We start from the raw sequence: 40540 nt of genomic DNA, 5'->3' as shown, positions 1-40540 counted from the left end.
ATCAGGCTCATAACCTGAAGGCCGCAGGTTCAAATCCTGCCCCCGCAACCAGATACACACTTGAATATTTTGCCATTCAAGTCGCTTAACAGAAAGCTCCTCCGCGTAAGCGTCGAGGAGCTTTTTGCGTTTCTGCTGGGTGTCCAGCTCCCCGGACGCCAGCTGGCCTGCCACGGAACTTTCATCCGGCAGCGATGAGAGCCTCGGCAGCTTTTGATACGCAAATGGCGCGGTGCAACCGGCGGAAACGCGAAGCTTTCATCTTGCACGGCGAGCCACTCGTCTCAAAACGTCCTGAGCCCGGACACATCATAGCCAGCGACGACATAACCGGCATTGTATGCGGTGCGTCGCCGTTGTACCATCTAGTCTGACAAGTGCGCGCAGTGCTCATTGTATAGCCGGAGCCAAAGTCCGGTCGTGCGCTTCAACCCGATGAATAAGTAGCCGGATCATGGAACTTATCGTCGCCCTTGGCCTGATCGTCTTGAAGGTCGCCTTCCTGATTGCGATCCTGCTGTTGCTACCCTTGCCGCTAACCTGGCTGGAACGCAAGATCGCCGGGCACATGCAGCAGCGGATGGGGCCGATGCGCGTGGGATGGCACGGGCTGTTGCAGCCGGTGGCGGACGGAATCAAGCTCCTGACCAAAGAGGATCACATCCCGGCCGAGGCCGACCGGTTCCTGTTCAAACTGGCGCCAATCCTGGCGCTCGCCCCGCCCTTTGTGGTGTTCGTCGCGATCCCCTTCGGCGAAACTGTCTCGGTCCTCGGCCACGAGATCACGCTCTACGTCTCCAACATGAATGTGGCGCTCCTATTTGTTTTCTCGGTGATCGGGATTGAGGTTTATGGCGTGATCTTCGGCGGCTGGGCCTCCAACAGCAAATACGCTGTTCTGGGCAGCCTCAGGACCTGCGCGCAGATGATCAGCTACGAGATCCCGATGGGGTTCGCGGTCATCGGCGTGGTCATGCTGGCGCAATCCATGAGCCTGCTCGAGATCGTGCGGGCGCAGGCCGATGTCTGGAACATCGTCTACCAGCCGGTCGGATTCTTCGTGTTCTTCGTCGCCGGGCTCGCCGAAGCACAGCGCATACCCTTCGACCTGGCGGAGGCGGAGGGTGATCTGGGGGCCGGGTTCCATACCGAATACAGCGGTATCCGCTTTGCCTTCTTCATGGTCAGCGAATATGCCATCGTATTGCTTGTGTCGGTCCTGGTGGTGATCCTGTTCTTCGGCGGTTGGAACGGAGTTCTAATTCCCTTGCCACCGCTCCTGTGGTTTGTGCTCAAGATCGCGTTCTTCGTCTACGTGTTTATCTGGTTCCGCTTCACTTTCCCCCGCTACCGCTACGACCAACTGATGGCGATCGGATGGAAAGTCTTGCTTCCTCTTTCAATGGCGAACATAATTATAACCGGTGTACTTTTAGGAGTCGTAGCGGCTCCGTAGCGAGGCGGCGATGTCGCGCGCGCAGGACAGAGTTGGAACATGGATTGGTTGGGCGTTCTTTGCCGATCTGGCGAGCGCCTTGGCTCTGACCTTCGGCTACATGTTCTCCAGATCCGTGACCATGCAGTATCCGGACAAGGAAAAGTGGCTGCCCTACTCCCGCTATCGCGGGCATCACTTCCTGACGCGTGATGAAGAGGGCGAGATCAAGTGCGTGGCCTGCGAACTCTGCGCGCGGATCTGTCCCTGCGACTGTATCGAAGTCGTCCCCTACGAGGACGAGAAGGGCAAGCGGCACCCGGCCAAATTCGAGATCGACACGGCCCGCTGCCTGTTCTGCGGGCTGTGCGAGGACGCCTGCCCGGCGGACGCGATCGCGCTTGGCCAACAATACGAATTCTCGAGTTTTTCCTCAACTGACCTGGTGATCGGGCGCGATGATCTGCTCGCCAAGCCGGGTAAGGCGGCAACCGGCGGCGGCGTGGTTGCCGCGCGCCTGAATACGAAGAAGGACGTACTTGTCCAGACGAAAGAGACGCAGGGCTACAACTGGTGGCGGAATATCCGGCGAACATGAAAGCGCGCCAGCTGTCAAACCGAAGCGCTCGGAAGGAGGCTTAGATGTTTGTCGGTGAAATCATGAAAAACAAGGGTGTCGGTGTCATCGCAGTTGCTCCCGATCAAACGATGGTGGAGGTACTGCGGCTGTTTCGAGACAACAATATCGGCTTCGTCGTCGTCAGCCGATCGAACGGCAAATACCTCGGTACGCTGTCTGAGCGGGACTGCTGCAATGCGGTGGCGGAATACGGGGCCGAGGCGGCGGCAAAGCGGGCCGCGGACATCATGAACCGCAATGTGGCGACGTGTTCGACACAGGATTTGCTGCCCGTCGCGATGGGGATCATGACCCAGCGGCGTACGCGCCATGTGCTGGTCACGGATGGAGGCGACGTTGTCGGCGTGGTCAGCATCGGCGACGTGGTTAAACACAGGCTCGACGAAGCGCAGCGTACAGAGCAGGATCTGCAGGATTACATATGCGGGACCAGGTATCACTGACGTCGCCAACTCGATGTGAAGACGCCGGGGTGGGCAGCTTGCCGCGGAGCCTTGCGGTGCCCCGACCCCAAATCTTCAGACCCCACGCCAGATCCGGCCTGGGCGGTCGACCTCAAGAGTGGCATGCGCCTTCTGGACTTCCACCGCGCATGGATATTCGCCCCGCCGCAGCAGGCTGTTGAGACGCAAGGCTCTATAGTTTTCCGGAACGAAGACGAGGCCCTTGGGAAACCGCCTGTCGACCTTGAGCTGCGCCGTCAGTTCGCCCTGGCCGGAACGCACGATTACCTGATCGCCATCCGAAAGGCCAAGCTCCGCGGTATCTTGCGCGCTCATCGCGACATAGGGATCGTTGGCGACCGTGTTCAGGATGTCCGACCGTTCGGAAAGATATCCGTTGTGGAACAGGCAGTCGCCGGTGATCAGCATGAGCCGGTCGGCTGCTGTTGGAACGGGCGGCGGCGCAAGGAACACGCCAGCCGGCAATGTTGGCACCGCCTTGGTGAATGCGCCGTCGGCGCCAAGCCCGTCCTGCGTCAGCCCCTGATAGGCCGGAACCAGCCGGGCAATCTCGTCGAAAATTTCGGCTTGCGTCGATGGCCGCAGCGCCTGGTTGCGTAGCGCCGCGACGAAGTCGACAATCGCCAGATTGCCTCGCGCCTCGAAAACGGGCTCACGGAATTTGCGAACATTCTGGATCCGGCCCTCGTTATTGGTGAACGTTCCAGATTCCTCGCCGTAGCCCGCCGCGGGCAAGACGACCTCGGCCATGCCCGCCGTATCCGTGAGGAACGCGTCCTGCACGATCAGGAGATCGGCGGCGCGAAGCGCCCGCGTCACAAAGTCCCGGTCGGGATAGGCAACCAGGGGGTCGGTTCCGATGATGTAGAGCGCGCCCATCCGCCCACCGACGCAGAGCTCCAGCATGGCGTCGAGATCCGCGCCGGGTTCAGACGGGATTTCGGCGCCCCAGTTTCGTGCAAGAGTTGCGCGCGCCGCATCATCAGCGACCGCCCGCAGCCCCGGCAGAGCCGCCGGCAGGACCCCCATGTCCCAGGCGCCCATCTGGTTGGCACGGTCGAAGAGAAACTGCATCGCCGGGCCCTTGCCTAGCAGGCGGAGAACGTGCAGCAGGTTGTTGAGCTGCTGCAGCGTCGCACGCGCTTCGGGTGATCTCAGGAGGTCGACGCTGACAAGCACGGTGACGCTGCGGCCTTCCTTGAGCGCGGCGGCCAGGCGATCCGGCCCGTCACTGTCGGCGCCCGTCGCCGGCCTGCCGATTACCGCGTCGATGTCCGCAAAAGCGCCGCCCGGCAAGGCCTGACCAGCTGCCGCTACGAGACCGGCGACCACCGCCGCAAGGCTCGCCGCTTCTCCGCCCGGAGGCACACGGACCACCACCCTGGCATCGGCGTCCAGACGCGATGGCCGCGCCGATAGCATGAGCAATCCGGTCTGCCGCCGCCGCGCGCCGTCCCGCAGCAGGTATTCGGTGACCGGGTTCTCCTCGGTTATATTGCCTCCGACGACGAGCACGCAGTCGTTGCCGATTACGTCGTCCAGCGGCGTGCGGCTGTAGAAAGTTCCCAATAGCGGGCCGAGAGTATCGAAGGGTGCGGCCCAGCGTGACGAACAATCAATGTTGTTGGTCCGGAATCTTGTTCGCATCAGCTTCTGGAACTGATAAAGCACCTCGTTGGGCAGGCGAGGCGAGGCCAGCCCGCCGGCATCCTTGCTCTCGACGGCCAACAGTCGCCGGCGCAGATAGTCCCCCGCTTCGTCCCAGGAAACCGGAACCAGGGCGCCATCGTGACGGATCATTGGCTGCTTGATCCGGTCCCGGCTTGCAACGAAATCGAGGCCGAAGCGTCCTCGCACGCAGAGCGTTTCGTGGTTGACACCTTCGTCCCACTTCGAGCGCACCCGCATGAACTCGCCCTTGCGCGTGCCCACCGTCAGCTGGCAACCGGTGCCACAATGCGGGCAGACCGTGTCGGTCTCTACGAGATCCCAGGGGCGCGCCTTGTAGCGATAGGGGAAGCTCATCAGCGCGCCGACCGGGCAGACCTCGACGCAATTGCCGCACTGGTCGCAACTTGCCAGACTGCCCTCGAAGCCGGTGACGGCGGTATCCATGCCTTTTTCGACGGTGCCCAGCGCCACCGCGCCGACGACCTCCTCACACATCCGGACGCAGCGCTGGCACTGGATGCAGCGGTTGACGTTCATGATGATGACCGGGCTCAGACGAATGTCCTCGGAGTGGAACACACGTTTGTCATCGCGGAATTGGCTTTCGCGGGGCCCGTAGGCCATTACCATGTCCTGAAGCTCGCATTCGCCGCCCTTGTCGCAGATCGGGCAGTCGAGGGGGTGGTTGGCGAGCAGCATGTCGAGCATGGAAGAGCGCGTTTCCTCGATCTGAGGCGTGTTCGTCCGCACCACCATGCCGTCGGTGACCGTGGTGGCGCAGGACGGCTGCAACCGCCGCAGCCCCTCGATCTCGACCAGACACATGCGGCAGGAGGCCAGCGCCGGCAGGCGCTTCATATAGCAGAAGGTCGGGATATCGATACTCAAATGCTGGGCAGCCTGCAGCACCGTCGAACCGGGCTCGACTTCCAGTATTTGCCCATCGATCGTAACGCTAACCATACTTCCTCGCAATCTGTGCCACGCAATCCTTCAGTGAAACGGGCACCTTCGTTCCTCGACATGGGCGACGAACTCTTCGCGGAAATGCTTAAGGGCTGCCCGCAATCCCATCGCGGCGCCATCACCCAAAGCACAAAACGTATTGCCGAAAATGCCTTTGCAGAGCATGTCCAACTGCTCCAGATCGCCGGGTGCGCCATCCCCGCCTTCAACCCGGCGCAGGACCTTCACGACCCAGTTCAATCCTTCCCGGCAGGGCGTGCACTTGCCGCAGGACTCATGGTGGAAGAACTCGATGATCCTGGTGGCGACCTTGACCATGCAGGTGCTATCGTCGATCACGATAACGCCAGCCGAACCGAGCATCGAGCCGGCGGCAGCCAGCGAATCGAAATCCATACCCACGTCCAGCCCATGCTCCGGGATGACCGGTGCCGATACACCGCCGGGGATCACCGCTTTGATCTTGCGCCCCGGTGGAGGGCCGCCGGCGTGATCGACCAGTTCGCGCAGCGGTATGCCCATCGGCAACTCGTAGAGGCCGGGTTTGCGCACCTGCCCGCTGACGCAGTAGAGCTTCGGGCCGGGGCTCTTATCCGGGCCGATGTCCCGAAACCAGTCCGGCCCCCGCACAACGATATGCGGCACGCAAGCGAGCGTCTCGACATTGTTGATGACTGTGGGGCTGGCGTAGAGCCCGGCCACGGCCGGAAAGGGCGGCTTCAATCGCGGCTGCGCCCGCTTGCCCTCGAGGGACTCGAGCATCGCGGTCTCCTCGCCACAGATATAGGCGCCGGCGCCGCAGTGGATGTGGACGGTGAAATTGAAATCCGAGCCTAGAATGCGCGATCCTAGATAACCCTTCGCGTGAGCCTCGGCGATCGCCTCCTCAAGGTGACGGATCGCCGTCACATATTCTCCGCGGATATAAACATAGGCGATTTCGGCCCCGATCGCGTAAGCGCTTACCGCCAGTCCCTCGATGAGCTGGTGCGGATCGCGCTCCATGAGGATCCGGTCCTTGAATGTGCCCGGCTCGCCCTCATCGGCGTTGCAGCAGAGATATTTCGGCTTGCCCGACTGCTTCGGCACGAAACTCCATTTCATGCCCGTCAGGAATCCGGCGCCGCCTCGACCGCGCAGATTGGACCGTTTGACAAGCTCGACGACCTCGTCAGGCGTGTATTCGCGCAGCACCTTGGCCAGCGCCTGGTAGCCTCCGCCGGCTTCGTAGGTTGACAGCAAATGACTGTCCGGCACGTCGATGTTCTTGAGAAGAACCGGCTCGAACATGGCGCTACTCTCCGGGCGGTGTGGCGGCGAGATCGACACCTGTCGCTTGCCCCGCCTCAGTCCGCAACCTGTCAAGAAGCGCGTCGATACTCGCGACATCAAGGGCGCCGTGGTAATCGTCGCCGACCTGCATCACCGGAGCCATCTCGCAGGCACCGAGGCACTCGACGGAGGAAAGCGTGAACAGCCCGTCCGGCGTGGTGTCGCCCTTGCTGATCGCCAGCGCCGTTTCCAGATGCTTCAGCAGGTCCTCGGCTCCGCACAGCATGCAGGAAACATTGTCGCAGAGTTGCAGGTGGAACATGCCCACCGGCTCGGTATGGAAGAGCGTATAAAAGGTCGCCAGCTCGTAGACCCAGATCCGTTCGACTCCGAGAGTGTCGGCGACTTCTTCCAGCACCTGACCAGGCAGATGGCCATGCTCCCTCTGCGCGATCAGAAGCGCGGGCATGATCGCAGAGCGCTGGTCGGGATACCGCGCCGCTGCCTCTTTTATCTTTTCGCGCATGGTCATTGCATTCAAATCCCTGCTACTTGTCCACCTCCGCCATCACCGGGTCGAGACTGCCGAGCACGGCGATCATGTCGGCCAGATAGCGGGCGTTGGTCACCCCGAACAGTCCCTGAAGGTTGACGAACGAGGGTGCCCGCACCTTCATGCGGAATGGTTTTGGCGACCCGTCGCTGATGATGTAGAAGCCGAGCTCGCCCTTTGGCGCCTCGATCGCCGAATAGACCTCGCCCTTCGGCACCTTGAAGCCATAGGCCGACAGGTCGAAATGCTGGATCAGTGCTTCCATCGAGCAATGCACCTTCTCCTTGTCCACCGGGAAGGCGATTGTTGGCATGTCGATCTGGAACGGCCCTTCGGGCATCTGGTCGAGGCATTGCTCGATGATCCGGATGCTCTCGCGCATCTCCTCGACGCGGCATTGCCAGCGTGCATAGCAGTCGCCCTCGTCGCGGGTGATGACATTGAAGTCGAGCCGGTCGTAAATCTCATAGGGCTCGTCGCGGCGGATGTCCCAGTCGACGCCCGAGGCGCGCAGGTTCGGGCCGCTCAGTCCGAGATCGATGGCGTCCTCGGCGGAGATTACGCCGATCCCCTGCGTGCGCTTCAGGAATACCCGGTTGTTTTCGAGCAACCGCTCATAGTCGCGGATCCGGTTCGGGAAGATGTCGCAGAACTCCCTGATCTTGGGAAGGAAACCGTCAGGCAGATCCTCGCGCACTCCGCCGACCCTGCAGAAGGACGTGTGCATGCGCGCACCGCTGATCATTTCCAGGAGATCCATGATCATTTCACGCTCCCGCATGGCGTAAAGCAAGGCGGTCATGGCGCCGAGGTCCATCGGCAGCGCGCCGGTGATCAAGACATGGCCGGAGATCCGCGCCAGCTCGGCCATCATCACGCGGATATATTGTGCGCGAATCGGTGCTTCTATGCCGAGGAGTTTCTCCACCGCCAGCGCGAAGGCGAGGTTGTTCGACGGTGGACAGAGGTAGTCGAGCCGGTCGGTGAGCGGAAAAATCTGGGTGTAGGTGAAGCTCTCCGCCAGTTTTTCAGTGCCGCGATGGAGGTAGCCGATGTGTGGATCCACGCGCTTGACGTACTCACCGTCCAATTCGAGGACGAGCCGAAGAACCCCATGCGTGCTGGGGTGCTGGGGGCCGAGATTGAGAAGCACCTCCTTGGTGTCGAACGCTTCGCCTTGCGGGCTGATCAGTTCGGTGACTTCGGTCATTTTAAGTTTCCGGCGTGGAGCGGCCTCCCTTATGGAATGTTCTTGGTGGCGAGGTCGGGCTGCGTCGGCGGCGTGCCTTCGGCGCCAAACGGGTTCAGCTTGTCCTTGTAACCACGGAGCGGAAAATCCTTGCGCTGCGGGAAGCCCTCGAACCCTTCCCACATGTAGATCCGGCGCAAATCGGGGTGGCCCTCGAACCTGATCCCGTACATGTCCCAGGCTTCGCGCTCATGCCAATTGGCGGTTCGCCAGACCCCCGTCACCGACGGGACCCGCGGCGGATCGGCGAGGCGGCATTTGATGCGAACGCGCCATTTGTTCGGTAGCGAATAGAGGTGGTACACCGTCTCGTAGCGTGGCATCTCAGGATAATGATCGACCCCGCAGATGTCCGACAGGAAGTTGAACCGCAACGCCGGGTGTTCCTTCAGAAACCGGCAAAGCTCGACGATCATGTCAGGCGGAGCGGCGAAGGCATGTACACCATGCGCGAAGCCAAGATCGTCGATTGCCTCGCCGAAACGCTCCGTGATCGTAGTGCGGATGAGGGGCGTCTCCACACTCATGACGCTGCAACCCGATCCAGAGGAGTCCCGGCCAGTGCTCGGGATTTTTTGATCTTCTCCTGAAGTAGCAGGAATCCATGCATCAGCGCCTCGGGCCGCGGCGGGCAGCCGGGCACATGCACGTCCACCGGCACGAAGGTCTCCGCTCCCTGCACCACCGCGTAGGTGTTGTAGACCCCGCCCGAGATAGCGCAGGTGCCCATGGCGATGACCCAGCGGGGCTCCGGCATCTGGTCATACAGGCGGCGCACCACGGGCGCGAACTTCCGCGTTACTGTGCCGGCGATGATCATCACATCGGACTGGCGGGGCGATGGCCGGAACACCACGCCGAACCGGTCGAGATCATAGCGGGCGCACCCCGCCGAGATCATCTCGATGGCGCAGCAGGCAATTCCGAAAGTTTCGGGCCACAGCGCCGAGCTTCGGCTCCAGTTGATAACGCTCTCGGCCGTGGTGAACAGCACGCTGTCGCGGATCGCGTTGTTTACGCCTCCCATTCGAGTGCTCCCTTCAGCCAGGCGTAGGCGAAGCCCACAAGAAGCAGCAATATGAAGACGAACATCTCGACAAAGCCGACCAGCCCGATGTCTTTCAGGACGACGGCCCAGGGAAAGAGGAACATCGTCTCGACATCGAAGACGACCAGCAGGATCGCAAGGATAAAAAACGGCACTCTGAAGCGCCCCGCGGCGGCCTCACCCGCGGCGTCCATGCCGCACTCATAGGGCATGTTCTTTTCGGGATAGGGATTGGACGGACGCAGCAGCGAGGAGACAAGAAGCGTCGCCCCCGTCACCAGAACGACTCCGACGATCATAAAAAGAACCGGCAAGAATTCCATCGCAGCCATATCGCACTGCACCGGTTACCCACTGAGAGCTTTCCTCAGGCCGCGACCGTCCTGTTCAGGACCGTAATGCGGTCGCCCCGGGAAGCAACTTGGGCAATCCTTTCTTGAGCTTTGAGTTTATTCCGTCGGACAGATCATTGCAAATTCAATCGGTCAGCCGCCAACACGGAATGCTGGGCAAGTCTTAAAAACCATGCGGGAAACAGGCCGATGCCGATGGTGCCGGCAGCAGTGAAGGCGAGCGTCGCGCGCACCAAGGGCGTCAGCGCCGGGTCGAACGTCCTTTCCGGCTCGCGCATGTAGATCACCATGACGATGCGGATATAAAAGTAGGCGGCAACAGCACTCAGCAGCACTGCGATCACCGCCAGGATGACGAACCCTCGCTCGACGAGCGCCACCAGCACGTAGAACTTGGCGAAGAACCCGGCCGTTGGCGGAATGCCGGCCAGCGAGAACAGATAGAGCAGCATCAGAAGTGCCAGCCCCGGATGCAACTTGGCGAGACCCGCATAGTCTTCGATAACCTCGCCGGAAAAATCGCCGTTCCGCATCACGATGACGATGCCGAAAATGCCGAGATTCATGAGCGAGTAGATCAGCAGATAGATCATCACGCTGGCGATCCCGTCCGCCCCGCCGGCCACCACGCCGAAAAGAGCGAACCCGGCATGGGCGATGCTGGAATAGGCCAGCAGGCGCTTGAAATTATCCTGCACCAGTGCAACGAAACTCCCGAGCGCCATCGTCACCACAGCAATGACCGCGACGATGATCCAAACGTTGGAGGTTGCGACCAGAGGGTTGAGGAACACCCGCAGGATCACCGCGAACCCCGCCGCCTTAGGCCCCACGGACATGAAGGCGGTAATCGTCGTCGGCGCGCCTTCATAGACGTCCGGCACCCACATGTGGAACGGCGCCGCACCGACCTTGAAGACCAGCCCCGCGACGATGAAGACCACCGCCAGCAGCAAGCCGGGGTCGCGCGGAGCGCCGGTCACGGCCGCAGCCATACCGTCCAATTGCGTCGTGCCGGTGAGCCCGTAGACCAGCGAAACGCCGTAGAGGAAAATTCCGGTCGAGACCGCACCAAGGATTACGTATTTCAGCGCCGCTTCGTTCGATCGCCGCTCACGCCGCAGAAATCCGGTCAGCACGTAGGTGCAAAGCACCATCAACTCGAGGCCCACGTAGATCGAGAGGAGATCGGTCGCCGAGGCCATGATCATCATTCCCGAAAGGGCGAAAAGCAGCAGGACATAGTATTCGCTGCTCCCGATCCCTTCGATTTCGGCATATTTCCGCGAAAGCAGGAATGTCAGAATGGTGGCTATGTAGAACACGAACTTGAAGAAGACCGCGAAGCGGTCGGCGATGAACATGCCAGTATAGGCCGGCCGCACTTCTCCCGCCAGCATCAGTGTCGCCAAGGCGGCAATCAGCACGACCGTGACGGAAGCCCAGACAAGGAAATACTTCTGCCCCTTGCGCAAAAACTGTCCCAGGATCAGCAGGATGCAGGCTCCAGTAATCACCACGATCTCGGGCAGGCTTGCGAGGGCCGACTGGAAAAGTGCGGCGACGATCATTGGCCGCTCCCCTTGGCATGCACCTGCACCAGCAGATGTTCCACCGAAGCGTCCATGATATTGAGAAAGGGCTTCGGATAGAGCCCGACCCACAGCACGAAGACGGCCAGCGGCAGGGTCGCTGCCAGCTCGCGGGCGTTCACGTCGCGTATCTTGAACCGGACGCTGACGCTGGCCGGACCAAGCGCGACTTTCCTATACATGCCAAGCAGATAGGCCGCGCCAAGCAACGCGCCCACAACGGCGGCCGCGCCGATGGCCAGGTTGGCCGCAAACCCGCCCGACAGGACCAGCAACTCGCCGACGAACGAATTCGTTCCCGGCAGCGCCATCGACGACAGAGTAAACAGCGCAAGAAACGCGGTATAGACGGGTGCTGCCTTCATCAGCCCGCCATAATCAGCGATGCTGCGGGTATGGGTCCGCTCGTAAATCAAGCCGACGAACAGGAACAACGCGCCCGTCGTCACGCCATGATTGAACATTTGCAGGATACCTCCTTGGAGCCCGCGGAGGTTCAGCGCAAATATCCCCATGGTCACGAAGCCCATGTGGCTGACGCTGGAATAGGCCACCAGTTTCTTCAGATCGTCCTGTGCCAGCGCGAGCAACCCGCCATAGACGATCGCAAGCGCTGAAAGCGAAAGCATCGGTGTCGAATAATATACCGACGCCTCTGGCAGCATCGGCAGCGAGAACCGCAGGAACCCATAGGCGCCCATCTTCAGGAGTACGCCCGCGAGGATGATGCTGCCCGCGGTCGGCGCTTGTACATGGGCGTCCGGCAGCCAGGTATGGACCGGGACCATCGGCACCTTGACCGCGAAGGCGATCAGGAAGGCGAAGAACAGCCAGGATTGGACCCGGAATGGCAAATCCTGTGCAGTGAGGGCGAGGATGTCGAAGGTCTCGCCGCCGTTGAAATAGAGCACGATGACACCGACCAGGAACAGGACACTGCCCGCCAGAGTGTAGAGGAAGAACTTGAACGCCGCATAGATCCGGCCGTCGCCGCCCCAGACGCCGATGATCAGGTACATCGGGATCAGCATCGCTTCCCAGAAAACGTAGAACAGGAACAGGTCGAGCGCGCAGAACACCCCCAGCATCAGCGCCTGCATGGAGAGCAGACTGACCATGAACGCCTTCACCTTGCGGTCGATCGCAACCCACGAGGCGAGCACACAGATCGAACCCAGCAACGCGGTCAGGAACACGAAGAGCGCGCTTATCCCGTCGATACCAAGCGCATAAGTGATCCCGAGCGCGGGCACCCAAGAGCGCTTCTCTGTGAACTGCATCTCGTGGGTCGTGGTGTCGAATCCGGCCAGCATGGCGATGCAGAGGGCGAGGTCGAGGATTGTGACACCCAGCGCTGTCCAGCGCACCGCATCGTCGCCGCGGAGAAACATCAGAACCGCTGCCCCGGCGACGGGCGTGAAAATTATGAAGCTCAGAAGCGGCAATCCCATCGCGCCCCCTACCGCCATACTACGGCGAAGACCACGGCGGCTGCGATCACACCAGCGATCATCGCCAGCGCGTAATGGGTCACGACGCCGGTCTGGAGCCGCCGGAGCCGCCCGCCGCCGCGCAGGATCGAGCGGGCGACGCCGTTCACGACGGCGTCCACGCCGGTGAGATCGATCCACAGTCCCGCCCGTGCCGTCCCATGCAGGAAGGGTAGTGCGGCTGTCTCGGACACGTTGCTTACCGCCTTCTCATAGCGCGCCAGCGGTTTTTCGGCGAACCACATGAAGAGCCGCGCGCCCTTGCGGTAGAACCAGTCGGTGTCGATGCTGATCGTGTTCTCGGGGTCGAGCGCCCTGAGGAACAGCACGAATCCCAGTGCGGTGAACATCAACAAGCTGAGGCTCTCGGTGAGATGGACGCCCGTATAGGGTTCGAAGTCGACCGAATAGGGAAGGAGAGCGTAAAGCGGCTGCGGGAATACCCCGATCGCAATGCAGAGCACCGCCGCCATGCCCATCGCAACCAGCATGTTGCGCGGCGGCTCCCGCGCCTCCAGTTTCCGGTCCACGCCGAAAAACATGTAATACGGGAGCTTCAGGCCCGTGTGCAGGAACGTCCCCGACGACGCCATCGTCAACGCCACCACCACCAGCGCCCGATGATCCTGTCCGGCGGCGGCAATCACCATCGATTTGGTGACAAAGCCTGAGAAGAACGGAAACGCCGAGATTGCGAAGGCGCCGACCATATAGAGCGCCACCGTTATCGGCATGGTCCTGTAGAGCCCGCCAAGTTCGGTGAGCTTGCGGCGGCCGGTCACGTGGATCACCGCTCCTGCGCCCATGAATAGCAGTGCCTTGTAGAGGATATGCGCGAAGGCGTGGCTGGAGGCGCCGTTCACTGCCATCTCGGTGCCGATGCCGATACCTGCCACCATGTAGCCCACTTGGCTGACGATATGATAGGCGAGCAGCCGCCGGCAGTCGTTCTCCAGCACCGCGTAGATGACACCGTAAAGCGCCATTGCAGTGCCGAGCCAAACCAGAAGCTCGGTTCCCGGAAACGTCCGCGCCAGGACATAGACGGCGGTCTTCGTGGTGAAGGCGCTCATAAACACCGCCCCGGTGACAGTCGCCTCCGGGTAAGCATCAGTCAGCCAAGCGTTAAGGGGCGGCACCGCGGCGTTGAGCATGAACCCGGCAAGGATCAGGTAGGCGCCGACGCCCATCCCCCCCGCGATCGGGCCGAGGAGCAGCGAACCCGTGGCGAGCTCGTGGAGAATGACGCCACCGAGCAGAACGACGCCGCCGGTGATGTGGACCATGAGATAGCGGAAACCGGCGGCAACCGCCTGCCGGCCGCCCTGGGCGAAAACCAGATAGGCAGAGGCAAACGCCATGCCTTCCCAGAACAGGTACAAGGTCAGGTAGTCGCCGGCGAAAACCACGCCAAGCGCGCTGCCGACATAGACGAACGCAGCGACATGCTGGCCGGGGCGCGTCAGGTGCAGAGCGTAGACCGTTCCGATCAGCGCCATAATGGTGAAGACCGTTGCGAAGACGATGCTCAGCTTGTCGACCTTCGCGATGAGGATTTCCTGCCCAATGAACGATGCCGCGCCGTAGCTGCCTGACTGCATCGTGAGCACGGTGAGGATCGCAAGTATCGGGATCAGCAGCAGATAGGCCTTGCGGATCGACCCGTTCAGAAAGGGGATCGGCAGGGCACCGAGAATGAACAGCAGGGCGGGATGGACGAAGTCAGTCATAATAGTCCTCGCGCCGCATGAGCCCAGCCCGATGACCGAGGAACTTGGAAACGAAAATCAGCAGCACGCAGGATAAGAAGCCGTAGACGGCCGACCAGCCCGGCAGACGGTCCCACGGGTATTCGGCGTGTTCGCGCGGCACCAGGAAGTCGGCGATGACGATCAGGACGAGCACCAGATAGAAAAGCCGACGCCGTTCGGTCGCATACTTTCCGTCGCCAAAGAAATCGACCACGCGCTTTATCACCTGACAACTCCTTCCGCCAAGGCGACGAAATAGTCGGGGAAGATGCCCATCGCCACCGACAGGATGGCGGTCGCAACTAGCGGGATCGTCACCATCGGAATTTCACGGACCATTGCCGGGCTCCCTTGCGCCTCCGTCCCGAAAAAGGCGACATAGCTGACCGGCAGGAAATAAGCGGCGTTGAGAACCGAACTCGCTAGGAGCACGATCAGGAACGCGATTTCCCCCGCCTCCACCGCGCCTCGCGCCAGATACCACTTGCTCACGAACCCCGCAGTCGGTGGCACGCCGATCATGCTGAGTGAGCCGACGAAGAACGCCCCCATCGTCCAGGGCAACCGGCGGCCGATACCAGCCATGTCGCTGATGTTGCGCTTGCCAGACGCGCAATAGATCGACCCGGCGCAGAAAAACAGTGTGATCTTTGAGAATGCATGCGCCGCGATGTGGATGATCCCACCGACCATCGCGACCGGCGAGAGCAGAACCGCCCCCAGCACGATGTAGGAGAGCTGGCTGACCGTCGAATAGGCGAGTCGCGCCTTCAGGTCGTCCCGCGTCAGGGCGTAGACCGACGCCATCAGAATCGTGAACGAGACCAGATAGGCCGTGGCGATGCCCAGTCCTAGCCCGTCCACCAGCCCCGTGCCGAACACATGGAACACCAACCGCAGCACGCAAAACACGCCCATCTTGACCACGGCCACGGCATGCAGGAGCGCACTGACCGGTGTCGGCGCCACCATCGCGGCAGGCAGCCATGCGTGCATCGGCATCACCGCAGCCTTGGCGAAGCCGAAGAGGTAGCAGAAATAGACGACCGTCAGCATCGCGGCAGAAGCATCGCTCCCTGCCAGCAGTCCCCCCGACACAAAATCGAACGACCCCGCAATGTGGTAGGTCAGCGCCAGTGCGGCGAGAAGCAGGCTTTTCGACGCGCCCATCAAATAGACGAGGTACTTGCGGCTGCCCGCCCATCCCTGTTCATCCTCGTGGTGGTAAACAAGTGGATAGGTCACGAGGCTAAGCATCTCGTAGAAGATCACCAGCGTGAACAGATTGGCGGAAAAGGCGCCCCCGACCGCTGCCGCGAGACTGGCGGCAAAGCAGGCGAAGAACCGGGTCTGCGCATGCTCGTTCAAGTGCCGCATGTAGCCGATGGAATAGATCGCCGCGACAATCCACAGCAGCGACGAGACGGTGGCAAACACCATGCCGAGCGCATCGACCCGGAAGGCCAAGTCAATCCCCGGCAGAACTTCAAACAGGCGCAATTCGACCGTCCCGCCCGCCAGCACCGTGGGCGCCATCGAGACGACAATTGCGAACATGGCGATTGCCGCCAATGGCGAGACGATATCGCGGAGTTTCTCGCGGTTGTTCAGGAGAAGAACTGCAAGGGCCGCCAGGCCCGCGACGGCGACGGCAAGTAGCGGCCGGATCGATATCACCGGGTCCAAGCCACTATCCTTTCATCATGGTCACGTCGTCGACCTTGAGGGTGGATTTGTTCCTCACGAGGGCGACCAGGATACCGAGGGCGACGGCAACCTCCGCCGCGGTGATTGCGATGACGAAGATCGCGAAGATCTGACCGCGGAAATCGGCGTAGTAACGTCCGAAAGCGATGAAATTGATGTTGACCGAGTTGAGCAACAGCTCCAGCGACATCAGCACGACCAGAATGTTGCGCCTGAGCAGCACGCCCGCCGCTCCGATCACGAACAGCGCCACTCCGAGCAAAATATACCACCAGAGCGGAACCATCACCGCTGCTCCTTCTGCGCCAGCACGATGGCCCCGATCAGGGCGGCCAGCAGGATGACGGACGCAACTTCAAACGGCAGGAGATAGTCGGCGAACAGCGTTGTGCTGAGCTGCCTGACCTGATCGCCACCGCGCACGGTGACGGGCTGCGTGAGCGAAAAGCGGCCGCTCCAGAGCACCAGCGCAACCATCTCGATCCCAAGCAGGACGAGCAACACCAGAGCCGCCATGTTGCCGCCCGGCAAGAACCGTTGCAAGACCGCTTCGCGCACATCGATCATCATGATCACGAAGACGAACAGGACCATAATCGCGCCGACATAGACGAAGATCTGGATGACCGCGAGCAACGGCGCCTCGAGCATAACGAAGATTGCCGAGATGTTGAGGAAACACGCCATCAGCGCCATTGCGCTGTGCACCGGATTCCGGGCCAAGACCACCGTCAGGGCCGTGATCACGGACACCGTAGCGAACACAAGAAAGAACCCCGGTTCCATCGACGCCGACCCTCCGACGCGAACTGCTACCCGGCGCGAGACGGCCGGAATTGAGATTGCGCCGCAAATTCCGATGCGTTCACAAATTGTGCCCTAATATCGGATTTTTCACAAGATTATTGTCATTGGCGGAGCAAACCAGGCCAGTCCGGATGTGGCGAAGGTCGCTTGCGAAACGATTCCAGACGTCGGTCGAGGCAAGGATCCAGTGAGCAGTAATCGGATCCCGATCCTTCAGTCCAATTCAATGCGGCCCAGGAATTCTGCTGCCTGCAATGTATCCAAGGCGCTCGCTGTCTCCCGGAAATAAGGCAGGCCCTCCCAGAGGCTGCGATCGCCGACGATATAGAATCGGCGCTTGGCGCGCGTGAGGGCAACGTTCAAGAGGTTCGGCTTCGAAGCGGCCCAACTGGCCGCTCCGCTATGGTCGGCATCGGCGCCGAGCACCATGAAAACGATGTCTTCTTCCTTGCCCTGGAAGGTATGCACCGTGCCTATCCTTTCCTTCAACCACCTCGACAGCTTCGGTGGAGATGCCCGCATATTTCCGTTCGGATCGATCCATGTCGCGTGGGCGAGAGCCTGCCTCAGACTGTTCTTGATCTCTTTGAACGGCGAGATGATATAGAGATCTGGCAACGCGCCGTCCCGGCGATAGGTGGCGGTAAGGACGTCGACGATGAAATCCGTCTGTTCCGCAACGGCCTGTTTGCCCGATACCCTGCCCTTGACATCGATCCAGGCGCTGTCGCCGTAAAACGGCGGCACGTCGCCGGCTGGTCGGCGTTCTTCCAGCCCGAATACCATCTTGTTCTGATAGGCGATCTGGTTGGCAAGGCCGAACATCGGATCGATGCAGCGCCGATGTACCCTGAGGGGGCTGCCGATCCAGAGCCCGTCGGCTTCCTCGCCCGAGACCGCCGTCCCATAGCGGTTGGTGGCGTCGGCCAGCATCTGCACCGACGCCCTGTTCGGCGAATATTGTCCTGCCGCCGTGTGGGGCGAGAGAGCCGAGATGGCGGTGATCAGCGCGCTGGGCAGCGTGAAGACCGGTTCGATCTGCTGGGGATCGCCGATCACCATAACGCGGCGGGCCCGCAACAGGGCGCCGACGGCCGCTTGCGGCACCGCCTGACCAGCTTCATCGATGAAGACCCAGCCGATCGAGCCGGTGTCGAGACCGCGGAACTGCCGGGCAAAGGAGGCGAAGGTCGTCGAGACGATGGGAACGATCATGAAAAGGCTCTGCCAGATCAACGCAATGTGCTCGCCGTCGGCGGGTCCGTTGTTGGAAAGCAGTTTGTTGGTGGCGACGATGTTTCCTCCAAAACCTCCGCCTTTCTTGCCCACGTCAGCCAGCCACGCTTCATGCAGCGTCAATGCCGCTTCCACCAATGCAGAACGCAGACCTGCCAGTTCGTCTCGATGCCACAGACCGTCAATCTGGAACTGATCGGTCTCGAGATCGGCGAGACGCCCGGGTAGGATGGGATGATCGAGAATCTTTCCGAGGCGATCGTATTCCTCTCTCTTCCTCGACCAGATTTCCCGTTGCGATCCTAGCGTCTGTTCCGCCCGCTGATATCCCCGCAGCGCCCGTTTCAGCGCAGGTCCATGGGTTTTTGCAATATGACGCTCGCATTGCGCCAGTGCCTTGCGCAATTCCAACTGCCTGCGCGCATTGGCGATAACACTTTGCCGATGCTGGCGGGCAGGATTGGCCGGCAGCACTTTCTCCCACCACGCGGGAGCGCTGCGGTCGAGCAGTTGTTCCTCCTCCTTCAGCTGAGACAATCCTTCCCTGATACGGAGCATTTCGGCCGCGACCATGTCGCATCGGTCCTGCGCATGTCGAAGCTCGCTTGCGGCCGCCCTGACCTTTTCAAGCGCCTCGCGGCAGAAAGTATCCTGCGAAATCAGGGAGATTTCTTCATGGAGATCGGCATAGCGTGCATATTCGCCGATCTTGTCGCGAACCACCTTGTCGGCGGCCTGAAATGCCGCCGATGCTTCGGCGAAGTTTGGTCCCTTATAACCCTTTAGCCACTCCCAGATGGTCTCTGGTTTGTCGGCACCGGACCAGCCGGGCTTCGGCCTTTCGGCGATCTCCATGAAGGCGAAACGTTCCTTGAACGCTCGGCGATTCCGGGAATTGCCGAGCGCACAGGCGATCAGCCCCCATGGGCGGTCGCCGTCCGAGAGCTTGACGACCGCCCCATTGTCCTTCTGGCAAGCGATTTTGTGCGCGATGGTCTGCAGATATTGGAAGGAAGACGTTCTCGCGACCGAGCTTTTCTTCGGAAGGTCGCGCGAAATATTCTCCACGGCGGCGTTGTTGGAGGAGGCGACGACCATTTCGAATCCTGCCAGGGCCGGGATCAGCGCCGATATCGAGGCCGTGCTCCGGTCCGAGAAAATGACGCGGCGCGGCGCGCCATCGAAGGCATCGCGAGCCGTCTTCAAGGAGGCCAGGATGCGGGCGCGCCGAACGATATTATCCGCGAACATGTCGCGAAGCAGCGTCGTCTTTCCCGTCCCTGGCGGGCCGTTGACCGAGAACAGTCCCGTTTCCGACAGGTCGTCGATTGCCGAATTGATCGCGAACTGTTGCATGAGGCTCATGGCGTGGTGAGGTTCGCTGAGCCAGCGCCCGCGGTTGAGTTTTCCAGGATGCAAGGCCCGAACGATCGCCCGGCGTCCGTCCTCCGAGTAGAGGTCGATCCGTTTCTCACGCGCCAGCGGGGTGAGATATTGCCTGAGCGGCGCGGGGATATCGCCATGCGTGACGCGTATCATCGCCCGCTCGATGTCTTCGATGAAGAAGCTGTTCAGGATGCCGATGTCATCTTCAACGCTTGCACTCTCGTCCTCGTCGTCGGCATCGATCGCATTACTATCAGGCGGTGGCGGCAAGGAGATAAGCTCAGGTTTTTCCACCCGGTCTCGATAGCGTATTTCAACAGCGGCGATGGGCTTTTCGTGCTTCGAGGCAAAGCCGGCCCAATCGCAGAGCAATTCATGCAGTGTCAGGATTTCGTTGGCATCGATCGGCTGATCGACCATGTCCTCGGAGGATGAAGATCTCAGATGCCGTTGAGCCCGAAAGTTTTGAAGCAATTCCGAGAGCTGCCGCTTGCTGCCGGCAAATGCCTCGTGGCTGAGCGAGGAGAGGCCGGATTTCCGCACCCGTCCCAGAGCCCATGGAAGCGTGGAAACCGAAAATGTTTCGAACATCGGCTCTCCCAAGGGGGAGAGCTGCAGGCTGGCTAAGCAGGTATCGCCATCGAGATCACCGCGTTCGGCATCGTCATATTCGGCGATATCGGCTGTAACGCTATCGAAGTGTCTGCGGATATCGGCAATTTCGGATTTGTTGAAAATCCCGAGGAAGAGGGTAAAACCCGTGATTTGCTTCTCCTCGGGGATCGCTGGACGGCTGAGTGCGGCACCGTCATCCTCGAGCGTTTTCGCATGCAGCCAGAAAACAGTTCGGCCTTCACCGGAGACGATGCGGCTGGAGAGATCGTAAGGAATGAAGAACTCGATCTTGTGCCAGAAATCGAGAATGGCCAGAAGCCGTTCCCTTTCGGCGCCGTCTGCAATTGTCTGCATGACTTCTCACTGAGGAGTTGCAAAAATAGGCTCGCGCTTTCTTTTAGCAACGATTGCAGCTCAAAATCAAAGACCATGGTGGCTGCGCGTCCCGGAGCCGCCGGACCGCATTTCCGCACCATGGCAAGGCCACATCAATGCAGACGTGGCCGGCGTCGCTCGCTGAGTTGCCGTCCCCGGTTCCAGCGGGCTATGGTCTCCGGCACGACCTCCGCCTTGCCAACGGCGGGCTCGGCGATCGAGCGCAGGCGTTCGAGGGCAATCCCCGCCTTGGCGGCATAATCGAGCGAAGTCGGATCGTCCGAATGCACGTCCTGGATCGCGGCGAAGACGGCCTCCGCCTCGGCCAGCCGTTTGCTGGCCGCAAGCGCGATACCGCGCTTGTAATGTGCCTGGATGAGATGGGGCCCGATCTCGCCGACCCGGCGGAAAGTCTCTGCGGCCTGCTCATATTGATGCAGGGCAAGCTGCGTGTCGCCAAGCCGCATTTGGATGGGTGTCGGATCGGACGCTTGCTCGACGAGAACCTTGTAGGCAGCCAATGCCTCCGTCAGCTTGCCGCGGTCGAATAGCAGATTGGCGAGCCCGAATTCAGCGCCGGTATGGCCTGGAGCCGATTGCAGGACCTGGTTGAAGGCGATCTCCGCCTTGCTCCGGGCTCCGTTGCGGTACATGTCGAGCGCCTGTTCATAGACGAAACGAATGCTGCGTGGATTGAGCACGCCATGCAGATTCTGGCCGTTGCGGGTGCGGAACAGGGTGCAGCTGATCCGCCTTTCCTCCGCCCCGAACATATATTTATAGGGTTCGTTTCCGCGAAGGAAATCATAGGTCTTGAAGCCGTGTTCGATCGCTCGCCGGATGCAGTAACCATGCAGGATGAGACCGGGGGACGGCGTCTTCCAGTTTTCGTCGCGGCCGGTGATATAAAAGAGGATCGCCTGCTTCTGCCGGTCGACGATATTCGCCAGCGCGCCGAGCGGCTGGTCGCCATGCCAAAACACCGGCACCTCGAGATTGCCGCAGTTGAAGCTGTCCATCAGCATTTCGCGTGTGGTGATGATCAGCCGCTCGGTCCGCTCCGCGCCTTTGCGGGCACTCCACTTGATCCGCCAGAGATTGAAGAGGATGTCCAAGTCCCGATCGATGGTCTCGGCGGTTGCCATCGTGATCCGGTAAATATCGTCTCCTTCGACCTTGCGCAGGAACCGCCGGAGCTTCTGGCGAGTCTGGCTGCTCATGCGCTGTTCGAGATAGTCGTCGAAGCTTGCCGGCAGGGGGACGATCGGGCAGATCGTATTGTCGATATTCTCGCTGTTTTTGGGCGAGCTGTCGCGAAACATCACCTCCGGCCCCTGCAGCGCCTCGATCATCTTCTCGCGCCGGCCGGCAGGGCCGCTGAAATATTCGAGCTTCAGGTCGGTCCAGTTCTGATGCTTGAGAAACGAAGCAAAGCCGGCAATGGCGTGATGCTCGTAATCCGGTCTGACGATGAAGCCGGTGTAATCGGCCGCAAAATTCCCGGCCATGATGATCTCGTCGTAGAAGAGCCCGGTCTTCTCGTTCAGATGCGTGATGAGGCGCAGCGGAAAGAAGGCGACATAGGGTGCTTCGGGATCGCGTTCGCGAAGGGCGAGGATGAACCAGCGGCGTCGGTGGGAGAGATAGTTCTTCAGCCATATCCAGGAGAGGAAATGCTGCGCGTCGGGATCTTCCAGGAAGACCTGATCCCAGTTCTCGCGTACCGCCTCGAACCCCGCAATGGTGTCGATGATATCTATGCGCATGTCCGCCCCCCAATACCCCATACGTCACTCGGGAGGTTTCATTCTAATGGGAAACACCGATCTTCAAATAAACCGTCCGGATGATTTACGGAGCCCAAATGGGATTAGTCCTGAGCCGGCGCATAACCCAAAATCGCATCCGGTTTTTGGTAGGAATTATACACAGATTCAAAACGATAGAGCGCAACGGGTCCTGAAGGATGTAGCGCTTCTACGGACATCGCCCGAAAGTGTGCAGCGGTTTTGAGAACATGGATACATAAGGATTAGATCAGAGTTCGCCGGAGATCCGCGGGCTCGCATGGATGAAGGCCCAGAGCGTCCGGCTGATGGCGACGATCTCGGCGATCGACTTTTCCAGAAGGTCGAGCTCGCGCGCGTCCATCTGTTCGATCTTGCCGTAGCGGATCTGCTTGTCGTCCTCGACGAGCCGCATCAGCTGTGTGCTCGAAATCTCTCCTTTTTCGTCGAAGGAATAGATGCAGTGATTGTACTTGTTGCGGATCTTGGATTCCTTCTTCAGCCGCGCCATGGCCGAAAGGATCGCCTTCCGGTCGGAAGGGGAGGTCGAAGCGAGCTTGGACAGCCGTTCGATGAGATCGATCCGGGCGCGCGTGGTGTTCAGCGTCAGGAACACGACGATTGCTGCATCCTTTTCGACCCGGAGAAAATGGGCGATGATGTAGATCAGCAGGCTTTCGGTGTTCGTCCAGACATAGTTCAGGCGGCCGACCCGCAGCAGGACATCGGACATCGCCGCCATGATCAGCGCTCCTTGAAAGCGCGGGACATGCTGTCGGTGATTGGTTTGCTCAGATATTCGAAGAAGGTGCGTTCCGACGTCTGAATCAGCACTTCGGCCGGCATTCCAGGAACGGGATGGAAATTGTGCACCCGCGCAATCTCGGAATCGGGTATTCCGACACGGACGATATAGACGTCCTTGACCGAAGCTCCCGCATTTTCCTCGATCGAATCGGCTGAGACGTAAAAGACCTTGCCCTGCAGAACAGGGGTCGTGCGCCGGTTGAGCGCCGTGAGGCGGATCGAGGCCGTTTCTCCCTCATGCAACTGGTCGATCGAAGTTCGCAGCACCTTCGCTTCCAGGATCAGCGGCACATGCGACGGCAGGATCTCCATGATCGGCTTTCCTGTTGTGATGACACCGCCGGCTGTGTGAAAATAGGAGCGCACCACCGTGCCCGACACCGGCGAACGGATAGTGGTGCGTTCGAGCACGCCGGCGGCCTCGCGCATTTGTTCGCGCACACTGTCCAGATCTGTTTCGGCGCTCTCGAGCGCATCGAGTGCTGCCTGCTTGTTGGAGTTGACGGCGATGACGGCTTCCTGGCGGAATTTGGCGATCTCCGCCTCGCTCTCGTTGAGCTCGCCGTTCAGTCGGGCAATGTCGCCCATCGCATCGGCGATCGCCCGCTCGATTGCCAGCAGATCCGTCTTGCGCATATAGCCGACCTTGACCAGCCGAGCCTTGGAGTCGCGTTCCTCGGTCAGCAGCGACAGCTGCCTTTCGAAGGATTCTCGCTGGCCCCTATAGCCGGCGAACCGGAATTCGAGCGATGCGATGTTCTTTCCGATCAGATTGAGCTGCTCTTCAAGCTTGATCTGCTTGCTGTGGAAGACGACGTTCTGGCTCTGGATGATCGCGTTGATATCAGGATCGCCGGCCTCCTTCGTCACGATATAGGGAAGCTGGAATTCGCGCAGGCCCTGCGCTTCGGCACGGAGCCTGGCGACGACGGCTTCAAGGCGCAGGCGACGAAGCTGCAGCATCCGCTCGTTTGAGCGGGATGCTGTGGGATCGAGGGTCAGCAGGATGTCGCCTTCCCTGACCGTATCGCCTTCGCTGACGCGCATCTCCTTGATGATGCCGCCTTCCAGATGCTGGATGATCTTGTTGTTGCCGGTCGCGACGAAGCTTCCCTGCGCGATAACGGCGGAGGCGAGCGGCGCCGTCGCCGCCCAGAAGCCGAAGCCTCCGAACGAGGTGAAGAGAACCGTCAGGCCGACGATGCTGTGCACACGGATCGAGCGCGGCACATCGCTATACCACTCAAGCTGCGCCGGACCGGTCGTCTCCCGATTTTTCCGTCCCATGTCGTTCATCCCTCGATGCGCGGTGCTTGTTGACCGTTATTGCCGTTGTTCTTGGAAAGCGCCTGCAGCACCTCGATCCTTTCCCCGAACATGGCGACAGTGCCGTCCTTGAGCACAAGGATCTTGTCGACGCATTGGAGAAGAGCCGGGCGCTGGGTGATGGTGACGGTGGTAATGCCCTGCTTCTTGGCGTGGATCAGTGCCTTGGCAAGGGCTGCCTCGCCCTGCGTATCGAGGTTCGAGTTCGGCTCGTCGAGCACCACGAATTTGGGATTGCCGAAGAAGGCGCGGGCGAGCGCGATGCGCTGCTTCTGGCCGCCCGAAAGCGGAGCGCCATCGGCCGCCACGATGGTTTCGTAGCCCTGCGGGAAGCCTGCGATGAGTTCGTGCACGTCGGCCAGCACCGCGGCCTCGTAGATCTGGTGATCGTCGACGTCGTCGCGCATGCGGCAGATATTGGCCTTGATCGTGCCGGGAAAGAGCTGCACGTCCTGCGGCAGATAGCCGATGCTTTCGCCGAACTGGCGCTGGTCCCAGTTGCGCAGATCCATCAGGTCGAGGCGTACATTTCCCGACGTCGGGACGATCGAGCCGACGAGCATCTTGCCGAGCGTCGTTTTGCCTGACCCGGAATTGCCGATGATCGCAAGCGATTCCCCCTTCCTGAGCGAGAAGGAGATGCCGTTGAGAATGACCTTCTTTTGCGGTGGCGGCACGAAGAGAATGCGTTCGACATCGAGCCGGCCTTCGGGATTGGGAAGACGCAGGCGCGGGAAGTTCAATGGGGAATTCAACAGCAGTCCCTTGATCCTGCTATAGGCGGTTGCCGACCGGTTGAACTGGTTCCAGCCTTCGATGGCGCCTTCGATTGGTGCCAGCGCGCGTCCCGAGATGATCGAGGCCGCAATCACCATGCCGCCCGTCAGCTCGCCGGAGAGCGACAGATGCGCGCCCCAGCCGAGCAGGGTGACCTGGGTGATCATGCGGCAGGCCTTCGATATGCCGGAGAAGATGATGTTGCGGTCCTGTGCCTCGACTTGCGATTTCAGCGAACCCGCCGTTTCCCGGCCCCACATCTTCACGGCCTCGGGGATCATCGCCATTGCGTTGATGATCTGCGAATTGCGCGACATGGAATCGAGATGGAAATTCGCCCGGCTGAGATAGCCGTTGGATTCGGCAAATTGCCGGGCGGTGAATTTCTGGTTCAGATAGGCGATGACGAAAAGCACCGCGCAGCAGACCATGATGATGATGCCGAGATGCGGATGCACGAAATAGACGACGACCACGAAGAACGGCATCAGCGGCGCATCGAGAAATGCGATCAGCGTGCCGGATGTCAGGAAGCCGCGCAACAGCTGCAGATCCTGCAGCGTCTGGTAGTCCTTGCCGCTGCCATGCAGCGATGCCCTGGCTGCAGCGCTGAGGATCGGTGCGCCGAGCTGTACTTCGAGCTCCACCGCGGTACGCATCAGGATGAAGCGGCGCACCGAATCCATGAAGGCCTGTAGCAGCACGGCGCCGAGCACGGCGATCGAGAGCATGACGAGCGTGTCGACGGAACGGCTTGTCAGCACACGATCGGATATCTGGAATAGATAGAGCGGGATTGCCAGCAGAAGGACGTTGATGGCGATCGTGAACATCATGACGACCACCATGTTGCGCCGTACCGCCGCCATGCCGCGCGAGAGGCTGGCGGCGAAATTCACAGGCTCGCTACGCTTGTGAAAACCGCCGCCGCTTCCCCCGCCCCCGCCCCCGCCGCCCGCGGGATCGGAATTCTTGCCATTTCCGCCGCCGCCGGTGCGCCGCCGCCTGTTGTTCTCGCTGATCGGACCGCTGTCGCCTTCGATGGTCTTGCCGAAAGGCATCGTCGGGCTCGATTTAAGCTCGGTCTTCTCTTTCGGCAGTTCGGGGGTCACCCGCGCTTCGATCTGCGGCCGGGCTGGCGCTTCCGGCGTTTTTGCTGTCGCCAGGCCCTGCGCCACCGCGACATGAGGTGCCGTTTCCACTTTAGCTTCCGGCACCACCATCTTTTCCGGGAGCGGCGCCTGCGTAGCGCTTGCGCGTCCGATATCGGCAGCCTCGTTTGCCGCAGCTTCGGACGTCTTCTTGTGGCGATCGGGAGACGAAGCAGCGGCGCCGCTCAGCCTGCGAAGGTTCTCGACCGCCTCGTCGATCGCGGATATGCACACATCGGTCATCGGCGCATCCGAGGGAGCAGCGGAGGGAATAGTGCCCGATCTCAGATCGAGGGCGCTGCCTGCCGCAAAGATTTGTTTCGAAATCTGGTTCATCGTGGTTTCCTCGCAATACTCAAGGTCAGGCGACCATGGCTTGCATTACGTCGGCGGGGTGCGTCGACGACCATGAAAAATCGTACCCGGCATTGATGACGCCGTCAGCGGAATCGCCGCCCGCCGGATCGTCGTTGTCGAGAAAGGCGATGACTTCATTGGCGAGCCTGTCGTCGACCGGCTGCGGCTGTGTTGTGTCATGCTCCACCAGTCCGCCCTGAATGAGGATGGCGTCTGAATAGAGCTGGCCTGCCAGATAGGTCGTCTGGCCGAAACTGTCGTAGTCGACGATCTCGGCGATGTTGACGACCGCATTGCTGCCCGTGTCGATCATAACCGTTGCGTCGGGATTGTTTTCGAGGATGGTCGATGCCGCATGGGTCACATCGTCGGAATCGCCGAGGATGCTGACCTGTTTTATGATCGTCATGTCGTAGAGATTGCCGGTGATATAGAGAATGTTGAGGCCGGCATATCCCTGGAAATTCATATCGAAGGACAGCCCTTCCGGCATGTTGGGATCGCGATCTTCGATCGCCTTCTGCGTCTCGACCATGTCGTCCGGCATGGCCTCGAACGGGCCGCCCGTCCCGACATTGTGGATCGAGGCGAAATTCCAGATCAGGTTGTTGCCGGTTTGTAGGTCGGCGCCGGGATCGAGGTCGCCCTCTGCCCGCACCCAGTCATTGTCGTAGAGCAGCGAGACCTGCGTGATGCTGTTGATATCGAGCACGTTGCCGCCGATGATCACCAGATCATATTGCAGGCCCATCTGGAAAAAAGAGGAGAAGTTGATGGAGGTATTGCCGCCCGTCAGAACCGTGGCTTCGGATCCTGAGGTGGTGACCGTCATCGTGTCGTTGTCGGTAACGAAGTGATATTGCTCGATCCATTGGACGAAGGAGACGTCGCCGTCGATGACGCTGACGCGCCAGCTGTTGGGGAACGTCGGCTCGGCTGCATCTGTGTCGGCGTAGCTCGATGCTTCGAAGGTGCTGTGTTCGAAGAGGGCGATATTCTTGGCGATCGTTCCCGCCTCTTCGGCCGAATGGCCGGATGAATGCAGCGCCGAGGCGATCTCGTCGTTGTCGCTGTAGACAAAGGCCTGGGAGATCGCGTCGATCTGGTGATAGTTGCCCATCACCGCCGAGACCGAGGCGATGACGCCGGTATTGATCACCGAGGCGACGTTGACGACGAGATTTGCACCGGCGGTGACATCGAGGCTGTTGCCGCTCGGGTCGGTCCGCTCGACGGATGTATTGCTGTCGTCGGGTTCTTCCGGGAGCTTGGCGAGACCGCGATCGGGCAGGAAGTCGTCGAGGACCGGTATATCGGTCTCGGCCTTGCCGTTGATGTAGACGGTGTCGTTCATGGGCTCGGTGGTGACGAAATGATGCGTCACGTCGCTATCGGGCGGGGCCACCCCGCTATCCTCGGTATTTCTGGCATTCTGGATATAGTTTTGGAGATCCTCGGCGATCTTCAGGGCGCCATCATATGTATCTGTCCGGTGGAGGCTTGCAAAAGGCGTGAAGATCTCGGCCTTGGTGCTGAAGTCCGCGAGCCGCTCGATGACGAAGCTCGTGTCCCGCGGCGCATGGACGCCATCCGTCATATCGAGATAGTCGTCGTCGTAGAGGGCGTTGACCTGGAGGACATGACTGATCGCCGAACCAGGCCCGGCAAAGACTGTCAGTTCCAGCTCATCCGTGAGCACGATATCCGTAGGATCGCCGAAATGCGGTAACGGGATGTCCTTTCCGGCAATCGCCGCCAGCTTCTCGAGGCTCTCTTCGAAGACGCGGCCGAAATGGCGCGCCGGGCCAAATTCGATTTCGTAGCTGCCGCTTTTGTAATTGATGCCCGGATCGTAGTCCTTGAGTTGGAGATCGGAAGAGAAGGCGGCGGTAAAGGCATCCTGATCCGGCAGAGCCGGTCCATCCGCGCCCGGTCCTGCGCCTTGGGCATAGTTGGTACGCAACCTCATCTCGTCGGTCGTCATCTCGAAGAGACCGATGAAGTGCGCAATGATTTCCGAAATCTTCTCGATATGCATGGTTCGGCCCTCCCATTCGAGATGACGATCGGCCTTGGTGGCGCCCGCCAGGAGCCGTGGTGTGGTCGTCAAATCGTTTTCAAGCAATCAAACTGCACCGGCTTGGGCCGGTGCAGTTCGTCTTGGTCGCTGGAGGTTGTGTCAGGTGCCGGTATCCTCGCCGACGTCGGAGGCATGAGAATTGCCGCCGATGACGCTGGAGTCGACTGTGTTGCTGAGCAGGTTCGCACCCTGAACGAGCTCTAGGTGGAAGCCGGAATTGGCCAGGATCGCCGAAGCATCGGCCGCGCTCGATCCGCTCGCGTCGTCGCCGGCCTTGAGATCCCAGCCTTTGCCGTCCATCTCCATGCCTTCTGCGCTGTCGGCGGTGCCGCCATTGGCATTCAGGTGGTTCTGAGCGCCTGCGTTGTCCATCTTGGTGTTCCAGGCGCTATCCTGGTCAGCCAGATGGTTCGCCTGGACGGCGCTGAAGCCGCTGTCGTTGCCTTGGCCGTTCAGCGAATCGTTCAGGATGCTGTCGACGTCGAGAGTGAAGGAGAAGTCGTCCCCGAGGTTGAAGGTGAGGTCGTGTCCGGCAACGCCGAGATTGGAGTCCTTGACGTCCTCGATGACGGCGAAGTCTGTGTCCGTCTTGTTGAAGCTGTCGGAGGTGTTGAAGCTGTCGGTGACGGTCTTCGTATCCGTCTCCGTCTCCGTAACGGTCTTGATATCGGTGTCGGTCACGGTCTTCGTATCGGTGTCCGTGATCGTCTTGGTGTCGGTGTCGTTGTCGTTGTACGACTTGCTGTCATAGCTCCAGTCGTAGTCGGTCTTGGTGTCGGTATCGGTGATCGTCGTGGTCTTGGTGCTCGTATCGTCGTCGGACTTGTAGCTCCAGTCGTATTCGTTGTCGCGGTTGTCGCCATTGTTGGTCGCGACATCGATTTCAGCCTTGACGTCGACGTCGACGCTGTTGTCGGTATTATCGCGATTGTCGCCATTGGCGAGGCCGCCGACATAACCGGTCGAATCGTCGTCGATTTTAGTCGAATTGATCGCGCTGTTGGCAAAGCCGTCGGCAAGCGCCCCGACCTTCGTGATTTCGGTGTCGTCAGACATTGCATTCTCCAGAAAAAACCGGAGCAGCTTTTCGAAATCCCTCTCATCTCAAATGGGATTTTACTCGCGCTCGCTCCGATGCGGTTAACATCGGCAGATGTATTCGATACTAGTCATCTGCAGCTTCATCGCGATTTGTTGATCAAACCGTTGGTATTGGGAACGTACGTACTCAGTACAAGGCCGCACATATCCGGCTCCGAATCCTGAGAGGATAGGGAGTGGTCAGGTTTTCTTTTCGTTGAGTTGCCCTATAATGGAGACCGTGCATCAAAAACGCATGACGATACCTGGCTTTTCCATGTCGCCACTTGGACGACGATCACAGGATGCTGGAAAAAATGCGAATCCGATAGACATCAATTCGGGCTAAGGCGGATCTGCCCTGCTCGAGTAGCCCTCGGATAGCTCCTGTCGTCGGAGCGCTAAGATCTGTTCGGCGGCGGCGTCGGCGAGCAGCGATAATCCGGGGCTCCCGGCATTCGCCGCAGAGTTGACGGGCACCTGTGGACATATCCGGCCCGCCCTGCACAACTAAAACATGAAAATTTGTACTGAAATATTACATTCAACTGATCATCTATAGTCGGAGCAAATATAGCCTTGAAGTATATATTGCGGTGAAAATACAACTAAAGCTTTGTATCGTATCGTTTTTCGCCCACTAAAACTAATCACTTTGGGCCATTTCCTTCCTTCTCAATCCGTATTAACATAATTAAGAAATGTCTAAAAAATAAGGCGATGACGTTCGGGACCGGCATTTCATACTATCTAATACCCGCCATCGCTCCACGTTTGAGTAAAGTGTAACGCTAGGGGAGGCGTATATGTTCATGACAGGCTCAGGGATGGAGAATGCGGACCAAGGAAGGAAGTTGGGTCCGTCCGGAGATACTATACTAGTGGTAGCCAAGGCGGATCTGTTTTCAGAATGCATGGTAGAAGCACTAGCGAAGAAATTTCCGAACTGTGAAGTGGCAAGCATAACGAGTACAAAGCCGATTCTGGAAAAAGATGCCAGCGATATAAAACTCGTTTTATTCTATCATATACCCGGCCCGGAGCTTCATGAAGCGCTGCAGGCCGCCCGCGAAAACCACCCTGAAACCTCGATCGGACTTGTCGTCGAAGCTATCGACATGCTCGAGCCCTATGTCAGCCGGTTGGTAGAAGCGCGGATCATCGATGGCGTTCTGCCACTCAACCTGCGGCTCGATGTCTTCATGGCTGCAGTGGATCTGCTGATGAAGGGCGGCGAACATTTTCCGTCAGCACTTCTCAATCGCCTCACCAACAAAAACTCCCAGCTGGAGCCTTCGCTCTATCAGACAAAATCGGTCGATGCGGCCCGCAGCAATGCGCTCAAGCTGAGACGCGACAGCATCTCCGCTTTGACGACCCGGGAGGTTCAGATCCTGGATCTCATATGCAAGGGCACGCAGAACAAGATCATCGCCGACAAGCTGCATCTATCCGAAAATACCGTGAAGGTTCACGTCCGCAACATCTACAAGAAGATGAACGTCAGAAACCGCACGGAAGCTGCATCCCGTTTCTTCAATGAGCATCCCGCCGGTGAAGACGATATGTCCGGCCGTTGGCGCAATTGATCTGACGCTTTTGCTTCAGATCGGGGGGCGTGCAAAACAGCGCGACTTCTGTCCGAAGCCGCTTGGAGAGCAGATATAAGGCGCCGAGCCGTGATAGGCTACGGTCCGGACCGTAGCCGCAGCCGGGCGCTCGGCCCGATTTGCCGGATAGGCATAGGCCTTGGAAACGCGCGGCGCCTCGACCACGGCGGCATTCTTCTTCGCGACGACCGCGATATCGTCACCGACGGCCGTGCAGGCCGTCGGTCCGATCGCAAGAAGCGCCGTTCCCCAGGCGAATATCGCCGAGCGGATACGCCGGCTTTTCAGCTGCGCTGCATCGTGTTTTTTCAACATCCCAAACCCCTCGCATATGGCGCTTCCGGATGCAAGACCGGCGGTGCAGTTGAGCTCGGCCAATCTCCCGCCTTCCCTTTTATATTAGCTGCGTTGAGTGAAGCTTGAGCGGCAGTGAAAGCATTGTGACGGAGAATGGTTAAGTGTGATTAATCATTTGTTACTTTGAAGAATACTTGTGTAATTATTTTGGATACTAGAACTTTTTGAAGTTGACCTTCGCGCTAATCGTCTTATCATTTGAGTAGTAAGTCAGTTACCCGAAGAATAACTACAAAGCTATTCATGATTTGATAGGAGGTTCGTGAACATCCAGACGGATAGGAAGACTTGAGACGCACAAATAAATCAAAAGACTAAATACCTGGGAGGGAGTTTGTAATGCGTAGTTTCGTTCCCAACGAAGGCTATTCTGAAGTGTCAAGCATACCGGTAGCGCAAGCGTTGCGCACCGTTCTTGTGAATGGCGGGGGCGGCTTCCTCGGTTCGCATCTCTGCGAAAGGCTCCTGCAGCGCGGCCACAGCGTCACATGCCTCGATAATTTTTCCACCGGCCGCCGTGCGAACGTCGACCACCTTGCGTCGAACACCGGCTTCCACATCGTCGAGCATGATGTTCGCCAGCCCTTCGACATTGAAGCGTCGCTCATCTTCAATTTCGCCTCTCCGGCCTCTCCGCCCGATTATCAGCGGGATCCTGTGGGGACGCTGCTCACCAACGTGCTCGGCGCCGTCAATACCCTGGATTGCGCGCGAAAGACCGGTGCGATCGTCGTCCAGTCGTCAACGTCGGAGGTTTATGGCGACCCGACCCTGAGCCCGCAGCACGAATCCTATTGCGGTAATGTCAACCAGATCGGACCGCGCGGCTGCTACGACGAGGGCAAGCGCAGCGCCGAAACCCTGTTTTTCGACTATCACAGGACTTATGGCGTCGACATCAAGGTCGGCCGCATCTTCAATACCTACGGACCCCGCATGCGCCTGGACGACGGGCGGGTGGTTTCCAATTTCATCGTGCAGGCCCTGCGCAACGCGGATCTGACGATCTATGGCGATGGCCAGCAGACCCGTTCTTTCTGCTATGTCGACGATCTCATCGAGGGTTTCCTGCGTTTTTCGGCCGCCGGCAGCGCCTGCAACGGCCCGATCAACCTCGGCAATCCAGCCGAAATGACCGTTCGACGCCTGGCGGAAATCATCCGGGACCTGACGAACTCGCGTTCCCGGATCGTCCACCTGCCGGCGGTCACCGACGACCCCCGTCAGCGGCGGCCGGATATTTCCCGGGCCATGGCCGAGCTGGACTGGCAGCCCCGCATCGGGCTCGAAACCGGCTTGGCTCGCACCGTCGACTATTTCGACGGACTGCTCGCCGGCACAGAGAAGGCGGAGGTCGTATGAGATGCCCCGCTACATTCTCGTCACCGGCGGCGCCGGTTTCATAGGCAGTCATATCTGCAAAGCGCTGACGCGCGCCGGCATGATCCCGGTTACCTACGATAATCTCTCGACAGGGCATGCCGACAGTGTCCGCTGGGGTCCGCTCATTCGGGCGGAACTTGCCGACGCCGCTACCCTGCGCCGGACTCTTGCAGAGTTTTCGCCCGATTGCGTCATTCATTGTGGTGCCAATGCCTATGTCGGCGAATCCGTCGACATGCCCAGGAAATATTACCGCAACAATGTCGTTGGCAGTCTGACCCTGCTCGAGGCCTGCCTCGATCAGGATATCGACCGGATCGTCTTTTCGAGCAGCTGCGCCACCTATGGCGTTCCCGCCTCGTTGCCGATACGCGAGGAAAGCCCGCAGCATCCGGTTAACCCCTATGGCCGCACCAAGCTGATCTTCGAGATGGCGCTCGAGGATTTTGCCGCTGCCTATGGCATCCGCTATGCCGCACTGCGTTATTTCAACGCGGCCGGAGCCGATCCCGATGGTGAGCTTGCCGAGCGTCATCAACCCGAGACCCATCTCATACCGCGCGCCCTTCTCGCCGCCGCCGGCAGGCTGGAGCGGCTCGATATCTTTGGAACGGACTATGCGACCGAGGATGGAACCTGCGTTCGCGACTATATTCATGTCAGCGATCTCGCGCAGGCGCATCTCGCCGCCGTCAACCATCTGATGGCGGACGGCGGCTCGCTAAGCGTCAATCTCGGCTCAGGTCGGGGCACCTCGGTGCGCGAGATTCTCGAGGCGATCCATCGCGCCAGCGGCTGCGAAGTCCCCGTCCGTTATTGCGCGCGCCGCATCGGCGACCCGCCGATCCTCTTTGCCAATACCGCAAGGGCGCAGGCGGAACTCGGCTTTGCCCCCGTCCTCTCGGACATCGATACGATCATTCGCACCGCCGGCCCCACCTTCGGCCTGCAGGTGACGGCATGAGCGACATTTCCCAGACCGGCCACCGCGTCAGGACGGCCAAAGCCGTCGCAGCGGACGCGTTCGATCCTGTTTTCACCGGCTGGAACCGTGTCGCCTATGGCTTCGGCATTCTCTGCTGGCTGACGGCACTCGGCTATTTCTGGATCTGGTGGTGCCAGTCCGCCCATATCATTTCCTGGGCCACCTTCGTGCTCGTCACCCTCGTGCTTGCCTGGATCACGCTTGTGCCGGCCTATTTTATCCTGATCTTTCTCGATGCGAGGATGGTCAGCCCTCGCACGCGGCTGCCGGAAGGGCGGGTGGCTATGGTCGTCACCAAGGCGCCGTCCGAGCCCTTTGCCGTCGTCCGCACCACGCTGCAGGCGATGCTCGACCAGGTCGGCGTCGATTTCGATGTCTGGCTCGCCGACGAGGACCCTTCGGAGGAAACCAGGCGTTGGTGTGCGGCGCACGGCGTGCTGATCTCCACCCGAAAGGGTGTGGCGGAGTATCATCGCACCACCTGGCCGCGCCGGACGCGTTGCAAGGAAGGCAACCTCGCTTATTTCTACGATCATTTCGGCTATGCGCGCTACGATTTCGTCGCCCAGTTCGATGCCGACCATGTGCCGACGCCGACCTACCTCCGTGAAATCCTGCGCCCCTTCGCCGATTCTGAGATCGGCTATGTCTCCGCTCCGAGCATTTGCGATGCCAATGCTGGGACAAGCTGGGCGGCGCGTGGCAGACTCTATGCGGAGGCAAGCCTGCACGGTTCGCTGCAGACGGGTTACAATAATGGCTGGGCGCCGCTTTGCATCGGTTCCCATTATGCGGTTCGCACATCAGCCCTTCGTCAAATCGGCGGCCTCGGCCCGGAACTTGCGGAAGACCATTCGACGACGCTGATGATGAATGCCGGCGGCTGGCGTGGCGTGCATGCCGTCGATGCGATCGCACATGGCGACGGCCCGGCAAATTTCACCGACCTCGTCGTCCAGGAATTCCAGTGGTCACGCAGCCTGGTCACCATTCTGTTGCAATATTCCCGCCACCACATCATGCACCTGCCCTGGCGGCTGAGGTTCCAGTTCGTGTTCTCTGAGCTCTGGTACCCGCTCTTTTCGGTCTTCATGGCCATGATGTTCCTGCTGCCGGTTGCCGCGCTGCTGACGGGCCGTGTCTTCGTCAATGTCACCTATCCGGATTTCCTGCTGCATTTCGTGCCGATGTCGATCGTGCTGACGCTGTTTGCCTTCTTCTGGCGGGCAACGGCAACCTTCAGGCCGCACGATGCGAAACTGCTCGGCTGGGAAGGGCTTGCCTTCATCTTTCTGCGCTGGCCGTGGTCGCTGGCCGGCAGCCTTGCCGCTATCCGCGATTATATCTGCGGCTCCTTCGTCGATTTCCGCATCACGCCGAAGGGAAGGCAGCAGCAGCAGTCTTTGCCACTGCGCGTCATCGCGCCCTATATCGGGCTCGCCGGCCTTTCGGCCGCCGCAATGATGTTTGCGACCGATGCCGCGGCCGCCCAGGGTTTTTATGTTTTCGCCATGATGAACCTATCGGTCTACCTGTCGCTGACGGTGCTGATCGTCGTTCGCCATGCGGTCGAAAACGATCTGCCGCTGCTGCCGCAATCGCGCGGGCTGTGGCTTGCGACAGCCACCGGGCTTGCGATTTTCCTCGCCGGCGGCACGCAGGCGGGGAGCCACGGCCTGCGCGGCCTCGAAGCTCTTTCGCACGGCCAGACGTTTGTCAGTTTCACCGAAACGCAATTTGCCGTGGCCGGCGCCGGCCTCGGCGGCGGCAAGACCAGGATCGTGAAATTCCACCTGAGATGGAATGGTTTCGGCAGAACCGGCCGAGACGAACAGGGTGCGTGAGCCGGCGGAACCGGCAAGTGTCGAGTATGGAGGATGTAATGAGTATCGGATCGAGACTATTGGGAGCTGCGCTTGCTCTCAGCCTGTGCCTGCCGGTGGCAGCGCACGGCGCCGAGGTTGCCAAAAAGGACGCGCCGACGCCGCTCAGCGCCTATGAGCTCTATCGGATCTACGGCGACAAGACCTGGACCTGGAACACCGGCGGCGGCCGTTTCTTCGATGACGGCCGGCGGTTCGTTGCCTGGAGCAACGACAAGGGGCAGCCGTCCTTCGCCGAAGGCAGATGGGTGGTCGACGATCTCGGTCAGCTCTGCATGCGCGCCACCTGGACGAATGCCGAGGGCGCGGCCCGCGCCAGCACCTGTTTCGGACATCGCAAGATCGGTAACACGATCTACCAGCGGCGCCAGCCGAACGGCGAATGGTACGTCTTCCGCCACGCATCGGTGCGTCAGGGTGATGAGTTCCAGAAGCTTGTTCCCACGGACACCGTGAGCGCGAAGGCAAGCGAACTGAAGCAGATCCTGCTGAGCCAGGAAGTAGCCCGAAAAGGAGGGTGAGCCATGAAGAAGCTGATGAAAAAAAACCTCTCGACCGCCGCGATAGCGCTGCTGCTACTGTGTGTCGCGGATCTGCCGGGCCGAAGCGAAGTGCAATATGCCGGCATTGCCCCGAACCCGGCGGCGGCCGTGCGGACGATCATCGACAAGCGCCCCGTGCTTCATGCCGAGGGCATCAAGTTCGGTGCCTATGATCCGCACGGCGATTTCGGCGCCCAGGCGAATGTCGCGACTGAAGCCCTGTTCCTGCCATGGGAGGACGTCGACCTCGAGACGTTGCGCGTCGCCGATGCCTATGCGCAGGCCAGAGGCCGCAACCTGCTGATCACCGTGGAGCCATGGTCCTGGGACGTCGATTGGCGGCTGACCTCCGCCGAGCTTCGCGCAAAGGTTCTGCGCGGCGACTACGATGTCAACATGCGTGCGATCGCGCAGATGATATCGGCGCTGAAAAGCCCGGTGATCGTCCGCTGGGGGCAGGAGATGGAAGATAAGTCAGGGCGGTTTTCATGGTCTGGCTGGAACCCGCAGGACTATATCACCGCCTACAGGCGGATGATGGACATCGTCGGCCAGGAGGCGCCCGGCACCGAGCTCATGTGGTCGCCGAAGGGAGAGCCTGGCCTCGAGGCCTATTATCCCGGCGACGATTATGTCGATCTCGTCGGCCTCTCAGTCTTTGGTCTGCAGCGCTACGACGAGCTTGCCTACAATGAGCACCGGACCTTCTCGGAAGCGCTGAAGCAGGGATATGATCTCGTCGCCGGCTACGGCAAGCCCATCTGGGTGGCTGAGCTCGGCTATGAAGGCGGCGACGCCTATATGAAGCCGTGGATCGAAACGGCCACCTTGAAGCAGAGCGCCTTCCCGAATCTGCAGGAAGTGGTCTATTTCAACGATCGGGATGTGCACGCCTGGCCCTTCAATCTCGGCCGGCCGGACTGGCGCGTGGTCGAAAGTCTGGCCAACTGATAGCCAGAAAACAGAAAGGCCCGCCGGGGTGTTGCGGGCCTCTCCTCTCATATCAGGCGACCGATCATCCCTTGAGCGTTGCCTTACCCTCTTCGATGAGCCGTGTTGCCGCATCGGCGGGCGAGACCCGTTCGAAGGCGAGTTCGTCACAGATCGGGCGCAGCACCCGCTGGTCGAATTGGGTTGCGCCCATTGGCACCGGCGGCGGATATTCGCCGACCTGATCCTTGAGCAGGTTCACATATTTGACCGTTTCCTGCTCCGTCGGGTTAAGCTGCGGCAGGATGGCTTCGCGCACGGTAGGCGACATCGGCACACCGCGTTCGACACCGAGAATCTTGCCGGCTTCGGGATCGTTGACAAAGAAGCTGATGAACTTCGCGGCAGCTTCGCCCTGCTTGGTCGTTGCGCCCACACTCCAGATCAGTGCCGGGCGGTAATAATGGCCGGATGGACCGCCCTTCTTTTCTCGCGGCAGCATGGTGATGCCGAGCTTGTTCTTGATGATCAGTTGATAGCCGATCATCTGGTTTGAATAGGCCATGCCGATCACCGACTTGCCGAGACCAAGCGCATTGGTGTCGATGGTGTTCTGATCGAGCGTCTGTACGTCGGCGGCAACAGTGCCACCCGCTTTGCGCAGTTTCTCCCAGTAGTCGAACCATTCCCTGGCATCGTCGGCCGTGAAGCCTAGCCCAACGCTTTCCCTCGCAAAGAGGCTCTTGCCACGCTGGCGCAGCCAGGCATCGAACACATAGGCGTAGCGCGCCGCATAGGGGCCGCCGCTCTTGCCAGAGGACTTGGCGAGTTCTACGGCGAGCTTGGCATACTCATCCCAGGTGAGGTCGGGCGTCGGCACCGGGATGCCTGCCTTTTCGAACTCGACTGTGTCGAAGAACATCGAGAAGGAGTTGAGGCCGAGGCCAACACCATAGAGCTTGCCGTCGATGGTGGTCAGTTTCAGCATGTCGGCGCCGAAGCTATCGACCTGCAGCGTCGAGGGGACGAATTCATCGAGCGGCAGGCAGGCGCCGCGCTTCGAATAGTCCGAGATGGTTCCTGGCTCGAGCTGGAAGATGTCGGCGATCGAGCGGCCGGCCATCTGCGTTGCGAGCTTCGTCCAGTAGCCGTCGCCCGAAAGCGATTCACCGACGATAGTGACGCCGGGCGTCTTGGACTGATAGAGCTTGGCGACGTCAAGTGTGCGCTTGGCGCGATCGTTGGAACCCCACCACATGGCACGTAGCTGTGCGTCTTCGGCAAAGGCCGGAATGGCGCTTCCGGCACCGAAGGCGAGGCCGGCGGCCGCGCCGGCTGAACCCATCAGGAATGAACGGCGATTGACCTGCATGATATCCTCCTTGTTCCAATATGCCCGCTGCCATCCTCCAATGGCGTTGTCAGGGCATTTCAGCAAATAGAGTACGCAAAAAAAAATTTATTTGCAAGAACCAACCATTTTCTTGCAAATTTGCATTATTTGCATAATGTTTGCCCCATGATCGACCAAAAAATCAGACGGCCGCGTCAGGCCGATATAGCCACATTGGCCGGCGTCTCGGTCTCCACGGTGTCACGCGTGCTCGCCAACGAACCTGGGATCAGCGAAAGCGTGCGCCGGCAGATATTGAAAGTGGCAGCCGAGAACGGTTATCCCGTCAAGCCTGCTTCCGAAGCCGTTGCAGGCGGACTGGCGCTGATTGCCAGCGACGGCGTCACCGGCACTCTCAGCGTCTTTTATGAAGCGATCGTCGACGGCCTGCGCGCCGGCGCTGCCGAAGCGGGCATGCCCTTCGAAGTCCGGCTGGTCCGCGAGGATCGAACCACCCCGGATGCCGTGCGCGACTATATGCAGACCGCGAGCGCTGAGGGCCTCTTTCTCGTCGGTATCGATCCGAACGACATGTTGCGCGGCTGGCTGCAGGCCAGCATGACCCCGACGGTTCTTGTCAACGGCACCGATCCAAGGATGCAGTTTGATGGCGTTTCGCCGGCTAATTTCTTTGGCGCCTATGAGGCGACCGGCCGGTTGATAAAGGCCGGCCATCGCCGCATCCTGCATCTGAGCGGCTCCCACCGCCATACGATCCGGGAGCGCGTGCGCGGTTTTGAGGCGGCGATTAACGCCGTCCCCGGTGCCGAGGGCCGTTTCGTGTCCCTGACCCTCCAGGGCAGCCCCATCCGTGAGGCGCATGAACGCACCGCCGCAGCACTTGCCGAGAATGCGGGTTTTACCGCCGCCTTCTGCATGAATGATTTCATCGCCGTCGGCGTGCTCGAGGCTGTGACCGAGGCCGGCCTGCGTGTGCCGGAGGATTTCGCGATCGTCGGCTTCGACGATCTGCCCTGCGCGCTGATGACCAATCCACGGCTGTCCACCATGCGCGTCGATCGCGCCGCTCTCGGGCGTGAGGCCGTGTCGCTGATGCTTGCCCGTTTCCGCAACAGGACGGCACCGGCCCGCCACATTTGCCAGGCGGTCGTTCCCGTTCCGGGTGGAACTGTTCCGAATCCGAATGCCGAAAACCCGTGAGAGATGCGATGACCTATGATCCCGCCAGCGCCAACCCGCTCGCAGGCAATCCGCTGGAAACCCGCGCCGATATGAGCCGCGCCCTGCTTGCGCTCTTCGATCCGCTGCTTGGCTGTTTCTCGAACGGTAATGCCCGCGTCACCCTCAATGGCGGCGGCGCCCATTTCGACCGGGCGGCGGCCGACCTCGAAGGGTTCGTCCGCCCGCTCTGGGGATTGGCGCCGCTTGGCGCCGGCAACGGCGAATTCGCCCATTGGCATCGTTTCGCCGAAGGCCTCGCAAACGGCACAGACCCCGCCCATCCCGAATATTGGGGAACGG

34 protein-coding genes (1 of these 34 cut by a window edge) are annotated in these 40540 nt (G+C 60.3%); 11 read left to right on the top strand and 23 right to left on the bottom strand.

The features are described from left to right. Positions 1 to 454 precede the first annotated feature (454 nt). Genes nuoH through RWK44_RS15480 form a run of 3 tightly spaced genes read left to right on the top strand, consistent with a single transcriptional unit; the run spans position 455 to position 2518 of the window. Positions 455 to 1456: an NADH-quinone oxidoreductase subunit NuoH gene (gene nuoH / locus RWK44_RS15490; protein WP_020052263.1), complete on the top strand. Its 1002-nt coding sequence runs from the start codon at positions 455 to 457 to the stop codon at positions 1454 to 1456. 10 nt (positions 1457 to 1466) lie between these two features. Then, complete coding sequence (locus RWK44_RS15485) at positions 1467 to 2033, top strand: NADH-quinone oxidoreductase subunit I (protein WP_131665455.1); 567 nt, start codon at positions 1467 to 1469, stop codon at positions 2031 to 2033. 44 nt (positions 2034 to 2077) lie between these two features. Beyond that, positions 2078 to 2518, top strand: a complete 441-nt coding sequence (locus RWK44_RS15480) for a CBS domain-containing protein (RefSeq protein ID WP_077977066.1) — start codon at positions 2078 to 2080, stop codon at positions 2516 to 2518. A gap of 75 nt (positions 2519 to 2593) precedes the next feature. Here RWK44_RS15480 and nuoG read toward each other — a convergent pair whose 3' ends face one another. From nuoG to RWK44_RS15375, 21 genes are all read right to left on the bottom strand, one after another. After that, entirely contained in the window at positions 2594 to 5173 is a 2580-nt protein-coding gene (nuoG, locus tag RWK44_RS15475) for an NADH-quinone oxidoreductase subunit NuoG (RefSeq protein ID WP_168285215.1), read from the bottom strand. Between the two features lie 30 nt (positions 5174 to 5203). After that, complete coding sequence (gene nuoF, locus RWK44_RS15470) at positions 5204 to 6466, bottom strand: NADH-quinone oxidoreductase subunit NuoF (protein WP_131665453.1); 1263 nt, start codon at positions 6464 to 6466, stop codon at positions 5204 to 5206. Between the two features lie 4 nt (positions 6467 to 6470). After that, positions 6471 to 6980 carry an NADH-quinone oxidoreductase subunit NuoE gene (gene nuoE, locus RWK44_RS15465; RefSeq protein WP_072637295.1) on the bottom strand — a complete coding sequence of 170 codons (510 nt, stop codon included), beginning with the start codon at positions 6978 to 6980 and terminating at the stop codon, positions 6471 to 6473. Positions 6981 to 6996: 16 nt separating this feature from the next. Continuing rightward, on the bottom strand, positions 6997 to 8211 hold the full coding sequence (nuoD, locus tag RWK44_RS15460) for an NADH dehydrogenase (quinone) subunit D (RefSeq protein WP_077977069.1): 1215 nt from the start codon (positions 8209 to 8211) through the stop codon (positions 6997 to 6999). Positions 8212 to 8240: 29 nt separating this feature from the next. Next, entirely contained in the window at positions 8241 to 8777 is a 537-nt protein-coding gene (locus tag RWK44_RS15455; protein ID WP_017961918.1) for an NADH-quinone oxidoreductase subunit C, read from the bottom strand. After that, positions 8774 to 9277: a NuoB/complex I 20 kDa subunit family protein gene (locus RWK44_RS15450; protein WP_017961917.1), complete on the bottom strand. Its 504-nt coding sequence runs from the start codon at positions 9275 to 9277 to the stop codon at positions 8774 to 8776. Before RWK44_RS15450 ends, RWK44_RS15455 begins: the two co-directional genes overlap by 4 nt. Further along, on the bottom strand, positions 9265 to 9630 hold the full coding sequence (locus RWK44_RS15445; RefSeq protein WP_077977070.1) for an NADH-quinone oxidoreductase subunit A: 366 nt from the start codon (positions 9628 to 9630) through the stop codon (positions 9265 to 9267). The genes RWK44_RS15450 and RWK44_RS15445 overlap by 13 nt, the downstream gene beginning before the upstream one ends. Before the next feature lie 134 nt (positions 9631 to 9764). Next, a complete protein-coding gene (locus tag RWK44_RS15440; protein WP_316029051.1) occupies positions 9765 to 11222 on the bottom strand; it encodes an NADH-quinone oxidoreductase subunit N in 1458 nt (485 codons plus the stop codon). After that, on the bottom strand, positions 11219 to 12694 hold the full coding sequence (locus tag RWK44_RS15435) for an NADH-quinone oxidoreductase subunit M (RefSeq protein WP_077977072.1): 1476 nt from the start codon (positions 12692 to 12694) through the stop codon (positions 11219 to 11221). Before RWK44_RS15435 ends, RWK44_RS15440 begins: the two co-directional genes overlap by 4 nt. An 8-nt stretch (positions 12695 to 12702) precedes the next feature. Further along, entirely contained in the window at positions 12703 to 14463 is a 1761-nt protein-coding gene (locus tag RWK44_RS15430) for a Na(+)/H(+) antiporter subunit D (RefSeq protein WP_077977073.1), read from the bottom strand. Beyond that, the gene (locus RWK44_RS15425) at positions 14456 to 14710 is read right to left on the bottom strand and encodes a hypothetical protein (protein ID WP_017961912.1); all 255 of its coding nucleotides are present in this window, start codon (positions 14708 to 14710) and stop codon (positions 14456 to 14458) included. The genes RWK44_RS15430 and RWK44_RS15425 overlap by 8 nt, the downstream gene beginning before the upstream one ends. Next, entirely contained in the window at positions 14707 to 16170 is a 1464-nt protein-coding gene (locus tag RWK44_RS15420; protein ID WP_316029050.1) for a monovalent cation/H+ antiporter subunit D family protein, read from the bottom strand. Before RWK44_RS15420 ends, RWK44_RS15425 begins: the two co-directional genes overlap by 4 nt. A gap of 4 nt (positions 16171 to 16174) precedes the next feature. Next, a complete protein-coding gene (nuoK, locus tag RWK44_RS15415; protein WP_017961910.1) occupies positions 16175 to 16477 on the bottom strand; it encodes an NADH-quinone oxidoreductase subunit NuoK in 303 nt (100 codons plus the stop codon). Then, the gene (locus tag RWK44_RS15410) at positions 16477 to 16977 is read right to left on the bottom strand and encodes an NADH-quinone oxidoreductase subunit J family protein (RefSeq protein ID WP_168285214.1); all 501 of its coding nucleotides are present in this window, start codon (positions 16975 to 16977) and stop codon (positions 16477 to 16479) included. The genes nuoK and RWK44_RS15410 overlap by 1 nt, the downstream gene beginning before the upstream one ends. A gap of 234 nt (positions 16978 to 17211) precedes the next feature. After that, on the bottom strand, positions 17212 to 20589 hold the full coding sequence (locus tag RWK44_RS15405; protein ID WP_316029049.1) for a DEAD/DEAH box helicase: 3378 nt from the start codon (positions 20587 to 20589) through the stop codon (positions 17212 to 17214). Between the two features lie 134 nt (positions 20590 to 20723). Further along, positions 20724 to 22376: a GNAT family N-acetyltransferase gene (locus RWK44_RS15400; RefSeq protein ID WP_221999906.1), complete on the bottom strand. Its 1653-nt coding sequence runs from the start codon at positions 22374 to 22376 to the stop codon at positions 20724 to 20726. 271 nt (positions 22377 to 22647) lie between these two features. Next, positions 22648 to 23139, bottom strand: coding sequence for a hypothetical protein (locus tag RWK44_RS15395; protein WP_316029048.1), 492 nt, complete (start codon positions 23137 to 23139; stop codon positions 22648 to 22650). Positions 23140 to 23141: 2 nt separating this feature from the next. Further along, complete coding sequence (locus RWK44_RS15390; RefSeq protein WP_316029047.1) at positions 23142 to 24491, bottom strand: HlyD family type I secretion periplasmic adaptor subunit; 1350 nt, start codon at positions 24489 to 24491, stop codon at positions 23142 to 23144. 5 nt (positions 24492 to 24496) lie between these two features. Then, complete coding sequence (locus RWK44_RS15385; RefSeq protein ID WP_316029046.1) at positions 24497 to 26794, bottom strand: type I secretion system permease/ATPase; 2298 nt, start codon at positions 26792 to 26794, stop codon at positions 24497 to 24499. A 25-nt stretch (positions 26795 to 26819) separates the two neighbouring features. Then, a complete protein-coding gene (locus RWK44_RS15380; RefSeq protein WP_316029055.1) occupies positions 26820 to 28853 on the bottom strand; it encodes a hypothetical protein in 2034 nt (677 codons plus the stop codon). A gap of 141 nt (positions 28854 to 28994) precedes the next feature. Beyond that, entirely contained in the window at positions 28995 to 29951 is a 957-nt protein-coding gene (locus RWK44_RS15375; protein ID WP_131665446.1) for a fibrinogen-binding protein, read from the bottom strand. Positions 29952 to 30781: 830 nt separating this feature from the next. Between RWK44_RS15375 and RWK44_RS15370 the strand changes: the two genes are divergently transcribed. Then, positions 30782 to 31564, top strand: coding sequence for a helix-turn-helix transcriptional regulator (locus tag RWK44_RS15370; RefSeq protein ID WP_131665445.1), 783 nt, complete (start codon positions 30782 to 30784; stop codon positions 31562 to 31564). Positions 31565 to 31579: 15 nt separating this feature from the next. Here RWK44_RS15370 and RWK44_RS15365 read toward each other — a convergent pair whose 3' ends face one another. After that, positions 31580 to 31900 (bottom strand): hypothetical protein, encoded by a 321-nt coding sequence (locus RWK44_RS15365; protein ID WP_168283271.1) that lies wholly within the window; start codon positions 31898 to 31900, stop codon positions 31580 to 31582. A gap of 381 nt (positions 31901 to 32281) precedes the next feature. Between RWK44_RS15365 and RWK44_RS15360 the strand changes: the two genes are divergently transcribed. Genes RWK44_RS15360 through RWK44_RS15340 form a run of 5 tightly spaced genes read left to right on the top strand, consistent with a single transcriptional unit; the run spans position 32282 to position 37686 of the window. Further along, the gene (locus RWK44_RS15360) at positions 32282 to 33304 is read left to right on the top strand and encodes a UDP-glucuronic acid decarboxylase family protein (RefSeq protein ID WP_221945005.1); all 1023 of its coding nucleotides are present in this window, start codon (positions 32282 to 32284) and stop codon (positions 33302 to 33304) included. 1 nt (position 33305) lies between these two features. Then, positions 33306 to 34289 (top strand): UDP-glucose 4-epimerase GalE, encoded by a 984-nt coding sequence (gene galE / locus RWK44_RS15355; RefSeq protein ID WP_316029045.1) that lies wholly within the window; start codon positions 33306 to 33308, stop codon positions 34287 to 34289. Next, on the top strand, positions 34286 to 36154 hold the full coding sequence (locus RWK44_RS15350; protein ID WP_316029044.1) for a glycosyltransferase family 2 protein: 1869 nt from the start codon (positions 34286 to 34288) through the stop codon (positions 36152 to 36154). The genes galE and RWK44_RS15350 overlap by 4 nt, the downstream gene beginning before the upstream one ends. 38 nt (positions 36155 to 36192) lie before the next feature. Further along, entirely contained in the window at positions 36193 to 36714 is a 522-nt protein-coding gene (locus RWK44_RS15345) for a DUF995 domain-containing protein (protein ID WP_168283267.1), read from the top strand. 3 nt (positions 36715 to 36717) lie between these two features. Beyond that, positions 36718 to 37686 carry a glycoside hydrolase family 26 protein gene (locus RWK44_RS15340; protein WP_316029043.1) on the top strand — a complete coding sequence of 323 codons (969 nt, stop codon included), beginning with the start codon at positions 36718 to 36720 and terminating at the stop codon, positions 37684 to 37686. A gap of 64 nt (positions 37687 to 37750) precedes the next feature. Here the strand turns inward: RWK44_RS15340 and RWK44_RS15335 are convergent, their stop codons facing one another. Next, positions 37751 to 39037, bottom strand: a complete 1287-nt coding sequence (locus RWK44_RS15335; RefSeq protein ID WP_316029042.1) for an ABC transporter substrate-binding protein — start codon at positions 39035 to 39037, stop codon at positions 37751 to 37753. Between the two features lie 147 nt (positions 39038 to 39184). On the opposite strand from RWK44_RS15335, the gene RWK44_RS15330 reads away from it, so the two are divergent. After that, entirely contained in the window at positions 39185 to 40219 is a 1035-nt protein-coding gene (locus tag RWK44_RS15330; RefSeq protein WP_316029041.1) for a LacI family DNA-binding transcriptional regulator, read from the top strand. An 8-nt stretch (positions 40220 to 40227) separates the two neighbouring features. Beyond that, positions 40228 to 40540 carry the start of a DUF2264 domain-containing protein gene (locus RWK44_RS15325; RefSeq protein ID WP_316029040.1) on the top strand. 1544 nt of this gene lie beyond the right edge of the window, so 313 of the gene's 1857 nt are visible here — the first part of the coding sequence; it begins with the start codon at positions 40228 to 40230; the stop codon falls past the right edge of the window.

The sequence above is a fragment of the Rhizobium sp. 25PS6 genome, from assembly GCF_032464655.1.
Lineage (GTDB): Bacteria > Pseudomonadota > Alphaproteobacteria > Rhizobiales > Rhizobiaceae > Rhizobium > Rhizobium laguerreae.
The sequence above is the reverse complement of the archived record's forward strand: the minus strand, read 5'-3'. Positions and strand labels throughout refer to the sequence as shown.

Excerpts from the sequence above, each read along its gene's own strand:
- nuoH (WP_020052263.1), top strand. The coding sequence starts at position 455 with ATGGAACTTATCGTCGCCCTTGGCCTGATCGTCTTGAAGGTCGCCTTC.
- RWK44_RS15485 (WP_131665455.1), top strand. The coding sequence starts at position 1,467 with ATGTCGCGCGCGCAGGACAGAGTTGGAACATGGATTGGTTGGGCGTTC.
- RWK44_RS15480 (WP_077977066.1), top strand. The coding sequence starts at position 2,078 with ATGTTTGTCGGTGAAATCATGAAAAACAAGGGTGTCGGTGTCATCGCA.
- nuoG (WP_168285215.1), bottom strand. The coding sequence starts at position 5,173 with ATGGTTAGCGTTACGATCGATGGGCAAATACTGGAAGTCGAGCCCGGT.
- nuoF (WP_131665453.1), bottom strand. The coding sequence starts at position 6,466 with ATGTTCGAGCCGGTTCTTCTCAAGAACATCGACGTGCCGGACAGTCAT.
- nuoE (WP_072637295.1), bottom strand. The coding sequence starts at position 6,980 with ATGACCATGCGCGAAAAGATAAAAGAGGCAGCGGCGCGGTATCCCGAC.
- nuoD (WP_077977069.1), bottom strand. The coding sequence starts at position 8,211 with ATGACCGAAGTCACCGAACTGATCAGCCCGCAAGGCGAAGCGTTCGAC.
- RWK44_RS15455 (WP_017961918.1), bottom strand. The coding sequence starts at position 8,777 with ATGAGTGTGGAGACGCCCCTCATCCGCACTACGATCACGGAGCGTTTC.
- RWK44_RS15450 (WP_017961917.1), bottom strand. The coding sequence starts at position 9,277 with ATGGGAGGCGTAAACAACGCGATCCGCGACAGCGTGCTGTTCACCACG.
- RWK44_RS15445 (WP_077977070.1), bottom strand. The coding sequence starts at position 9,630 with ATGGCTGCGATGGAATTCTTGCCGGTTCTTTTTATGATCGTCGGAGTC.
- RWK44_RS15440 (WP_316029051.1), bottom strand. The coding sequence starts at position 11,222 with ATGATCGTCGCCGCACTTTTCCAGTCGGCCCTCGCAAGCCTGCCCGAG.
- RWK44_RS15435 (WP_077977072.1), bottom strand. The coding sequence starts at position 12,694 with ATGGGATTGCCGCTTCTGAGCTTCATAATTTTCACGCCCGTCGCCGGG.
- RWK44_RS15430 (WP_077977073.1), bottom strand. The coding sequence starts at position 14,463 with ATGACTGACTTCGTCCATCCCGCCCTGCTGTTCATTCTCGGTGCCCTG.
- nuoK (WP_017961910.1), bottom strand. The coding sequence starts at position 16,477 with ATGGTTCCGCTCTGGTGGTATATTTTGCTCGGAGTGGCGCTGTTCGTG.
- RWK44_RS15410 (WP_168285214.1), bottom strand. The coding sequence starts at position 16,977 with ATGGAACCGGGGTTCTTTCTTGTGTTCGCTACGGTGTCCGTGATCACG.
- RWK44_RS15405 (WP_316029049.1), bottom strand. The coding sequence starts at position 20,589 with ATGCAGACAATTGCAGACGGCGCCGAAAGGGAACGGCTTCTGGCCATT.
- RWK44_RS15400 (WP_221999906.1), bottom strand. The coding sequence starts at position 22,376 with ATGCGCATAGATATCATCGACACCATTGCGGGGTTCGAGGCGGTACGC.
- RWK44_RS15395 (WP_316029048.1), bottom strand. The coding sequence starts at position 23,139 with ATGGCGGCGATGTCCGATGTCCTGCTGCGGGTCGGCCGCCTGAACTAT.
- RWK44_RS15390 (WP_316029047.1), bottom strand. The coding sequence starts at position 24,491 with ATGGGACGGAAAAATCGGGAGACGACCGGTCCGGCGCAGCTTGAGTGG.
- RWK44_RS15385 (WP_316029046.1), bottom strand. The coding sequence starts at position 26,794 with ATGAACCAGATTTCGAAACAAATCTTTGCGGCAGGCAGCGCCCTCGAT.
- RWK44_RS15380 (WP_316029055.1), bottom strand. The coding sequence starts at position 28,853 with ATGCATATCGAGAAGATTTCGGAAATCATTGCGCACTTCATCGGTCTC.
- RWK44_RS15375 (WP_131665446.1), bottom strand. The coding sequence starts at position 29,951 with ATGTCTGACGACACCGAAATCACGAAGGTCGGGGCGCTTGCCGACGGC.
- RWK44_RS15370 (WP_131665445.1), top strand. The coding sequence starts at position 30,782 with ATGTTCATGACAGGCTCAGGGATGGAGAATGCGGACCAAGGAAGGAAG.
- RWK44_RS15365 (WP_168283271.1), bottom strand. The coding sequence starts at position 31,900 with ATGTTGAAAAAACACGATGCAGCGCAGCTGAAAAGCCGGCGTATCCGC.
- RWK44_RS15360 (WP_221945005.1), top strand. The coding sequence starts at position 32,282 with ATGCGTAGTTTCGTTCCCAACGAAGGCTATTCTGAAGTGTCAAGCATA.
- galE (WP_316029045.1), top strand. The coding sequence starts at position 33,306 with ATGCCCCGCTACATTCTCGTCACCGGCGGCGCCGGTTTCATAGGCAGT.
- RWK44_RS15350 (WP_316029044.1), top strand. The coding sequence starts at position 34,286 with ATGAGCGACATTTCCCAGACCGGCCACCGCGTCAGGACGGCCAAAGCC.
- RWK44_RS15345 (WP_168283267.1), top strand. The coding sequence starts at position 36,193 with ATGAGTATCGGATCGAGACTATTGGGAGCTGCGCTTGCTCTCAGCCTG.
- RWK44_RS15340 (WP_316029043.1), top strand. The coding sequence starts at position 36,718 with ATGAAGAAGCTGATGAAAAAAAACCTCTCGACCGCCGCGATAGCGCTG.
- RWK44_RS15335 (WP_316029042.1), bottom strand. The coding sequence starts at position 39,037 with ATGCAGGTCAATCGCCGTTCATTCCTGATGGGTTCAGCCGGCGCGGCC.
- RWK44_RS15330 (WP_316029041.1), top strand. The coding sequence starts at position 39,185 with ATGATCGACCAAAAAATCAGACGGCCGCGTCAGGCCGATATAGCCACA.